This window comes from Streptomyces krungchingensis, from assembly GCF_054729265.1.
Genome location: NZ_JBPUKY010000001.1, coordinates 7,538,414 through 7,596,084, shown reverse-complemented (window position 1 = coordinate 7,596,084; position 57,671 = coordinate 7,538,414). Strand labels below are relative to the sequence as shown.

Annotated in this window: 38 protein-coding genes, 1 tRNA gene, 3 rRNA genes and 1 pseudogene (2 of these 43 running past the window's edge); 12 read left to right on the top strand and 31 right to left on the bottom strand. The window is 69.5% G+C overall.

From position 1 onward, the window contains the following. Both recX and recA read right to left on the bottom strand, forming a co-directional pair. Positions 1-558, bottom strand: partial view of a recombination regulator RecX gene (recX, locus tag ACSYGO_RS33300; RefSeq protein WP_426681042.1) — the 5' portion only. The gene continues 279 nt to the left of window position 1, outside the view; the window shows 558 of its 837 coding nt (coding positions 1-558); it begins with the start codon at positions 556-558; its stop codon lies beyond the left edge, outside the window. A gap of 3 nt (positions 559-561) precedes the next feature. After that, the gene (recA, locus tag ACSYGO_RS33295) at positions 562-1,686 is read right to left on the bottom strand and encodes a recombinase RecA (RefSeq protein WP_432174428.1); all 1,125 of its coding nucleotides are present in this window, start codon (positions 1,684-1,686) and stop codon (positions 562-564) included. Positions 1,687-2,101: 415 nt separating this feature from the next. Here recA and ACSYGO_RS33290 point away from each other — a divergent pair, with 415 nt between their 5' ends. Next, positions 2,102-2,884, top strand: a complete 783-nt coding sequence (locus ACSYGO_RS33290; RefSeq protein WP_460388723.1) for a hypothetical protein — start codon at positions 2,102-2,104, stop codon at positions 2,882-2,884. A 51-nt stretch (positions 2,885-2,935) separates the two neighbouring features. On the opposite strand, the gene ACSYGO_RS33285 is transcribed toward ACSYGO_RS33290, so the two are convergent. Both ACSYGO_RS33285 and ACSYGO_RS33280 read right to left on the bottom strand, forming a co-directional pair. Beyond that, positions 2,936-4,150, bottom strand: a complete 1,215-nt coding sequence (locus ACSYGO_RS33285; RefSeq protein WP_078629182.1) for an AI-2E family transporter — start codon at positions 4,148-4,150, stop codon at positions 2,936-2,938. Positions 4,151-4,210: 60 nt separating this feature from the next. Continuing rightward, on the bottom strand, positions 4,211-4,405 hold the full coding sequence (locus ACSYGO_RS33280; RefSeq protein WP_426681045.1) for a DUF3046 domain-containing protein: 195 nt from the start codon (positions 4,403-4,405) through the stop codon (positions 4,211-4,213). 80 nt (positions 4,406-4,485) lie between these two features. On the opposite strand from ACSYGO_RS33280, the gene ACSYGO_RS33275 reads away from it, so the two are divergent. After that, positions 4,486-5,430 carry a hypothetical protein gene (locus ACSYGO_RS33275; protein WP_460388720.1) on the top strand — a complete coding sequence of 315 codons (945 nt, stop codon included), beginning with the start codon at positions 4,486-4,488 and terminating at the stop codon, positions 5,428-5,430. 40 nt (positions 5,431-5,470) lie between these two features. On the opposite strand, the gene ACSYGO_RS33270 is transcribed toward ACSYGO_RS33275, so the two are convergent. The 3 genes from ACSYGO_RS33270 to ACSYGO_RS33260 are packed head-to-tail and all read right to left on the bottom strand — an operon-like array spanning position 5,471 to position 7,385. Beyond that, positions 5,471-5,779 (bottom strand): AzlD domain-containing protein, encoded by a 309-nt coding sequence (locus ACSYGO_RS33270; protein ID WP_426681047.1) that lies wholly within the window; start codon positions 5,777-5,779, stop codon positions 5,471-5,473. Beyond that, complete coding sequence (locus ACSYGO_RS33265) at positions 5,776-6,495, bottom strand: AzlC family ABC transporter permease (protein ID WP_426681064.1); 720 nt, start codon at positions 6,493-6,495, stop codon at positions 5,776-5,778. Before ACSYGO_RS33265 ends, ACSYGO_RS33270 begins: the two co-directional genes overlap by 4 nt. Next, positions 6,396-7,385 (bottom strand): AraC family transcriptional regulator, encoded by a 990-nt coding sequence (locus ACSYGO_RS33260; RefSeq protein WP_460388718.1) that lies wholly within the window; start codon positions 7,383-7,385, stop codon positions 6,396-6,398. Before ACSYGO_RS33260 ends, ACSYGO_RS33265 begins: the two co-directional genes overlap by 100 nt. Positions 7,386-7,608: 223 nt before the next feature. On the opposite strand from ACSYGO_RS33260, the gene ACSYGO_RS33255 reads away from it, so the two are divergent. From ACSYGO_RS33255 to ACSYGO_RS33245, 3 genes are all read left to right on the top strand, one after another. Next, the gene (locus ACSYGO_RS33255; protein ID WP_460388716.1) at positions 7,609-12,597 is read left to right on the top strand and encodes an ATP-dependent helicase; all 4,989 of its coding nucleotides are present in this window, start codon (positions 7,609-7,611) and stop codon (positions 12,595-12,597) included. 255 nt (positions 12,598-12,852) lie between these two features. After that, positions 12,853-13,695 (top strand): Fpg/Nei family DNA glycosylase, encoded by an 843-nt coding sequence (locus ACSYGO_RS33250; protein ID WP_460388715.1) that lies wholly within the window; start codon positions 12,853-12,855, stop codon positions 13,693-13,695. A 32-nt stretch (positions 13,696-13,727) separates the two neighbouring features. Further along, the gene (locus ACSYGO_RS33245) at positions 13,728-14,489 is read left to right on the top strand and encodes an SDR family NAD(P)-dependent oxidoreductase (protein ID WP_460388713.1); all 762 of its coding nucleotides are present in this window, start codon (positions 13,728-13,730) and stop codon (positions 14,487-14,489) included. Between the two features lie 3 nt (positions 14,490-14,492). On the opposite strand, the gene ACSYGO_RS33240 is transcribed toward ACSYGO_RS33245, so the two are convergent. The 10 genes from ACSYGO_RS33240 to ACSYGO_RS33195 form a co-directional block, all read right to left on the bottom strand. Then, positions 14,493-14,720, bottom strand: coding sequence for a hypothetical protein (locus ACSYGO_RS33240; protein ID WP_426681052.1), 228 nt, complete (start codon positions 14,718-14,720; stop codon positions 14,493-14,495). Positions 14,721-14,818: 98 nt separating this feature from the next. Further along, positions 14,819-15,289 carry a Dps family protein gene (locus ACSYGO_RS33235; protein ID WP_095937037.1) on the bottom strand — a complete coding sequence of 157 codons (471 nt, stop codon included), beginning with the start codon at positions 15,287-15,289 and terminating at the stop codon, positions 14,819-14,821. A gap of 233 nt (positions 15,290-15,522) precedes the next feature. Next, positions 15,523-15,900, bottom strand: a complete 378-nt coding sequence (locus ACSYGO_RS33230) for a helix-turn-helix domain-containing protein (RefSeq protein ID WP_028802355.1) — start codon at positions 15,898-15,900, stop codon at positions 15,523-15,525. A 109-nt stretch (positions 15,901-16,009) separates the two neighbouring features. After that, the gene (locus ACSYGO_RS33225) at positions 16,010-16,555 is read right to left on the bottom strand and encodes a CinA family protein (RefSeq protein WP_460388711.1); all 546 of its coding nucleotides are present in this window, start codon (positions 16,553-16,555) and stop codon (positions 16,010-16,012) included. Beyond that, positions 16,552-17,274, bottom strand: a complete 723-nt coding sequence (pgsA, locus tag ACSYGO_RS33220) for a CDP-diacylglycerol--glycerol-3-phosphate 3-phosphatidyltransferase (protein ID WP_432174434.1) — start codon at positions 17,272-17,274, stop codon at positions 16,552-16,554. The genes ACSYGO_RS33225 and pgsA overlap by 4 nt, the downstream gene beginning before the upstream one ends. Further along, a complete protein-coding gene (gene rimO / locus ACSYGO_RS33215; RefSeq protein WP_432188439.1) occupies positions 17,271-18,749 on the bottom strand; it encodes a 30S ribosomal protein S12 methylthiotransferase RimO in 1,479 nt (492 codons plus the stop codon). The genes pgsA and rimO overlap by 4 nt, the downstream gene beginning before the upstream one ends. A 92-nt stretch (positions 18,750-18,841) precedes the next feature. Next, positions 18,842-19,708, bottom strand: coding sequence for a helix-turn-helix domain-containing protein (locus tag ACSYGO_RS33210; RefSeq protein ID WP_095937033.1), 867 nt, complete (start codon positions 19,706-19,708; stop codon positions 18,842-18,844). Positions 19,709-19,972: 264 nt separating this feature from the next. Continuing rightward, complete coding sequence (locus ACSYGO_RS33205; protein WP_432174436.1) at positions 19,973-22,705, bottom strand: DNA translocase FtsK; 2,733 nt, start codon at positions 22,703-22,705, stop codon at positions 19,973-19,975. 151 nt (positions 22,706-22,856) lie between these two features. Then, positions 22,857-23,540 carry a response regulator gene (locus ACSYGO_RS33200; RefSeq protein ID WP_028802361.1) on the bottom strand — a complete coding sequence of 228 codons (684 nt, stop codon included), beginning with the start codon at positions 23,538-23,540 and terminating at the stop codon, positions 22,857-22,859. Positions 23,541-23,882: 342 nt separating this feature from the next. Then, positions 23,883-29,384: a HAMP domain-containing protein gene (locus tag ACSYGO_RS33195; RefSeq protein ID WP_460388708.1), complete on the bottom strand. Its 5,502-nt coding sequence runs from the start codon at positions 29,382-29,384 to the stop codon at positions 23,883-23,885. Positions 29,385-29,702: 318 nt separating this feature from the next. Here ACSYGO_RS33195 and ACSYGO_RS33190 point away from each other — a divergent pair, with 318 nt between their 5' ends. Continuing rightward, positions 29,703-32,450 carry a SpoIIE family protein phosphatase gene (locus tag ACSYGO_RS33190; RefSeq protein WP_460388706.1) on the top strand — a complete coding sequence of 916 codons (2,748 nt, stop codon included), beginning with the start codon at positions 29,703-29,705 and terminating at the stop codon, positions 32,448-32,450. 120 nt (positions 32,451-32,570) lie between these two features. Here the strand turns inward: ACSYGO_RS33190 and ACSYGO_RS33185 are convergent. The 8 genes from ACSYGO_RS33185 to thyX form a co-directional block, all read right to left on the bottom strand. After that, a tRNA-Thr gene (locus ACSYGO_RS33185) sits at positions 32,571-32,643 on the bottom strand. A gap of 105 nt (positions 32,644-32,748) precedes the next feature. Then, positions 32,749-33,411 (bottom strand): DegT/DnrJ/EryC1/StrS family aminotransferase, encoded by a 663-nt coding sequence (locus ACSYGO_RS33180; protein ID WP_432174445.1) that lies wholly within the window; start codon positions 33,409-33,411, stop codon positions 32,749-32,751. Between the two features lie 114 nt (positions 33,412-33,525). Further along, a 5S ribosomal RNA gene (gene rrf / locus ACSYGO_RS33175) occupies positions 33,526-33,642 on the bottom strand. 86 nt (positions 33,643-33,728) lie between these two features. After that, positions 33,729-36,848: ribosomal RNA gene (locus tag ACSYGO_RS33170) — 23S ribosomal RNA — on the bottom strand. A 313-nt stretch (positions 36,849-37,161) separates the two neighbouring features. After that, positions 37,162-38,687 (bottom strand): 16S ribosomal RNA (locus ACSYGO_RS33165). Together the 16S, 23S and 5S rRNA genes form the textbook arrangement of a ribosomal RNA operon. Before the next feature lie 525 nt (positions 38,688-39,212). Continuing rightward, positions 39,213-40,898 carry a ribonuclease J gene (locus ACSYGO_RS33160; RefSeq protein WP_345658508.1) on the bottom strand — a complete coding sequence of 562 codons (1,686 nt, stop codon included), beginning with the start codon at positions 40,896-40,898 and terminating at the stop codon, positions 39,213-39,215. Between the two features lie 137 nt (positions 40,899-41,035). Beyond that, the gene (dapA, locus tag ACSYGO_RS33155; RefSeq protein WP_426682447.1) at positions 41,036-41,935 is read right to left on the bottom strand and encodes a 4-hydroxy-tetrahydrodipicolinate synthase; all 900 of its coding nucleotides are present in this window, start codon (positions 41,933-41,935) and stop codon (positions 41,036-41,038) included. Between the two features lie 211 nt (positions 41,936-42,146). Continuing rightward, entirely contained in the window at positions 42,147-42,887 is a 741-nt protein-coding gene (gene thyX, locus ACSYGO_RS33150) for an FAD-dependent thymidylate synthase (protein WP_426682448.1), read from the bottom strand. A gap of 224 nt (positions 42,888-43,111) precedes the next feature. Here thyX and ACSYGO_RS33145 point away from each other — a divergent pair, with 224 nt between their 5' ends. Together ACSYGO_RS33145 and ACSYGO_RS33140 are read left to right on the top strand one after the other, a co-directional pair. Beyond that, positions 43,112-43,351: a hypothetical protein gene (locus ACSYGO_RS33145; RefSeq protein ID WP_426682449.1), complete on the top strand. Its 240-nt coding sequence runs from the start codon at positions 43,112-43,114 to the stop codon at positions 43,349-43,351. A 90-nt stretch (positions 43,352-43,441) separates the two neighbouring features. Then, on the top strand, positions 43,442-43,999 hold the full coding sequence (locus tag ACSYGO_RS33140; RefSeq protein WP_426682450.1) for a hypothetical protein: 558 nt from the start codon (positions 43,442-43,444) through the stop codon (positions 43,997-43,999). A 166-nt stretch (positions 44,000-44,165) separates the two neighbouring features. Here ACSYGO_RS33140 and ACSYGO_RS33135 read toward each other — a convergent pair whose 3' ends face one another. The 5 genes from ACSYGO_RS33135 to rpsO form a co-directional block, all read right to left on the bottom strand. Then, positions 44,166-44,618 carry a tetratricopeptide repeat protein gene (locus ACSYGO_RS33135; protein WP_426682451.1) on the bottom strand — a complete coding sequence of 151 codons (453 nt, stop codon included), beginning with the start codon at positions 44,616-44,618 and terminating at the stop codon, positions 44,166-44,168. Between the two features lie 32 nt (positions 44,619-44,650). After that, complete coding sequence (gene dapB / locus ACSYGO_RS33130) at positions 44,651-45,403, bottom strand: 4-hydroxy-tetrahydrodipicolinate reductase (protein ID WP_345658515.1); 753 nt, start codon at positions 45,401-45,403, stop codon at positions 44,651-44,653. 26 nt (positions 45,404-45,429) lie between these two features. Next, on the bottom strand, positions 45,430-46,809 hold the full coding sequence (locus ACSYGO_RS33125; protein WP_426682452.1) for a M16 family metallopeptidase: 1,380 nt from the start codon (positions 46,807-46,809) through the stop codon (positions 45,430-45,432). Continuing rightward, positions 46,806-49,022 (bottom strand): polyribonucleotide nucleotidyltransferase, encoded by a 2,217-nt coding sequence (locus tag ACSYGO_RS33120; protein ID WP_426682453.1) that lies wholly within the window; start codon positions 49,020-49,022, stop codon positions 46,806-46,808. The genes ACSYGO_RS33125 and ACSYGO_RS33120 overlap by 4 nt, the downstream gene beginning before the upstream one ends. Positions 49,023-49,385: 363 nt before the next feature. After that, entirely contained in the window at positions 49,386-49,673 is a 288-nt protein-coding gene (gene rpsO / locus ACSYGO_RS33115; RefSeq protein ID WP_037741887.1) for a 30S ribosomal protein S15, read from the bottom strand. A 265-nt stretch (positions 49,674-49,938) separates the two neighbouring features. Here rpsO and ACSYGO_RS33110 point away from each other — a divergent pair, with 265 nt between their 5' ends. Continuing rightward, a complete protein-coding gene (locus ACSYGO_RS33110) occupies positions 49,939-50,235 on the top strand; it encodes a DUF397 domain-containing protein (protein ID WP_460388703.1) in 297 nt (98 codons plus the stop codon). Positions 50,236-50,373: 138 nt separating this feature from the next. Here the strand turns inward: ACSYGO_RS33110 and ACSYGO_RS33105 are convergent, their stop codons facing one another. Continuing rightward, a complete protein-coding gene (locus tag ACSYGO_RS33105) occupies positions 50,374-51,855 on the bottom strand; it encodes an outer membrane protein assembly factor BamB family protein (RefSeq protein ID WP_460388701.1) in 1,482 nt (493 codons plus the stop codon). Between the two features lie 412 nt (positions 51,856-52,267). Here ACSYGO_RS33105 and ACSYGO_RS33100 point away from each other — a divergent pair. The 3 genes and pseudogenes from ACSYGO_RS33100 to ACSYGO_RS33090 all read left to right on the top strand — a co-directional run. Continuing rightward, positions 52,268-52,348 (top strand): annotated as a pseudogene (locus ACSYGO_RS33100) (SCO5717 family growth-regulating ATPase); the annotation flags it as partial. A gap of 435 nt (positions 52,349-52,783) precedes the next feature. Next, positions 52,784-56,104, top strand: coding sequence for a MinD/ParA family ATP-binding protein (locus ACSYGO_RS33095; RefSeq protein WP_460389791.1), 3,321 nt, complete (start codon positions 52,784-52,786; stop codon positions 56,102-56,104). Between the two features lie 308 nt (positions 56,105-56,412). Then, positions 56,413-57,671: the 5' portion of an ABC transporter substrate-binding protein gene (locus ACSYGO_RS33090; RefSeq protein WP_460388699.1), read on the top strand. 586 nt of this gene lie beyond the right edge of the window; only the first 1,259 of its 1,845 coding nucleotides appear in the window; its start codon is at positions 56,413-56,415; its stop codon lies beyond the right edge, outside the window.

The following is a 57,671-nucleotide window of genomic DNA, read 5'->3' as shown; positions in this document are numbered from 1 at the left end:
CCGTCTGGCCAGCCCCCGGCCGTGGTGCCGGGACTCCACCCAGGCGTCCGCGAAGGCACTGTCATTGATCAGGCCGACCTCTTCGAACCGTGTCAGCACCTCGTCCGCCACGTCGTCCGGGATCTCGCGCTTGCGCAGCGCGTCGGCGAGTTGCTTCCGCGTGCGCGGGGTCCCGGTGAGCAGGCGCAGACAGATTGCCCGCGCCCGCTCAGCCGGGTCCCCTGAAGACTCCCCCTTCTCGGCCCTCGACGAGGCAGGGGCGTCTCCGTCCTGTGGGTCGCCGGACGCCTCGCCGAAACCGCCACGCCTTCGGCGCCCTCGGCCACCGCGTGGCCCCCCGTCGCCGCGCCGGCCCCCGCCGCGGCGCGAGCCACCGCCGGGCGAGGCACCGCCCGGCGCATCGCCGTCCGGGTCGCCATGGAACCCGTCGTGCGCTGCGGTGTCGTACGCGCTGTCGCCGTGTCCGGCCGAGCCGCCGTCCCGCCCGTCGTACCCCTGCCCCGGCCCTTCCGGAGCGGTGGGGTACGCGTACTCGGCCCAGTCGGTTCGTCGCGTCATGGACTAGCTCTTGGCCGCCGCGGCCTTGGACTTGGTCGCCTTGGCAGCCGGTGCGGGCACCGTCTTCGCGGCCTCGTCCGCGCCGGCGGAGACCGCTGCGTCCGTGCCGGGCTCGGTGACGGGCTCCTCGGGACGCACGCCGACGCCCAGCTTCTCCTTGATCTTCTTCTCGATCTCGTTGGCGAGGTCGGGGTTGTCCTTGAGGAAGTTGCGGGCGTTCTCCTTGCCCTGGCCGAGCTGGTCGCCCTCGTACGTGTACCAGGCGCCGGCCTTGCGGACGAAGCCGTGCTCCACGCCCATGTCGATCAGGCCGCCCTCGCGGCTGATGCCCTGGCCGTAGAGGATGTCGAACTCGGCCTGCTTGAAGGGCGGCGCGACCTTGTTCTTCACGACCTTGCAGCGGGTGCGGTTGCCGACCGCCTCCGTGCCGTCCTTCAGGGTCTCGATGCGGCGGATGTCGATACGCACCGAGGCGTAGAACTTCAGGGCCCGGCCACCCGTCGTGGTCTCCGGGGAGCCGAACATCACGCCGATCTTCTCGCGGAGCTGGTTGATGAAGATCGCGGTGGTCTTCGACTGGTTGAGCGCGCTGGTGATCTTCCGCAGGGCCTGGCTCATCAGGCGGGCCTGCAGACCCACGTGCGAGTCGCCCATCTCGCCCTCGATCTCCGCGCGCGGCACCAGGGCGGCCACGGAGTCGATGACGATGAGGTCGAGCGCGCCCGAGCGGACCAGCATGTCCACGATCTCCAGGGCCTGCTCGCCGTTGTCCGGCTGCGACAGGATCAGGTTGTCGATGTCGACGCCGAGCTTCTTCGCGTACTCGGGGTCGAGGGCGTGCTCGGCGTCCACGAAGGCCACCTGGCCGCCGGCCTTCTGCGCGTTCGCCACCGCGTGCAGGGTCAGGGTCGTCTTACCGGAGGACTCCGGGCCGTACACCTCCACCACGCGGCCGCGCGGCAGGCCGCCGACACCGAGGGCGACGTCGAGTGCGGTCGACCCGGTGGGGATGACCTCGATGGGCTCATTCGGCCGCTCGCCGAGGCGCATCACGGCGCCCTTGCCGAACTGCCGTTCAATCTGTGCGAGCGCGGCGTCGAGTGCCTTCTCGCGGTCGGTTCCTGCCATGGGTTCCACCCGGTTTGCTTGAGTCGATCGCTTCACGTCAAAGACGCTAACGCCTGCCACTGACAATGCGCCCCGACGCCCGTCCGGCCTGTGGATAACTCGGGCACATCTCCATCAAAACCCTGTCGAAATGCCCGCCGAGAGCCTCGCTGGAGCCTCCATAAGAATGGATGTTCGATTTTTGTGTCAAGCGCACCACGCGCATCTCCGAGAGTACGGCGGCGCTCCGACAACGCCCCGGCCCTCCACCGGACGACGCCCGGTCCTCCACCGGCCGGACACCGATCGTCCGGGCCCGCCGGACGGTCGCTCCCGCGCCGCGCCCACCCGGCGGCCGGGCTACTCCCCCGGGCGTACGGCCGGTGCCTTCGGGGGTACGACGACGCGGCGGGGCCCGGTCGCCAGGCTGTGAGCCATGGAGACCACCACCACGTCCCGACCGCCGGCACCGGTGAGGACCACGCCCCGACCGGCCGAGCGGCTCTGCTACGCGACGGGCGCGCTGCTCGTCCTGACGGGATGCGCGCACCTGGCGGTCTTCGCCGTCGACGGCGGCCCCTGGGACGGTCCCGTCTCCTGGCGCAAGCCCGTCACCTTCGGACTCTCCTTCGGGCTGACACTGATCGCGATCACCTGGGTCACGTCCTACCTGCGCGTCGGCAGCCGGCTGCGCACGGTGCTGCTGGTCGTGTTCGCCGCGGACTGCGTGGTGGAGGTCGGCGGGATCACGCTTCAGGCATGGCGCCGGGTGCCCTCGCACCTCAACATGGAGACCGGCTTCGACACGGCGGTCTCCATGACGCTCGCCGTGGGCGGCGGGGTGCTCGTCGTCCTGCTCACCGTCTTCGCCGTCGCCTCGTTCCGCGGCCGGCCCACGGGCCCGGCGGGCATGCCGCTCGCGCTCCGTTCCGGGTTCGCGATCCTGCTCGTCGCCCTGCTGTCGGGCGCCGCGATGATCGCGCGAGGGGTCGTCCTCACCCGGACCGGCCACCAGGAGGCGGCGTACCACTCGACGGCCCCGCTCAAGCCGCTGCACGGAGTGAGCCTGCACGCCGTGCTGGTGCTGCCCGCGCTGGCCCGGCTGCTCTCCCGCACCGCCTGGAGCGGCGCGGCCCGGCAGCGGGTCATGTATGCGGCGGTCGGCTGCTACACGGCGGCCGTCCTCGGCGCCGGCGTGTGGGCGGCCCTCACCTGGTGAACCGCCGGGCGCCCGCACGGGCGGGCGCCCCGGTGAGCGGCCCGGCGGACATCAGCGGGTGAACAGGCCCCGCACCCGCCCGAGGAAGGTGCTCGAACTCCGCGTCCGGTGCCCGTGAACCCGGGGATCGTCCGTGACGTCGTACCGCTTCACGTAGGCCCCGAGGAACGCCTGGAGCGTGGCGACGGCCGGGATGGCGATCAGCGCGCCGACGGCGCCGAGGAGCGCGGTGCCCGCGATGACCGACCCGAAGGCGACCGCGGGATGGATGTCCACGGTCTTGGCGGTCAGCTTGGGCTGCAGCACGTAGTTCTCGAACTGCTGGTAGACCACGACGAAGATGAGCACCCACAGCGCGTACCAGGGGTTGATCGTGAAAGCGATCAGCATGGGCAGGGCGCCCGCGAGATAGGTGCCGATGGTGGGGATGAACTGCGACACCAGGCCCACCCACACGCCGAGCACGGGTGCGTAGGGCACGCCCAGGGCCTGCAGCAGGATGTAGTGGGCGATGCCCGAGACGAGCGCCATCAGGCCGCGCGAGTACAGATAACCGCCGGTCTTGTCGACCGCGATCTCCCAGGCACGGAGCACCTCGGCCTGCCGGGCCGGCGGCAGCACCGAGCAGAGCGCCCGGCGCAGGCGCGGCCCGTCGGCGGCGAAGTAGAACGAGAACAACGCGATCGTCAGCAGCTGGAAGAGGCCGCCCAGCACCTGCGCGGACACGTCGAGGACGCCGGTGGCGCTGTTCTGCACGTACTTCCGCAGCCAGTCGGAGTGGAGCAGGCTGTCCTGGATGTCCACCCGTCTCAGGTCGGTGTGGAAGTGCGTGTTGATCCAGTTGATGACCGAGTCGAGGTACTCGGGGAAGCCCTCGACCATCTTGATGATCTGGCCCGCGAGCATCGAGCCGAGCAGCGTGATGAACCCGGCTATCACGATCATCGACCCGATGAAGACGAGGAAGGTGGCCAGCCCCCGGCGCATGCCGTGCGAGGCCATCCAGCTCACCGCGGGCTCGATGGCGAGCGCCAGGAAGAACGCGATGAGGATGTTGATCAACAGGCCGGTGAGCTGGTGGAAGGCCCAACTGCCCAGCTGGAAGACGGCGATGAGGGCGAGGGCGAGCACCATGGCGCGCGGCAGCCAGCGCGGCATGCGTCCGCCGCGCGCGTCGGCGTCTCCGCCCGGGGGCGGGTCGGGCGGCGTCGTGCCGAACGGTGATGCCTGCGGGGCGACCTGCGCGGTCTCGTCTGTCGGGGCCACCCAGCAAGTCTCGCCCACGCCACCGACAATCGGGACCCGGCCCCGGATCTTCGTGGCCGGTCAGCGGTTTTCGTGCGGAATGTTCATGGTCGCGCACACCACACGCCACACATCCTTGGCTTCCCAGCCCGCGTCCAGCGCCTCGTGCACGGTGCGCCCACCGAGATCCGTCATCACATGATCGCGCGCGAAAGTGTCGGCGTACCCCGCACCGAAGTGATCCGCCATCCGCTGCCAGAAGACCGTCAACCGCATGACTCCAGTATCCCGCCCCTGAGAGTGGGCCCGAGCCGGGACCGCTTGCCGAGACCGCTTTCCGTCCTACGGTCTGTCGCATGGCCGATACAGGAGCATCCCCACTCCCCCCGACGCCCCCGGCGCACTCCCCGCTCGCGCGCGCCGAGCACTTCGTCTGGCTCACCGCGCGCGTGCTGGAGCAGCGCCGTTTCGCTTACCACTTCCTCCGCGGCGACGCCGACGCGGTGGAGACCGCGCTGGCCGCCTACCGCAATGAGGACGAGGGGTACGGTCACGCGCTCGAACCCGATCTGCGCGGTCCGGTCAGCCAGCCACTGCACACCGGTCACGCACTGCGCGTGCTCGACTCCATCGGGCGCTGCGGCGGACAGCGCGTGGAACGTGTGTGCCGCTACCTGACCTCCGTGTCCACGGCGGACGGCGCCCTGCCGGCGATCCACCCGGGCCAGCGCGGCTATCCGACGGCCCCCTTCATGCCGATCGTCGACGACCCGCCCAGCGAACTCCTCGCCACCGGACCCGTGGTGGGCTTGCTGCACCGCAACGAGGTGTGGCACGCCTGGCTGTTCCGGGCCACCGACTTCTGCTGGCACGCGGTCGACTCCCTGGACAAGTCGCATCCCTACGAGATCGAGGCGGCCGTCGCCTTCCTGGACTCCGCGCCCGACCGCTCCCGCGCGAAGGCCGCCGCCGACCGGCTGGGCCGGATGGTGCGCGAGCATCGGCTCGCGGCGCTGGATCCCGAACGCCTGGAGGCGTTTCCGGTCGCGTCCGGATACGCGCCGGGCGAGCACCACTTCCCGCACGACTACGCGAAGACCCCCGAGTCGCTCGCGCGCGCGTGGTTCACCGACGAGGAGATGTCGCGCTCCCTGGATCACCTGGCGGACGAGCAGGAGGCGGACGGAGGGTGGCCGATCCGCTGGCGTCAGTGGGCGCCCGGCACGGCCCTGGAGTGCCGCCCCATGGTGACCATCGAGGCGTTGCGCACACTGCGCGCGTACGGCCGGCCCATCGGCTGACGGCCGGGACGTCCACCCGGCGGCTTCCGCGAGAGGGGCGTCAGCCGGTGAGCGCCCGCACACCCGCCGTCACCACGACGGCGGCGCCGACCACGAGCAGGAAGGGCGCCCGCAGGACCAGTGCGACGGCGGCGGCGGCGAGCCCCGCGGCCTTCGCGTCGATGACGAGGACGCGTCCGTCGGCGAAGGTCTGCTGGGCGGTGAGCGCGGCGAGGAGGGCGACGGGCAGCAGGGCGGCGAGGCGCTGCACGAGCGGGCGTTCCAGCACTCCGGCCGGGACCAGCAGCCCGATGAGCTTGACGGCGTAGCAGCCCACGGCGGTGGCGCCGATGGCGATCCAGATGTTCAACGCTCTTCCCTCGGTCCGTCGTCGGCGGTCTTCGTCCCGCGGCGCCCCTGCAGCCAGAGAGCCACCGGCGCGGCGAGCGCCGCCACCAGGACGGGCACTCCGGCGGGCAGCACGGGCAGCAGGCCCAGTCCCAGCAGGACCGCGGCTCCGGCGACCGCGCGCTCCGTGCCGGTCCTCAGCATCGGCGCGAGCAGAGCCAGGAAGACGGCGGGTCCGGCGGCGTCCAGCCCCCAGGCGTCGGTGTCGCCGATGGCCTCGGCGCCGACGGCCCCGAGCAGCGTGGTCAGGTTCCACAGCACGTAGAGGGTGAGTCCGGTGACGGTGAAGCCGATGCGGACGCTGCGCCGGGTGGGCTGGGCGAGCGCGACCGCCGTGGTCTCGTCGATGACCCACTGGGCGGCGAGGGGACGCACCGCGCGCGGGAGGGCCAGCAGCTGCGACAGACGCAGTCCGTAGAAGGCGTTGCGGACCCCGAGGAAGAAGGCGCCCGCGGCGGCCGTGAGCGGGTTGCCTCCGGCCGCGAGCGCGCCCACCAGCGCGAACTGCGAGGCCCCGGTGAACACCAGGAGACTGAGCGCGCAGGTCTGCAGCAGGGTGAGCCCGCTGCCCGCCGAGGTCACCCCGAAGGCGAAACCTGACAGTCCGACGGCGACCCCGACTCCCAGGGCGTCCCGGACGACGGCGGCGTCGGGTTTTCCGCGTCCTTCACTGCGTATGTCTGCGAGAGCTGTCTGTTCTGCCACACCCCGGACGGTAGGGCCAGGCGTCCGTGATGGTCTTGTACGTTCTTGCGCTCGCGCTGGTAGGCACCCGGGGGCACGCCCACGATCCGGCTGAAGTGCCGGTTCAGGTGCGGCTGGTCCGTGAAGCCGACGGCGACCGCCGCTTCCGCAGGCGCGGAACCGGCGTCCAGCAGGTGCCGCGCCCTGCGTACCCGGGCGTCGGTCAGCCAGGTGTGGGGAGGCATGCCGTAGGCGTCCCGGAACGCGCGCAGCAGGGCGAACGGGCTGGTCCCGAGATCGGCGGCGAGCCGCTCCAGGGTCGGGGGCTCGGCCATCCGCTCCTCCAGCACGGCACGCGCGCGTGCGGCGGTACGGGCGCCCGCGGAGCGTACGGCCCGCTGGGGCAGCGGTCCGCCGTTGAGGCGCAGCAGCCGGGTCACCGCGACGCGCAGCATGGTGTCCGCGGCGAGCGCGTTGCCCTCCTCCGCGGCCCGCAGCACCTGGTGGACCAGGCCCACCGTGTACGGGTCGTCGAGCACCGGGGCGACGAATCCGGGGGTGCCGCGGATGGACGTGGTCTCTGCGGCGATCTCGGCGACCAGCTCCGGCGACGGGTACACCGCCCCGTACCGCCAGCCTTCGGGTACGCCGGCGCGGCCGGTGTGCGCGGTGTCCGGGTTGACGAGGGCCAGGGAACCGGGACCCGCGTACTGGTCGGCGCCGCCGTGGTGGAAGACCTCCACGCCGTCGGCGATGGCGGCGATGACGAAGTTCTCGTGGGTGTGCCGCACGAAGATCTTTTCCACGTAGCGCGCGCGGAGCAGGTCGACGCCGGGCAGCTCCGCGTACTGCCAGTGCCGTGCCCGTTCCGCCGATGTCGCCATGCCCACCATTCTCCGTCAGCGGTGGCGGCCGGATCGCGGGCTCCGGCGGCCGCCGGCGGGCCACGCGGCCTCGGCCGGGCGGCCGGTCCGCCCGGCCGCCCGCACCCCCGCATCGCGCCGGCATCACCCCCACCTCCCGGTCCCCCGGCTCGCGGCCTCCCGATCTCGACGATCATTTCCGCAGGTCAGGCACATTGTCAGTGGCCGGGTGCAGGATGGACGCATGGTCAGCTCCGCACACCGAGCCCTCGACGGCTTCTCCCCCGCGACCCGCGGCTGGTTCACGGGGGCCTTTTCCGCGCCCACCGCGGCCCAGGCCGGGGCGTGGGCAGCCATCGGCGAGGGTTCGGACGTCCTCGTCGTGGCCCCCACGGGCTCCGGCAAGACGCTGGCCGCCTTCCTCGCCGCGCTCGACCAGCTGGCCTCCACCCCGCCCCCGGCCGACCCGCGCAAGCGCTGCCGGGTGCTGTACGTGTCCCCGCTGAAGGCCCTCGCGGTCGACGTGGAGCGCAATCTGCGCAGCCCGCTCACCGGCATCCGGCAGGAGTCGGTGCGGCTCGGGCTGCCCGAACCCGAGGTCAAGGTGGGCATCCGCTCCGGGGACACCCCCGCGGCCGAGCGGCGCGCGCTGGCCACACGCCCGCCGGACATTCTGATCACGACTCCCGAGTCGCTGTTCCTGATGCTGACGTCGGCCACGCGCGACGCGCTGACGGGCATCGAGACGGTGATCCTCGACGAGGTCCACGCGGTGGCGGGCACCAAGCGCGGCGCCCATCTCGCGCTCACCCTGGAGCGCCTCGACGAGCTGCTCCCGAAGCCCGCCCGGCGGATCGGCCTCTCGGCCACGGTCCGCCCGGTGGACGAGGTGGCGCGCTTCCTCTCGCCCCGCCGCAAGGTGGAGATCGTCCAGCCGCGGTCCGGCAAGGAGTTCGATCTCTCCGTGGTCGTCCCGGTGGAGGACTTGGGCGAGCTGGGCGCCTCCCCCGCCGCCGACGGCAATGAGGGCGCCGAGAAGCCCTCCATCTGGCCGCACGTCGAGGAACGGATCGCCGACCTCGTCCAGTCCCACCGCTCGACGATCGTGTTCGCCAACTCCCGCCGCCTGGCGGAGCGCCTGTGCAACCGGCTCAACGAGATCGCGTACGAGAGGGCCACCGGGGAACCGCTCGATGAAGCACACGCACCGGCCCAGTTGATGGGCGGTTCGGGAGCCGCGCAAGGTGCCCCGCCCGTCATCGCCCGCGCCCACCACGGCTCCGTCTCCAAGGAGCAGCGGGCCCTCGTCGAGGAGGACCTGAAGGCCGGTCGTCTGCCGGCCGTGGTCGCCACCTCCAGCCTGGAGCTGGGCATCGACATGGGTGCGGTCGACCTCGTCGTGCAGGTGGAGTCGCCGCCGTCCGTGGCCTCCGGCCTGCAGCGCGTGGGGCGCGCCGGTCATCAGGTGGGCGCGGTCTCCACCGGTGTGGTGTTCCCCAAGTACCGGGGCGACCTGGTCCAGGCGGCCGTCGTCACCGAGCGGATGCGCACCGGTTCCATCGAGTCCCTCCGGGTGCCCGCCAATCCCCTGGACGTGCTGGCCCAGCAGCTCGTCGCCATGACCGCGCTCGACACATGGCAGGTCGACGACCTGCTCGCCATGGTCCGCCGGGCGGCCCCTTTCGCCTCGCTCCCGGAATCGGCCTTCACCGCGGTGCTCGACATGCTCGCGGGCCGCTATCCCTCCGACGCGTTCGCCGAGCTCAGGCCCCGCGTGGTGTGGGACCGCGTCGCCGGCACGGTCACCGGACGGCCCGGCGCCCAGCGCCTCGCCGTCACCTCCGGAGGCACGATCCCCGACCGGGGACTCTTCGGCGTCTTCCTCGCCGGGTCCGACCCCAAGAAGGGCGGCGGCCGGGTCGGCGAGCTCGACGAGGAGATGGTCTACGAGTCCCGCGTCGGCGACGTCTTCACGCTCGGCACCAGCTCGTGGCGCATCGAGGACATCACGCGCGACCGCGTACTGGTGTCGCCGGCCCCTGGCGTCCCGGGCAGGCTCCCCTTCTGGAAGGGCGACCAGCTCGGCCGTCCCCTCGAACTGGGCCGCGCGGTCGGCGCGTTCCTGCGCGAGGTGGGCTCGCTCTCCAAGGAGGACGCGCGGCTGCGGCTGCTCGCCGCCGGTCTGGACGCCTGGGCCGCGGACAACGTGCTGTCGTACCTGGCCGAACAGCGCGAGGCGTGCGGTCACGTCCCCGACGACCGGACCATCGTCGTCGAGCGGTTCCGCGACGAGCTGGGCGACTGGCGCGTCGTCGTGCACTCGCCGTTCGGGGCCCAGGTCCACGCCCCCTGGGCGCTCGCGCTGGGCGCCAAGCTCTCCGAGCGGTACGGCATGGACGCCCAGGTGATGCACGCCGACGACGGCATCGTGCTGCGGCTGCCCGACGCCGACCTCATGGGCCTGGACCTGCTCGACCAGACCCCGACGAAGGCGGGCACGGAGTACGACGCGGAGCAGGCGCCCGTGGGAGCGGCGGACGTCGCCTTCGACAAGGGCGAGGTCGACCAGATCGTCACCGACCAGGTGGGCGGCTCCGCGCTGTTCGCGTCCCGCTTCCGCGAGTGCGCCGCCCGCGCGCTGCTGCTGCCGCGCCGCAATCCCGGCAAGCGCACCCCGCTGTGGCAGCAGCGCCAGCGCGCAGCCCAACTCCTCGAAGTGGCAAGCGAGTACGGATCGTTCCCGATCGTCCTCGAAGCGGTCCGCGAGTGCCTCCAGGACGTCTTCGACGTGCCGGGCCTCACGGAACTGATGGGCGACATCGAGTCCCGCAAGGTGCGGCTCGTCGAGGTCACCACACCCGAGCCCTCCCCCTTCGCCCGCTCCCTGCTCTTCGGGTACGTCGCGCAGTTCCTCTACGAGGGGGACTCCCCGCTGGCCGAGCGGCGCGCCGCCGCCCTGTCGCTGGACTCGCGGCTGCTGGCCGAGCTCCTTGGTCAGGCAGAGCTGCGCGAGCTCCTCGACGCCGACGTCCTGGCCGAGTTGGAGCGTGAGCTCCAGTGGCTGACGGAGGACCGCCGCGTCAAGGACGTGGAGGGAGTCGCCGACCTGCTGCGTCTGCTCGGTCCGCTCACGGACGGCGAGCTGGCGGAGCGCGGCGCCGAGCCGCAGTGGGCCCACGAGTTGACCGCCGCCCGCCGGGCGATCCGGGTGCGGATCGGCGGGGCGGACCACTGGGCCGCCATCGAGGACGCGGGCCGGCTGCGCGACGCACTCGGCACGGCGCTGCCCGTCGGTGTCCCGGAAGCCTTCACCGAACCGGTCAAGGATCCGCTCGGCGACCTGCTCGCCCGGTACGCGCGCACCCACGGCCCGTTCACCTCCACGACGGCCGCGGCCCGCTTCGGTCTCGGCACGGCCGTCACGGACGGGGCGCTGCAGCGGCTCGCGGCGAGCGGGCGTGTGGTGCAGGGGGAGTTCCATCCGGCGGGCATCGGCCAGGAGTGGTGCGACGCGGCGGTGCTGCGCAGACTGCGGCGGCGCTCCCTCGCGGCCCTTCGTCACGAGCTGGAGCCGGTGCCGCCGGCCGCGCTCGCCCAGTTCCTGCCGCAGTGGCAGCACATGGGCCAGGGGCACGGGCTGCGTGGCGTCGACGGACTGGTGCGCGCCGTCGAGCAGTTGCAGGGCGCGTCCGTGCCCGCGTCCGCGCTGGAGAAGCTCGTCCTGCCCTCCCGGGTCGCGGGTTACGCCCCCGCGATGCTCGACGAACTCACCGCCGCCGGAGAGGTGGTGTGGGCCGGGGCCGGGTCGCTGCCGGGCAAGGACGGGTGGGTCTCGCTGTATCTGGCCGACGCCGCCCCGCTGCTCCTGCCGGCCCCGCACCCGCTGGAGCTGACGGCGCTCCACCAGTCGGTGTTGGACTCCCTGTCCGGAGGGTATGGCCTCTTCTTCCGCCAGATCGCCGACCAGGTGCGCGCCACCACGCACCCCGACGCCACCGACCCCCAGCTCGCCGACACCCTCTGGGACCTGGCCTGGTCCGGTCGCCTGACGAACGACACGCTCGCGCCGATGCGCTCCGTCCTGGGCTCCGGCCGCACCGCGGGGTCCACGGCGCACCGCGCCAAACGGTCCGTCCCGCGCGGGCGTTACGGCTCACTGACCGGCGGGGCGCGTCCTCAGTCCCGGACCGGTCCGCCGACGGTGGCGGGCCGCTGGTCGCTGCTCCCCGAGCGCGAACCGGATGCCACGGTGCGCGCTCATGCCCTGGCCCGCACCCTGCTCGACCGGCACGGCGTGGTGACACGGGGTGCCGTCGCCGCGGAGGGGGTCGAGGGCGGCTTCTCGGCGGTGTACCGCATCCTGTCCGCCTTCGAGGACAGCGGCCAGGCCCGGCGCGGCTATGTGGTCGAGGGACTCGGCGCGGCCCAATTCGCGATGGACGGCGCGGTGGACCGCCTGCGCGCGGCGGCGAACGCCCGGGACCGGGGCGAGGCCCTGTCCGCCCAGGGCATGTCGGACGGATTCCCGGGCTTCCCGGACGGTCTCCCGGCCGTCCCCGACTTCCCCGGCGATCTCGGCTCCGCGAACACCCCCGCGTTCCCGGGCGACCCCGGATTCGGGGACGCCCTCGGTTTCCCGGACGTCGCGGGCTTCCCAGACGAGCACGGCCCCGACGGCGATCACACCTACTCCGCCGACTCCGCGTTCTCGGCAGGTCCCGCCTTCCCGGCCCGCTCGGGCGGCGCCTACGGTTCCGCCCGCCCCCCATCGGGCTACGGCGACGGCACCGGCCGTCCGGGCGGCCCTGGCTTCCAGGGTGGCCGCTCCCGTACCCGAGCGGCCTCCCCGGCGGTGGTGCTGGCGGCCGCCGACCCGGCCAATGCGTACGGCGCGGCGCTGTCCTGGCCCGAGCCCCCGACCGGTGCGGGACACAAGCCGGGCCGCAAGGCAGGCTCGCTCGTGGTCCTCGTCGACGGCGAGCTGGCCCTCTACATGGAGCGGGGCGGCAAGACCCTGCTCGCCTGGCCCTCGGACCCGGACGCGTCGGTCATGGAGGACGCCCGGCTGCTCAGTGCCGCCGAGGCGCTCGCCGGTGCCGCCCGCGCGGGTTCTCTCGGCACGGTGACGGTCGAGCGGGTCAACGGCGCCTCCGCGCTCACCTCCCCGTTCGGCACCCTCCTGGAAGGAGCGGGCTTCATCGCGACCCCCCGTGGACTGCGCCTGCGCGCCTGAGCCGCCCGCAGGCACCTCGCGCGCGCCACCCGCCCGAGCCGCCCGCCGGCACCACGGCACGGGCCACGCGCACCGGCCCGAGCCACCTACCCACGCCCCACCGCGCGCGACGCGCCACCGGCCCGGGCCATACGCACACCCCACACACCCCACACACCCGCACACTCACACCCCGCGCGCGCCGCACCCCCGCACCCCCGCACCCCACGACTGCACCCCCGTCCACCACCCCCCGACGCATGCCACCCTGGAGCCATGCCCGAAGGAGACACCGTCTGGCAGGCGGCGAAAAGGCTGCACACCGCCCTCGCGGGCAAGGTGCTGGTCCGTTCCGACCTGCGGGTGCCCCGGTACGCCACCGCCGACCTCACCGGCCGTGCCGTCCTGGAGGTCGCCCCGCGCGGAAAGCACCTCCTCACCCGGATCGAGGGCGGGCTGACCCTCCACTCGCATCTGCGGATGGACGGCTCCTGGAAGGTGTACGCGCCCGGCCAGCGCTGGAGCGGTGGCCCCGCGCACCAGATCCGGGCCGTCCTCGGTACCGCCGACCGCACGGCCGTCGGCTACCGCCTCCCTGTACTGGACCTCATCCGCACCGGCGAGGAGCAGCGGGCGGTGGGCCATCTCGGCCCCGACCTCCTCGGCCCGGACTGGGACCCGGACAAGGCCCTCGCGAACCTCCTCCGCGACCCGGCCCGCCCTCTCGGTGAGGCCCTGCTGGACCAGCGCAATCTCGCCGGCATCGGCAACGTCTACAAGAGCGAGCTGTGCTTCCTGCTGGGCCTCACCCCCTGGCTCCCCGTCGGCGACCTTCCCGCCGACCGCGCCGCTCAACTGCCGGTCCTCGCCAAGAGGCTGCTGGAGGCCAACCGCGACCGCCCCACCCGCGTCACCACGGGACGGCGCGACCAGAACCTGTTCGTGTACGGCCGCACGCCCCGCCCCTGCCTTCGATGCGGCACCCCGATCCGGTCGGCCGACCAGGGAGACGGTTCCCGCGAGCGCCCCACGTACTGGTGCCCGAGGTGCCAGCCCGGCCCCACCCCGCCGCCGGGCGCCGGCCGACTGCGTACAAGTCCCCGGCACACGACTAATTGACGACCCGTCAGAAACCCTCGTACCGTCACTTCATGCCCCTCACGGCGTACGACCTCACCGGACGCACCGCATTCGTCACCGGCGCCGCCAGCGGCATCGGCCGGGCCTCCGCCCTCCTGCTCGCCCGGGCCGGAGCCACCGTCCATTGCGCGGACCGCGACGCACAGGGCCTGGACCGGACGGCCGTGCAGATCAAGGACGAGGGCGGCACGGCCCACACGCACCCGCTCGACGTCTCCGACCGCGCCCAGGTCCAGCAGGCCGTCGCGTCCTGCGAGCGCCTGGACGTCATGGCCGCGGTCGCCGGGATCATGCACAGCAGCCCGGTTCTGGAGACCCGGGACGAGGACCTCGACCGCGTTCTGAACGTCAACTTCAAGGGCGTGTGGTACGCCTGCCAGGAAGCCGCCCGCCTGATGATCGCGAAAGGCATCAGGGGCAGTGTCATCACGATGGCGTCCGGCGCCATCGACACCGGCGGCCCCGGGCTGTTCTGCTACGGAGCGGCGAAGGCAGCCGTGGTGCAGCTGACGAAGACGCTGGCCACCGAGGTCGGCCCGCACGGCATCCGGGTCAACGCGGTCGCGCCCGGCTGGACCCGTACGGCGATGACCGATCGTCACGGGGAGGCGCAGGCACACACGGAGGCGTTCATGGCGCGCCTGTCACCACTGGGCCGGGTCGGCGAACCGGAGGACATCGCCCACGCGGTGCTGCATCTGGCCTCCGACGCCTCGGCGTTCACGACGGGTCAGATCCTGCGCCCCAACGGCGGCGTGTCGATGCCCTGGTAGCGGTCACGAGTCCGGCCGCGCGGCCACGGCGACCCGCGCCGGCCTCGCGGCACGCGCCGTCCGGGACTTCGGCACGCAGTGCACCGGCAGCACGCTCAGCCCCCAGCCGCCGGCCGCGACCGCGCCCTCCAGCATCCCGGCGCCCGGCACCAGCGCGAGCCTGAGCACGCTCCACCACCACAGCACCCCCAGCCCCAGTGCGGTCCCCCAGCGCGCTATTCGCCCTGCCATGCCGCCACCTCCAGCCCGACGCTAGATCGCTTTCCCGGCACACGAGCAGGGCACACCGGCGCCACCGGGGCACGCCCCGGGCGCGGCCCCGCGGAGGGTCACCCGTTCTCCGCCTGGAACATCCAGTGATGCTTCTCCAGGTCGGCCGTGATCCCGATGAAGATGTCCTGGCTCACCGGGTCCGGCTCCGCCGTGGCCTCGACCCGCTCACGCATCCGCGCGATCACCGCGTCCAGCGCGTCCACGAGCGTCTTCACGGCGTCGGTGTCCCGCACCCAGCCCTCCGGCGTCACATCGATGCCGGAGCTGGTGGCCACGGTCGAGGCCCGCCCGTCCGGCGGGACTCCGAGGGTCGCGGCGCGCTCGGCCACGGTGTCGGAGTGCAGCCGGGCGGTGTCCACGACCTCGTCGAGCTGGAGGTGGATGGAGCGGAAGCGCGGCCCCACCACGTTCCAGTGGACCTGCTTGGCCACGAGCGAGAGGTCCACCAGGTCGACCAGTGCGCCCTGCAGCGCATCGGCCACGGTCTTCAGGTCCGCGTCGGACAGCGGGCTCTTCACGACGTACATCCACATCCTCCGATTACGACGATCGATCGCGATCAAGACATCCGGCGGCGGCCGCCGGCCGCTACCGAGCTGCCCCTCCACCATGGCCGCCGCGCCGGATACCGGCAAATGGACGCATAGAGGACACCCGTACAACGTGAAAACCCCGGCCGCACTCCTCCAGGTCCCCCCGGAGAAGCCCCGGCCGGGGCTCTCACACACTTCCTCGGCCCACGAGCGTGAGCCCGCGGGTGTCAGGCGGCGACGACGTCGACCGCTTCTGTAGGCGCCTTGATCGTGACCCGTTCCGGTGGCACGCCGGTGACCGACACGGAATTGAGCATCGGGCGACGTACCGGTGCGGGCACCGGTTCGGTGGCCGCAGCCGACTGTGCCAGCTCGGCGAGGGCGAGCTCGTCGCTCACTTCCCGCATGAGCTCGGACATCCGTACGTCCAGCGCGTCGCAGATCGCGGAGAGCAGCTCGGAGGATGCCTCCTTCTGCCCCCGCTCCACCTCGGAGAGATAGCCGAGTGAGACTCGGGCGGACGAGGAGACTTCGCGCAGAGTACGGCCCTGGCGCTGGCGCTGCCGACGCAGCACGTCACCCAGCAGGCGACGGAGCAGAATCATCGGTGGCTCCCTCCTCGGACCGCGTAGCCGCATCCTTCACGCCCCACCGTACCGCCTCGCGCCGCGGCCGTGCGGGGAGCGATGTCGTGTTCACTCAGGGCTGCAAACATCAAAACCCCCCGTTCTGTTCCGTATCCTGTGCCCGCTCATTCCCGGTCTGTTCGCCCGCCAGCTCCTTCAGGAGCAGTGCGAGTACGCTCCGTACACTCTCCATACGGATTTCCGCCCGGTCGCCGTTCAACCGCAGCGGTATCACTTTCCCGCCACGGGCGGGTTCAAAAGTCGTCGGGGAAGGCACTTCGACGGCCACGAAGACGGTGCCGACCGGCTGGCCGTCCTGGGGGTCCGGACCGGCCACACCGGTGGTCGCGATCCCCCAGTCCGCGCCGAGCGCCTTGCGCACACCGACCGCCATCTGGGCCGCGACCTGCGGATCCACCGCACCACGCTCGGCCAGCAGAGTGGCGTCGACGCCGAGCAGCTCGTGCTTGAGTTCGGTGGCGTAGGCGGTCACCGAGCCTCGGAAGACCTTGGAGGCTCCCGGAACCGCGGTGATCTCCGCGGCCACCAGGCCACCGGTGAGCGACTCCGCGACGGCCAGGGTCTCACCCCTCACCGTGAGTAGTCGCACCACGTCAGTGGCCGGGGACGTCACCGCTCCGCCTCCTCCGCGGCCGCCCGGCGCTCCGCGATTCCGCGCCTGCGCAGCACAATGGCCTGTCTCACGTAGTCGAGTCCTGTGACCACGGTGAGGACGACTGCCACGGCCATCACCCAGAACCTCAGGGTGGCCAGCGGCCCCGTCAGTGCCAGCACGTACATGCCGACGGCCGTGCCCTGGGCCAGCGTCTTCATCTTGCCGCCGCGGCTGGCCGGGATGACCCCGTACCGGATGACCAGGAAGCGCATCAGCGTGATCCCGAGCTCGCGGCCGAGGATCACCCCGGTCACCCACCAGGGCAGATCGCCGAGGTACGAGAGGCAGATGAGCGCCGCGCCCATGATCGCCTTGTCGGCGATGGGGTCGGCGATCTTCCCGAAGTCGGTGACGAGGTTGTACGTCCGGGCCAGGTGACCGTCGAAGATGTCGGTGATCATGGCGACGGCGAAGGCCGCCCAGGCCCAGGCACGCCACGCCGGGTCGTACCCGCCGTCGGCCAGCATCAGCGCGATGAAGCCGGGGACGAGGACGAGCCGGACCATGGTCAGGATGTTGGCGATGTTCCAGAGGCTGGCCTCGTTGACGGCGGCAGCGCCCAGTTTCCCGCCCCGCACCGGCTTGGCACCTCCCGGAGCACCGGATGCGCCGGGGGCGCCCGCCGCGCCCTGCGCGCTGGAGGAGCCGCCCGCCGCGGACGCCGGGACTCCGGTCATCTGGCCGCCTCCTCAGCACACGACAGCGAGCCCACCAGGAGGGGCTCGGCCACCAGGTCGACACCTTCCGTGCCGACCACCTTCGCCTCGACGATACGGCCCACGGTGAGCCCCTCGCCGCTCGTGAACAGCACCTGTCCGTCCGTCTCCGGCGCCTGGTGGGCGGCGCGGCCGTAGGCGCCGTCCTCGTCGTCCAGGGACTCCACGAGCACGTGCAGGGTCTCTCCGACCCGCTCCTCGGCGCGCTGCGCGACGAGCTCCTCGGCGAGGCGGGAGACACGCGCGAGGCGCTCGGCGACGACGTCCTCGTCGAGCTTGTTCTCGTACGTCGCCGCCTCGGTTCCCTCCTCGTCGGAGTATCCGAAGACGCCGATCGCGTCGAGGCGCGCGCCCGTGAGGAAGCGCTCCAGCTCCGCGAGGTCGGCCTCGGTCTCGCCGGGGAAGCCCACGATGAAGTTGGACCGCACGCCGGCCTGCGGGGCCTTGGCGCGGATGGTGTCGAGCAGCTCCAGGAAGCGGTCGGTGTCGCCGAAGCGGCGCATCGCACGCAGCACGCCGGGCGCGGAGTGCTGGAAGGACAGGTCGAAGTAGGGCACCACGTTCGGTGTCGAGGTGAGCACGTCGATGAGGCCGGGGCGCATCTCGGCGGGCTGGAGGTAGCTGACGCGGACACGCTCGATGCCGTCGATCTCGGCGAGCTCGGGCAGCAGCGTCTCCAGGAGGCGGATGTCGCCGAGGTCCTTGCCGTACGAGGTGTTGTTCTCGGAGACCAGCATGATCTCCTTGACGCCCTGCTCGGCGAGCCAGCGGCTCTCGTTCAGCACGTCGCTGGGGCGGCGCGAGATGAAGGAGCCGCGGAAGGACGGGATGGCGCAGAACGAGCAGCGTCGGTCGCAGCCGGAGGCGAGCTTCACCGAGGCGACGGGCGAGCCGTCGAGGCGGCGGCGCAGGGGGGCGCGGGGGCCGGACACCGGGGCCACGCCCTCGGGAAGGTCCTCGGGTGCGCCGTGGCCGGGAAGGGCCACCTCCTCGCCTGCGGTCTGCCGCTCGGCGGGGCTGATCGGCAGCAGCTTGCGCCGGTCGCGCGGGGTGTGCGAGGCGTGGACGCCGCCGCTCAGGATGGTCTGGAGGCGGTCGGAGATGTCGGCGTAGTCGTCGAAGCCGAGCACGCCGTCGGCCTCGGGCAGGGCCTCCGCGAGTTCCTTGCCGTACCGCTCGGCCATGCAGCCCACCGCCACGACGGCCTGGGTTCTGCCGTGCCCCTTGAGATCATTGGCCTCGAGGAGGGCATCGACGGAGTCCTTCTTGGCGGCCTCGACGAAGCCACAGGTGTTGACGACCGCGACGTCCGCTTCCTCGGCGTCCTCCACGAGTTGCCAGCCGTCCGCCTCCAAGCGGCCTGCGAGCTCCTCCGAGTCCACCTCGTTACGGGCGCAGCCAAGGGTGACGAGTGCGACGGTACGGCGTTCAGGCATGGGCTCAAGACTACTTTGTCTCTCCGACAGCCCACGTCGACGGGGTTGGCCGATCTTGGCCAACCCCGTACCGGCTGTCCCCTTCGGACGGTTTATCCGACCTGGGGGTCGCCCTTCGTGTAGGTGAGACGCTCGACCGCGCCGGGCTGGAAGTCGTCCTCGATCTTCTTGCCGTTCACGTACAGCTGGATGGCTCCGGCGTCCCCGAGGATCAGGTTGATCTTCGAGTTGTCCTGGAAGGTCTTGGACTCGCCCTGCTTCAGCAGGCCGTCGAAGAGCATCCGGCCGTTGTGGTCCTTGGCGGAGATCCAGCTGCGTCCGTCGGCGGCGCTGACCTGGACGGTGACCTTGTCCTGCGGCGCGGCCGCGATGGCGCTGTCGGAGGGGTCGGGCTTGGGGTCGGCGGGCTTCGTGGTCTCGGGGCCGGCCGAGGAGGCGGTCTTGCTGGCGGTCGGCTTGGAGCCCTCGGCGACCTGTGTCTTCGAACCGTCCTCGTCGCCGCCGCTGCCCTTGACGACGGTGAACCCGACGAAGCCGATCACCGCGACGATCGCGGCGACCATGGCGGCGGTCCAGTTCGGCCCGCGCCGCTCCGGGCGGATACGTTCCGCCTCGAAGAGCGGGGCGGCCGGCGTGGGTGCGGGGCGCCCGCCGTGCTCGGCGTCGTACCGGGCGAGCAGGGGGGCCGGATCGAGGTGGACGGCGCGGGCCAGGGTCCTGATGTGACCGCGGGCGTAGACGTCACCGCCACAGGGGGCGAAGTCGTCCTGTTCGATCGCGTGGACGATGGCGATGCGGACCCTGGTGGCGTTGGTGACGTCGTCGACGCTCAGTCCCGCCTCGATGCGCGCCTGCTTGAGGGCACGGCCGATCGAGAGGAACTGCTCGGCATCGCGGTCATCTTCGAACGGACGCTCGTCTTCGGGGAAGTTGCCGTCAGGGGAGTTGCCGATGGACACGGGGGCGCCTTTCGAGCGTGTAGCCACCTGTGCTGGACGTTCAGTCTAGGGGGGGTACGAAAGGGTGGGGCAACCGGGCGGTAGGACTTTGTACGCCATCAGAATGGCCGGTCATCCTGATGTCGGGACACCTTCGCGCCCCTTCGCTCAACTTGACGTGCGACGACGGGAAACGGTTGCTCGCGGTTTCCTCACAGGTGAGTCACGTTCGAATACCCGCGTGTCGCGGACTCATCCGTCCGATGACCGACCTGTCCTGTTTCCTTACGCTTCAGCTTCCCCACGAATCACGGCGAGCACTCCATCGAGTTCGTCCGCCTTCACCAGGACGTCGCGCGCCTTGGACCCTTCGCTGGGGCCGACGATGTTGCGCGACTCCATGAGGTCCATCAGACGACCGGCCTTCGCGAAACCGACGCGCAGCTTGCGCTGGAGCATCGAGGTCGACCCGAACTGCGAGGTGACGACCAGTTCGGCGGCGGCGCACAGCAGGTCGAGGTCGTCGCCGATGTCCTCGTCGATCTCCTTCTTCTGCTTGGTGCCCACGGTGACGTCGTCCCGGAAGACGGGCGCCATCTGGTCCTTGCAGTGCTGGACGACCGCGGCGACCTCGTCCTCGGTGACGAAGGCGCCCTGCATACGGGTCGGCTTGTTCGCGCCCATCGGCAGGAACAGTCCGTCGCCCTTGCCGATCAGCTTCTCGGCGCCCGGCTGGTCGAGGATGACCCGGCTGTCGGCGAGCGAGGAGGTGGCGAAGGCGAGCCTGGAGGGCACGTTGGCCTTGATGAGACCGGTGACGACGTCGACGGACGGCCGCTGCGTGGCGAGCACGAGGTGGATGCCTGCCGCGCGGGCGAGCTGGGTGATGCGGACGATCGCGTCCTCGACGTCGCGCGGGGCGACCATCATCAGGTCGGCGAGCTCGTCGACGATCACCAGCAGGTAGGGGTACGGCTGGAGTTCGCGCTCGCTGCCCTCCGGCAGCTTCACCTTGCCGTTCCTGATGGCCTCGTTGAAGTCGTCGATGTGCCGGTAGCCGAACGCCGCGAGGTCGTCGTAGCGCAGGTCCATCTCGCGGACGACCCACTGCAGGGCCTCGGCGGCCCGCTTCGGGTTGGTGATGATCGGTGTGATCAGGTGCGGGATGCCTTCGTAGGCCGTGAGTTCCACGCGCTTGGGGTCGACGAGGACCATCCGCACGTCCTCGGGCGTCGCGCGGACCATGACCGAGGTGATCAGGCAGTTGATGCACGAGGACTTGCCGGAGCCGGTGGCGCCGGCGACGAGGACGTGCGGCATCTTCGCGAGGTTGGCCATCACGTAGCCGCCCTCGACGTCCTTGCCGAGCGCGACCAGCATGGGGTGGTCGTCCTCCGCCGCGTCCGCGAGGCGCAGGACGTCACCGAGGTTGACCATCTCGCGGTCCGTGTTCGGGATCTCGATGCCGACCGCCGACTTCCCGGGGATCGGGCTGATGATCCGGACGTCGGGGCTGGCGACGGCGTACGCGATGTTCTTGGTGAGAGCGGTGATGCGCTCGACCTTGACGGCGGGGCCGAGTTCGACCTCGTACCGCGTGACCGTCGGGCCGCGGGTGAAGCCGGTGACGGCGGCGTCGACCTTGAACTCCATGAAGACGTTCTGGAGGGAGGCGACGACCGCGTCGTTGGCGGCGCTGCGTGTCTTGCCGGGGCCGCCTCGCTCCAGCAGGTCGAGCGACGGCAGCGAGTAGGTGATGTCGCCGGACAGCTGGAGCTGCTCGGCGCGCGGGGGCAGTTCGCGGGCCTCGTCGGGCGCGGCCTTGGTCAGGTCGGGCACGACGGAGTCGACCGGCAGGGCCTCCTGCTTGGGCGCCTTGGCCGCCTTGGGGCTCTTGGCGCGCGCGGCCGGTACGGGTGTCGTCTCCTCGTATCCGTCCCGCTCCACGCTGACGCCCTGCGTGAGGTCGGCGACCAGCGGCGAGGGCGGCATGCCGTGCAGCACGGCTCCGTCGAGGGCGGCCGCCGCGGCGGCGGCGACGTCCACCGCGTCCATCGGGCGGTTCATGTCGGGCTGCTGCACGGCGGACCGCCTGGGGCGGCTCCGGCGCTTGCTGAGGGCGTCCTGCTCGGCGCTGTCCGGGTCGTAGGCCTCGGGGGCGCTCGCCCGCCTGCGGGGGCGCGCGGGAGTCGCCTCGCGCCACTGCTCGTCGTAGCCCTCGTCGCCGAGGTCGTCCTCGTCGGCGTCGGCCTGGACGACGCCGAGCCTCTGGCCGAGCATCCGCAGCCGCTGCGGAATGGCGTTCACCGGGGTCGCGGTGACGACCAGCAGTCCGAAGACGGTGAGCAGCACCAGGAGCGGTACGGCGAGGACGTCACCCATCGTGTACGTCAGCGGGGTGGACGCGCCCCAGCCGATGAGCCCGCCGGCATCCCTTATGGCCTGCATGCCGTCGCTGCGCGCGGGCGCCCCGCACGCGATGTGGACCTGGCCGAGCACACCGATCACGAGCGCGGACAGGCCGATCACGATGCGGCCGTTGGCCTCGGGCTTCTCGGGGTGCCTGATGAGCCGCGCGGCGATGACGCCGAGCAGTATCGGGACGAGCAGGTCGAGGCGGCCGAAGGCGCCCGTCACCAGCATCTCGACGAGGTCGCCGACGGGGCCGCGCAGGTTGGACCAGGTGCCCGCCGCCGTGATCAGCGCCAGGCCGAGCAGCAGGAGCGCGACCCCGTCCTTGCGGTGAGCCGGGTCGAGACCCTTCGCACCCCGCCCTATGCCGCGGAACATCGCTCCCACGGCGTGCGCGATGCCCAGCCAGAGGGCGCGTACGAGTCTGTACACGCCCCCGGTCGGGTTGGGCGCCGGCGCGGGAGCGGGCTTCTTCGCCGCGGTCTTCTTGGCGGGCGCCTTCTTGGCGGCCGCCTTTTTCGCGGGGGCCTTCTTCGCCGGAGCCTTCGTCGGAGCGGCCGCCTTCTTCGCTGGCGGCTTCTTGGCTGCGGACTGACGTGAGGCCATGTGTGTGAGGTTACCGGTGGAGACGGCAGCGGACACGTGTGCCTACCGCTTCACCCGTTCGTGTCGCCTTTGCGAGGGACGGAAACTGACGCCACCTCACCCGGGAGGCCTGACGTCCGGATTCGTCCTGGAGGGACGGGAGGGACGGCGCTCAGTTCTGCGACGGCACCGAGGGCGCCCCGCTCCCCGTGCCCGGCTCCAGTGCGTCCAGCGCCCTGCGCAGGCCGGTGAGTTTGCGTTCGAGATGGGCCGCGGTGGCGACCGCCGCCGCGTCGGCGGAGTCGTCGTCGAGCTGCTTGGACAGCGCCTCGGCCTGCTCCTCGACGGCCGCGAGCCGCGCGGAGAGCTCGGCGAGGAGTCCGGCGGGCTCCTTGGCCTCACCCAGCGCCGCCTTGCCGCCGCCCTCCAACTGGAGGCGCAGCAGAGCCGCCTGCTCACGGAGTTGGCAGTTCTTCATGTAGAGCTCGACGAAGACGGAGACCTTCGCGCGGAGCACCCATGGGTCGAACGGCTTGGAGATGTAGTCGACCGCGCCGGCCGCGTAACCCCGGAAGGTGTGGTGCGGGCCGTGGTTGATCGCGGTAAGGAAGATGATCGGGATGTCCCGGGTCCGTTCCCGGCGCTTGATGTGCGCGGCGGTTTCGAAACCGTCCATGCCCGGCATCTGGACGTCCAGCAGAATGACCGCGAAGTCGTCCGTGAGCAGCGCTTTGAGCGCTTCCTCCCCGGACGATGCCCGAACCAGTGTCTGATCGAGCGCGGAGAGAATCGCCTCCAGCGCCAGCAGATTCTCCGGCCGGTCATCGACCAGGAGGATCTTGGCCTTCTGCACCATGGCCCGCCCTCCTCGCCCCGGCATGGGGCCTCCCCTGTCCGAAGGACTTGAGGTGGCACCGGGCGCCGCCCCAGGGGACGACTCCCTTGCGTCGTCCGTCCTTGTGCCGGTCATGGTAGCCGCACCCCGCCTGTCGCCACACCCTGTCACCGCGATGTCACTGTGCACGTAGCAGAAACGTAGCGGGAGACCAGAAGGTTCCCCGTATCCCGTACTTCTACACGGCTTCAGGCACAGTCAGTTATGCGACACAGGGCCTGCGGCACCGCCGGCACGGCACGCGGAACCCAACGTTCCGGTCGCTGACGGTGCGTGACGACCGGAACGTCCGATCAGACTCCGTCACTCGCCATGCATCCACTGTTCCATCACGGTGAGCAGGTGATCGGGGTCGACCGGTTTCGTCACATAGTCGGAAGCACCCGATTCGATGGCCTTCTCCCGGTCGCCCTTCATCGCCTTCGCGGTGAGCGCGATGATCGGCAGCCCGGCGAACTGCGGCATCCGCCGGATCGCCGTGGTCGTCGCGTACCCGTCCATCTCCGGCATCATGATGTCCATCAGGACGACCGTCACGTCGTCGTGCTGCTCCAGGACCTCGATGCCCTCACGGCCGTTCTCCGCGTACAGCACCGAGAGTCCGTGCTGCTCCAGGACGCTGGTGAGCGCGAACACGTTGCGGATGTCGTCGTCGACGATCAGCACCTTCTCGCCCTCGAAGCGGATGCCCCGCTGCGGCTGTGCCGGGGCCTCCGGCCGGCTCCCGGCCTGCCACTGCTCCTGTGCCGCCGCCGTGGCGCCCGGAGGCTGCTCGGGCAGCACGGGCCGCTGTTCGGGCGCGGAGACCGCCCTGCGACGCCGCCTGAAGAGCGCGGCCGCGCCGTTCTGGGTCTCCCGGTACGACTTCACCTCGGCCGGCGTCTCGATGTCGGACCCGGCCAGCTCCGCCTCGGACGCGAGCAGCTCCCCCGCCTCCAGCGCGGGCGCGAGCTGCCCATAACCCTGGGGCGGCAGTTCGCTCGGGTGCAGCGGCAAATACAGCGTGAAGGTGGAACCGCGCCCCGGCTCGCTCTGCGCGTGGATCTCGCCGCCCAGCAGCCGCGCGATCTCGCGGGAGATGGAGAGCCCGAGGCCCGTACCGCCGTACTTCCTGCTCGTCGTGCCGTCCGCCTGCTTGAAGGCCTCGAAGATGACACGCATCTTGCTGGCCGCGATACCGATGCCGGTGTCCGTCACGGAGAACGCGATCAGGTCGGCGTCCGCGTCGCGCAGCGAACCGGACTCCAGGAGCTGCTCCCGGATGGCCACCGGAACGTCCGCACCGGCGGGCCGGATCACCAACTCGACCGCTCCGGAGTCGGTGAACTTCACCGCGTTGGAGAGCAGGTTGCGCAGCACCTGGAGGAGCCGCTGCTCGTCGGTGTGCAGGGTGGCGGGCAGTTCCGGCGAGACCCGTACGGAGAAGTCGAGGCCCTTCTCCGCGGTCAGCGGCCGGAACGTGGCCTCCACGTAGTCGACGAGCTGGACGAGCGCGATACGCGTCGGCGACACGTCCATCTTGCCCGCCTCGACCTTCGACAGGTCGAGGATGTCGTTGATCAGCTGGAGCAGGTCGGACCCCGCGCCGTGGATCGTCTCGGCGAACTCGACCTGCTTCGGAGTGAGGTTCGTGTCCGCGTTGTCGGCGAGCAACTTGGCCAGAATGAGCAGGGAGTTGAGCGGCGTACGCAGCTCGTGCGACATGTTCGCCAGGAACTCGCTCTTGTAGCGCATGGACACCGCAAGCTGCTCGGCGCGCTCCTCGAGGACCTGACGGGCCTCCTCGATCTCGGTGTTCTTGACCTCGATGTCGCGGTTCTGCTGCGCCAGCAGCTCGGCCTTCTCCTCCAGTTCGGCGTTCGAGTCCTGGAGCGCCTTCTGCCGGTTCTCCAACTCCGCGGAACGTTCCCTCAGTTGCTCGGTGAGCTCCTGCGACTGCCGGAGCAGCACCTCCGTCTTGGTGTTGACGGAGATGGTGTTGACGCTCGTCGCGATCATCTCGGCGATCTGGTTCAGGAAGTCCTTCTGGATCTGCGTGAACGGCGTGAACGAGGCCAGCTCGATGACGCCGAGCACGGTCCCCTCGAAGAGCACCGGCAGCACGATCACCTGTGCCGGGGGCGCCTCACCGAGCCCGGAGGAGATCTTCAGGTAGCCACTCGGCGCGTTCTCCACGAGGATCGTGCGCTTCTCCTGGGCGGCCGTGCCGATCAGCGCCTCGCCGGGCCGGAACGACGTCGGCATGGAGCCCATCGAGTAGCCGTACGACCCGAGCATGCGCAGCTCGTAGGCGTCCTCGTCCTCGGTGCCCGGCTCCTTGCCGTCGACGAGGGGCATGGAGAGGAAGAACGCCCCGTGCTGCGCGGAGACCACGGGCGTCAGCTCGCTCATGATCAGCGAGGCCACGTCGTCGAGGTCGCGGCGGCCCTGCATGAGCGCGGAGATACGGGCCAGGTTGCCCTTCAGCCAGTCCTGCTCCTTGTTGGCGATCGTGGTGTCGCGCAGGTTGGCGATCATCTTGTTGATGTAGTCCTGAAGCTCCTGGATCTCGCCGGAGGCGTCCACGTCGATCTTCAGGTTCAGGTCGCCGCGGGTCACCGCGGTCGCCACGCGCGCGATCGCACGCACCTGCCGGGTGAGGTTCCCGGCCATCTCGTTCACCGACTCGGTGAGGTCGCGCCAGGTGCCGTCGACGTCACGCACGCGTGCCTGGCCGCCCAGCTGCCCCTCGGTGCCCACCTCGCGGGCGACCCGGGTGACCTCCTCGGCGAAGGACGACAGCTGGTCGACCATGGTGTTGATGGTGGTCTTGAGTTCCAGGATCTCGCCGCGCGCGTCGATGTCGATCTTCTTGGTCAGGTCGCCCTTGGCGATGGCCGTGGTGACCATCGCGATGTTGCGCACCTGGCCGGTCAGGTTCGACGCCATCCCGTTCACGGACTCGGTGAGGTCCTTCCACGTACCCGACACGCCCGGTACGCGTGCCTGACCGCCGAGGATGCCGTCCGTGCCCACCTCGCGGGCCACCCGGGTGACCTGGTCGGCGAACGAACTCAGCGTCTTCACCATGGTGTTGACGGTGTCGGCGAGCTGTGCGACCTCACCGCTGGCCTCGACCGTGACCTTCTTGGTCAGGTCGCCGTTGGCCACCGCGGTCGCGACCTGCGAGATGTTCCGCACCTGGTTGGTCAGGTTGTTGGCCATCACGTTGACGTTGTCGCTGAGGTCCTTCCAGATGCCCGTGACACCCGGAACCCGCGCCTGACCGCCCAGGTTGCCCTCGGTACCCACCTCACGGGCCACCCGGGTCACCTGCTCGGCGAAGTTGGACAGCTGGTCGACCATCGTGTTGACGGTGGTGACCAGTTCGAGGATCTCGCCCTTGGCATCGACGGTGATCTTCTTCGACAGGTCGCCCTTGGCGACCGCGGTGGTGACCTCGGCGATGTTGCGCACCTGGATGGTCAGGTTGTTCGCCATGAAGTTCACGGACTGGGTGAGGTCCTTCCAGGTGCCCGAGACACCCTGCACCTCCGCCTGCCCGCCGAGCATGCCCTCCGTGCCCACCTCACGGGCCACGCGCGTGACCTGCTCGGCGAAGTTCGAGAGCTGGTCCACCATCGTGTTGAGGGTGTTCTTCAGCTCCAGGATCTCGCCGCGCGCGTCCACGTCGATCTTCTGCGACAGATCACCGCGCGCCACCGCCGTCGCGACCTGGGCGATGTTGCGCACCTGGGCGGTGAGGTTGCCGGCCATGCCGTTCACCGAGTCGGTCAGGTCGCGCCACACACCGGCGACGCCGGGCACCTGCGCCTGACCGCCGAGACGGCCCTCCGTACCCACCTCACGGGCGACCCGGGTCACCTGGTCGGCGAAGGCCGAGAGCTGGTCGACCATCGTGTTGATGGTGTTCTTCAGCTCCAGGATCTCGCCGCGCGCGTCCACGTCGATCTTCTGCGACAGGTCACCGCGCGCCACCGCCGTGGTGACCTGCGCGATCTGACGCACCTGCGAAGTCAGGTTCCCCGCCATGAAGTTGACGGAGTCGGTCAGTTCCTTCCAGGTGCCGGACACGCCGTCCACCCGGGCCTGGCCACCGAGACGGCCCTCCGTGCCCACGTCACGTGCCATCCGCGTCACCTGGTCGGCGAAGCTCGACAGCTGGTCCACCATCGTGTTCACGGTGTTCTTCAGCTGGAGCATCTCGCCGGAGACGTCCACGGTGACCTTCTGCGACAGGTCGCCGTTGGCCACCGCCGTCGTCACCTGCGCGATGTTGCGGACCTGACCGGTCAGGTTCCGGAAGGCCGTGTTGACGGAGTCCGTGAGGTCCTTCCACGTCCCCGCCGCGCCCGGCACCTGCGCCTGACCGCCCAGCTCACCCTCGACACCGACCTCGCGGGCGACCCGCGTCACCTCGGCACCGAACGACGACAGCTGGTCCACCATCGTGTTGACGGTGTTCTTCAGCTCCAGCATCTCGCCGGCCACGTCGACGGTGACCTTCTGCGACAGGTCACCGTTGGCCACCGCCGTCGTCACCGCGGCGATGTCACGCACCTGGGTCGTCAGGTTGCGGAACACCGTGTTGACGGAGTCCGTGAGGTCCTTCCACGTCCCCGCCGCGCCCGGCACGTTCGCCTGCCCGCCGAGCCGGCCCTCACCGCCGACCTCGTTGGCCACGCGCGTGACCTCGTCGGCGAACGTACGCAGCGTCTCGGTCATCTGGTTGATCGTCTCGGCCAGCTGCGCGACCTCACCGCGCGCACTGACCGTCACCTTCTGCGACAGGTCACCGTTGGCCACCGCCGTCGTCACCTGCGCGATGCCGCGCACCTGCGCCGTCAGGTTGCCGGCCATCAGGTTCACCGAATCGGTGAGGTCCTTCCACACGCCGGCCACACCCGGCACCTGCGCCTGGCCGCCCAGCTCGCCCTCCGTACCCACCTCGCGGGCGACTCGCGTCACCTCGGAGGAGAAGGACGACAGCTGGTCCACCATCGTGTTGACGGTGTTCTTCAGCTCCAGCATCTCGCCGGCCACGTGAACCGTGACCTTGCGGGACAAGTCACCCTTGGCGACCGCCGTCGTCACCAGGGCGATGTCACGCACCTGGGCCGTCAGCCGGTACGCCATGGTGTTGACCGAGTCCGTGAGGTCCTTCCACGAACCGGACATCCCACGGACCCGGGCCTGCCCGCCGAGCTTGCCCTCGGTGCCGACCTCGCTGGCCACCCGCGTCACCTCGTCGGTGAACGTGGACAGCTGGTCGACCAGATTGTTGACGGTCCGCCCGACCTTGAGGAACTCGCCGCGCAGCGGATGCCCGTTGCCGTCCGCCGCCTGCGCGCGCAGTTCCATACGGGGCGACAGATCGCCCTCGGCGACCGCGGACAGTACCCGGCCGACTTCGGAGACGGGCCGTACGAGATCGTCGACCAGCGCGTTGGACGCGTCGATCGCCGCGCCCCAGGAGCCTTCGCAGGCGCCTGTTTCCAGCCGTTCCGTGAGCTTCCCCTCACGTCCGACCATGCGACGCACCCGGGACAGCTCACCCGTCAGATGGAGATTCCGGTCGGCCACCTCGTTGAAGACCGCGGCGATCTCGGACATCACTCCGTCGCCGGAGACGGTGAGCCGTTTGCGGAAGTTGCCGTCCCGCATCGACACGAGGGCCGCCAGCAGGCGGTTCAGGGCAGCGGTGTCGACCTCCGTCGTACCGTTGCGCGGTGTGCGCCCGTTCTCCAGGGACTGTCCGCCTTTCGCGCGCGTCTTACTGCCCCGCGTCGCTGCGCCAGACTCCACTGTGTCCCTCCCGCAAGGGTCGACCATTACTGCTCGGCGTACTCGGGTACTTCTGTTCGGCGTGCTGGACGGCATTCAGCCTGCCCGGACCTTCTCCATGAAGCCTGCCCAGTGTTTCACCCCGGCTGAACCAGGCCATAACAGTTCGGCAGCTTCGCACATCGTCCGCACACCCTCGGGCGGAAACACTGGTGACCGGCATCCGCATGGACGGCGAAGGTAAGTAACCTTGCATGCGGCTGTCCAGCCGTGCCGGTCCCGTCCGGCCTGGACGGTGGCACGAGCACGAGCGGGCAGGCATCGGAGGGGCACCGCACCATGACCACCGGACTGCGTCCTGAGGGACACCCCCAGGATCCCCGGCCGACGGGGAACCACGCCCTGCTCCGGCAGGAGCAGGTCGGCCACGGAGCCCTGCACGCAGACAACCGCACGAGGAGTTCTGTGATCACCGCGCGCGCGGCCGCCAGTTTCGAGCCCGTGGGGCGCTCCGTCGCGACCGCCCGCTCCTTCGTCCGTGACACCCTCCAGGGCTGGGGCTTCGGCGACATCGTCGACGATGCGGTGGTCCTGACCAGCGAACTCGTCACCAACGCCGTTGTGCACGCGGGCACCTCCGCGGACGTACTGTGTCTGCGCAGCGACGAGGGCGTACGCATCGAGGTGGCGGACCGCTACCCGGAACGCGAGATTCCACTCCAGGCGGCGGCCATCAATATGGGCAGCCCCGACCGTGAGGGCGGCCGCGGGCTCCAGCTGTGCGCCGCGCTGGCGGGCCGCTGGGGCGTCGAGTACACGCCGACGCACAAGCAGGTCTGGTTCCAGCTCGACCTCCCCGAGCGCCCGGTCGGCACCCGCGCGGCGGGCCCCTCCCTGCCCGCCGACCTCCTTCCGCTCGCCGACGGACGCGTCCGTGTCGCGGTCGTCCAGATCGACCGCTCCGGCTGCATCAGCGCCTGGAGCGAGGACGCGGGGGAACTCTTCGGGTACGCCGCCGAGCAGGTCGTCGGCAAGCCCCTCACCGACCTCGCCGCCTGGCCGCACACGCCCGGCACCAGCACGGGCATCGCCGAGGCCCTCCAACTCTCCCGCTGGGAGGGCAGTTACGGCATCCGCGGCGCCGACGGCCGGGTGACACCTGTCTACGCCTCCCATCTCCGCGTCCGCGACACGGCCGGCGAGCCCTCCACGGTCTGCCTCCTGGTCCGCGACCACGAACGCGCCGTCCTCCAGACCCCGTTGCGCCTGCCCGCCTCGGACACGGCCGCGGGCCCCGACGGCCCCACCGCGGACGCCTTCGAGGTCTTCATCGGCTCACCCGCCCCGGACGACCTCGACGGTCTCCTCCAGCGCACGGTGGAGCGCGCCCGGGACATGCTCGACGGCGACTCGGCCTTCCTCCTGCTGGCCACCGACGACGAGACGGAGCTGGAGGTACGCGCCTCGACGGGCCTGCCCTCCGCTCGCCAGCGCTTCGCCCGCGTCCCCGTCGAGGCGGGCCCCGGCCGCTACGGCTCGGCCCGCATGCCCGCCGTGCACGAGGACCTCACGGTCGTCCCCGGTGCCGTACCCCTGCTCGGCGGCACCGGCATGCGTTCGGTCGTCACGGTCCCGCTGAAGGTCGAGGGCCGTCTCACCGGCTCCCTCGGCGTCGCCGCCGAAGCGCCCGGCCGGTACTCCAACGAGGAGGCCCTGCGCCTCCAGTTCGCCGCCGACCGCATCGCGCTGGCCGTGGAATCCGCCCGCCTCGGCGAACTGGAACGGCTGCGCCGCGGTTCGCTGAGCTTCCTCGTGGAGGCCTCCGACCTCCTCGCCGGCACCCTGGACCGCGACCAGACGCTGGCCCTCATGGCCCAGATGACGGTCCCGACCCTGGCGACCTGGTGCGCCGTCTACACGATCGCCGACCAGGCCTCCGAGCCCTACCTCTCGTACGTCCTGCACGAGGACGAGGAGCGCATCGACGGCCTCAAGGCGCTCCTCGCGAAGATCGCCCCACCCGACCCGGTCCCCACCCCGGGCGCCCGGGTCTGGTCCGCGCCGGCCGAGGCCGCCCACCAGGCGGCCCTGCGTACCTCCATGCGCAGTCTGGGCCTGGGCGAGCAGCCCTCGGTGTCCTCCGGCATCGGCACGACGCTGGCGACGGCCTCCGCGGTCGGCGGCGAGACCGTCGTCCTCCCCCTGGTGGCCCGCAACCGCGTGATCGGCATGCTGACGCTCGGCAAGCCCTCGGACGAGCACTTCCGCCAGGAGATCCTGGAGTTGGCGGAGGACCTGTCCCGCAGGGCGGCCCTGGCACTGGACAACGCCCGCCTGTACTCGGAGCGCATGGCCATCAGCCAGTCCCTCCAGCGCAGCCTCCTGCCCCCGGAGCTCCCCCTCATCGACGGCGTCGAGGTCGAGGTCATCTACCGCGCCGCCGGCGAGGGCAACGAAGTCGGGGGCGACTTCTACGACCTCTTCCCGATCCGCGACGGCGCGTACGGCTTCGCCATCGGCGACGTCTGCGGCACGGGCCCGGAGGCCGCGGCGGTGACCGGCCTGGCCCGGCACGCGCTCAGGCTGCTGGCCCGCGAGGGCTACGGCGGCCCCGCGGTCCTGGAGCGCCTGAACTCGGCGATCCTCGACGAGGGCGCCCGCAGCCGCTTCCTGACGCTCCTGTACGGCGAGTTGTGGCCCCAGGAGGACGGTTCGGCGGTCCTGAAGGTCGTCTGCGCCGGCCATCCGCTCCCGCTGCGCCTGCGCCAGGACGGCACGGTCGAACCGGCCGCGGAACCGCAGCCGCTGCTCGGCGTGATGGAGGACCTGGAACTGTACGAGCAGACCGTCACGCTCGACCCGGGCGACGTCCTGCTGTGCGTCACGGACGGCGTGACGGAGCGCCGCGAGGGCACTCGCATGCTCGGCGACGACGGTCTCACGGACGTCCTCACCACCTGTACGGGTCTGACGGCCGGCGCGGTCGCGGCGCGGATCATGCGGGCGGTCGAACGCTTCGCCTCCGACGCCCCGTCGGACGACATGGCGATTCTGGCGATGCGCGTGCCGGGACTTCAGAAGGACTGACGCGGCGGACTGACGGCGGGGCCCACGAGCACGCGACGGCCGGGCCCCGCGGGCTGAACAGCCCTACCGCGGAAGACACATGCAAAAGGCCCCGCCCAGATGGGCGAGGCCTTTTCTCTGAGCCCCCAAACGGAATCGAACCGTTGACCTTCTCCTTACCATGGAGACGCTCTACCGACTGAGCTATAGGGGCCTGTTGCTTTCCGAGGTTTCCCCCGCGGCAACGGAATAGATCATACCCCGGACAGAGGTGTGCTCCTAATCGGTCCCGTATCAGTCCCGTTGGAGTCCCGGCAGGTCAGAACGCGGGCTGCAGCAGACCGCCCAGCGCGTTGCACGCGGAGACGATCCGGTGCATCTCCCGCTTCGTCAGCGACGCGTCCACGGGCAGCGCGAGGGTCTCGTCGGCGGCCCGCTCCGTCTCCGGGAGCTGGATGTCGCGACGGAAGGCGGGCATGCGGTGCACGGGGGTCTTCACCGGCACCCGGCACTCGACTCCCCTGGCCCGCACGGCCCGTGCGAACGCGTCACGGTCGGGGCGTCCGTTGCCCGGCACGCGCACGACGTACTGCTGGTACGTGTGCCCGTCACCCCCGTACGGCGTCCGCACGCCGTTCAGCCGTCCGTCGAGGTATGCGGCCCGCTGCCGGCGCTGCGCCGTCTCGTCGTACGGCGCCTCGGACTCGCCCTGTTCGAGCACCAGGAGCCCGTGCCGCTGTCCGACGTCCCTCAGCCGCGCCATGTCGGCCGTGCGCCCGAAGCGGTGCACGACGACGAGGGCGGCCGACCGGGGAGTGAGGACGGCTTCCGCCATGCTCGGGTCGAGGCAGTAGGTCGCCGGGTCTATGTCGGCGAAGACCGGGGTCGCGCCGGCCTGGGTCACGGCCTCGGCAACCTCCACGTTGCCGAAGGCCGGCACTATGACCTCGTCGCCCGTCCCGACGCCCGCGGCCCTGAGCATTGCAGCAGTACCCATGTCACGGATGTTGGTCGCGCAACGTGAACGCGAAGTGACGCGAAACAAAAAAGAGCTGGTCCCCGAACCGAAGTTCGGGGACCAGCTCTTTCAATATTAGTTCGGCGGCGTCCTACTCTCCCACAGGGTCCCCCCTGCAGTACCATCGGCGCTGTAAGGCTTAGCTTCCGGGTTCGGAATGTAACCGGGCGTTTCCCTCACGCTATGACCACCGAAACACTATGAAACTGTCAACCGCACCGTACGTGACCTGTACGGGGTTGTTCGTGGTTTCAGAACCAACACAGTGGACGCGAGCAACTGAGGACAAGCCCTCGGCCTATTAGTACCAGTCACCTCCACGCCTTACGGCGCTTCCAGATCTGGCCTATCAACCCAGTCGTCTACTGGGAGCCTTACCCCATCAAGTGGGTGGGAGTCCTCATCTCGAAGCAGGCTTCCCGCTTAGATGCTTTCAGCGGTTATCCCTCCCGAACGTAGCCAACCAGCCATGCCCTTGGCAGGACAACTGGCACACCAGAGGTTCGTCCGTCCCGGTCCTCTCGTACTAGGGACAGCCCTTCTCAAGACTCCTACGCGCACAGCGGATAGGGACCGAACTGTCTCACGACGTTCTAAACCCAGCTCGCGTACCGCTTTAATGGGCGAACAGCCCAACCCTTGGGACCGACTCCAGCCCCAGGATGCGACGAGCCGACATCGAGGTGCCAAACCATCCCGTCGATATGGACTCTTGGGGAAGATCAGCCTGTTATCCCCGGGGTACCTTTTATCCGTTGAGCGACGGCGCTTCCACAAGCCACCGCCGGATCACTAGTCCCGACTTTCGTCCCTGCTCGACCCGTCGGTCTCACAGTCAAGCTCCCTTGTGCACTTACACTCAACACCTGATTGCCAACCAGGCTGAGGGAACCTTTGGGCGCCTCCGTTACCCTTTGGGAGGCAACCGCCCCAGTTAAACTACCCATCAGACACTGTCCCTGATCCGGATCACGGACCCAGGTTAGACATCCAGCACGACCAGAGTGGTATTTCAACGACGACTCCACAACAGCTGGCGCTGCCGCTTCAAAGTCTCCCACCTATCCTACACAAGCCGAACCGAACACCAATATCAAACTGTAGTAAAGGTCCCGGGGTCTTTCCGTCCTGCTGCGCGAAACGAGCATCTTTACTCGTAGTGCAATTTCACCGGGCCTATGGTTGAGACAGTCGAGAAGTCGTTACGCCATTCGTGCAGGTCGGAACTTACCCGACAAGGAATTTCGCTACCTTAGGATGGTTATAGTTACCACCGCCGTTTACTGGCGCTTAAGTTCTCAGCTTCGCCACCCCGAAGAGTGACTAACCGGTCCCCTTAACGTTCCAGCACCGGGCAGGCGTCAGTCCGTATACATCGCCTTACGGCTTCGCACGGACCTGTGTTTTTAGTAAACAGTCGCTTCTCGCTGGTCTCTGCGGCCACACCCAGCTCAGAGTGCAAGACTCATCACCAGACATGGCCCCCCTTCTCCCGAAGTTACGGGGGCATTTTGCCGAGTTCCTTAACCATAGTTCACCCGAACGCCTCGGTATTCTCTACCTGACCACCTGAGTCGGTTTAGGGTACGGGCCGCCATGAAACTCGCTAGAGGCTTTTCTCGACAGCATAGGATCATCCACTTCACCACAATCGGCTCGGCATCAGGTCTCAGCCACAAGTGCGACGGATTTACCTATCGCACGGCCTACACCCTTACCCCGGGACAACCACCGCCCGGGATGGACTACCTTCCTGCGTCACCCCATCACTCACCTACTACAGGTCTGGTCCGTCGGCTCCACCACTCCCCTTTGCCCGAAGGCTCCGGGGCGGCTTCACGGACTTAGCATCGCCTGGTTCGATGTTTGACGCTTCACAGCGGGTACCGGAATATCAACCGGTTATCCATCGACTACGCCTGTCGGCCTCGCCTTAGGTCCCGACTTACCCTGGGCAGATCAGCTTGACCCAGGAACCCTTAGTCAATCGGCGCACACGTTTCTCACGTGTGTATCGCTACTCATGCCTGCATTCTCACTCGTGAACCGTCCACCACTGCCTTCCGGCGCGGCTTCACCCGGCACACGACGCTCCCCTACCCATCACAGCGGGCGTTGGCCCTCTTGCTGCAATGACACGACTTCGGCGGTACGCTTGAGCCCCGCTACATTGTCGGCGCGGAATCACTAGACCAGTGAGCTATTACGCACTCTTTCAAGGGTGGCTGCTTCTAAGCCAACCTCCTGGTTGTCTGTGCGACTCCACATCCTTTCCCACTTAGCGTACGCTTAGGGGCCTTAGTCGATGCTCTGGGCTGTTTCCCTCTCGACCATGGAGCTTATCCCCCACAGTCTCACTGCCGCGCTCTCACTTACCGGCATTCGGAGTTTGGCTAAGGTCAGTAACCCGGTAGGGCCCATCGCCTATCCAGTGCTCTACCTCCGGCAAGAAACACACGACGCTGCACCTAAATGCATTTCGGGGAGAACCAGCTATCACGGAGTTTGATTGGCCTTTCACCCCTAACCACAGGTCATCCCCCAGGTTTTCAACCCTGGTGGGTTCGGTCCTCCACGACCTCTTACAGCCGCTTCAACCTGCCCATGGCTAGATCACTCCGCTTCGGGTCTTGAGCGCGCTACTAAATCGCCCTATTCGGACTCGCTTTCGCTACGGCTTCCCCACACGGGTTAACCTCGCAACACACCGCAAACTCGCAGGCTCATTCTTCAAAAGGCACGCAGTCACGAGGCAAGCACAAGTGCTTGCCCGACGCTCCCACGGCTTGTAGGCACACGGTTTCAGGTACTATTTCACTCCGCTCCCGCGGTACTTTTCACCATTCCCTCACGGTACTATCCGCTATCGGTCACCAGGGAATATTTAGGCTTAGCGGGTGGTCCCGCCAGATTCACACGGGATTTCTCGGGCCCCGTGCTACTTGGGTGTCTCTCAAACGAGCCGCTGACGTTTCGACTACGGGGGTCTTACCCTCTACGCCGGACCTTTCGCATGTCCTTCGCCTACATCAACGGTTTCTGACTCGTCCTGTCGCCGGCAGACGACAGAAGAGAGATCCCACAACCCCCCAAGCGCAACCCCTGCCGGGTCTCACACGCTTGAGGTTTGGCCTCATCCGGTTTCGCTCGCCACTACTCCCGGAATCACGGTTGTTTTCTCTTCCTGCGGGTACTGAGATGTTTCACTTCCCCGCGTTCCCTCCACACTGCCTATGTGTTCAGCAGCGGGTGACAGCCCATGACGACTGCCGGGTTTCCCCATTCGGAAACCCCCGGATCAAAGCCTGGTTGACGACTCCCCGGGGACTATCGTGGCCTCCCACGTCCTTCATCGGTTCCTGGTGCCAAGGCATCCACCGTGCGCCCTTAAAAACTTGGCCACAGATGCTCGCGTCCACTGTGCAGTTCTCAAACAACGACCAACCACCCATCACCCTGCCCTACAAGGCAAGTTCACTGGGGCCGGCGCTGAAGGCAGCCATACGGCCGTACCCTCAGACACCCAACAACGTGCCCGACACCCTCGCTGCTTCCCTCATTCGTTCCACGCCCCGAAGAGCAGTACTAGAAGGAGAAGACAGTCAAGAGTGCCGAATAATCAACGTTCCACCCATGAGCAACCAGCATCGGACGTTCGCCGATGTACTGGCCTCTGACCTCGTCCCGAAGGACTCGGTAAGAAGTGCTCCTTAGAAAGGAGGTGATCCAGCCGCACCTTCCGGTACGGCTACCTTGTTACGACTTCGTCCCAATCGCCAGTCCCACCTTCGACAGCTCCCTCCCACAAGGGGTTGGGCCACCGGCTTCGGGTGTTACCGACTTTCGTGACGTGACGGGCGGTGTGTACAAGGCCCGGGAACGTATTCACCGCAGCAATGCTGATCTGCGATTACTAGCAACTCCGACTTCATGGGGTCGAGTTGCAGACCCCAATCCGAACTGAGACAGGCTTTTTGAGATTCGCTCCGCCTCGCGGCTTCGCAGCTCTTTGTACCTGCCATTGTAGCACGTGTGCAGCCCAAGACATAAGGGGCATGATGACTTGACGTCGTCCCCACCTTCCTCCGAGTTGACCCCGGCAGTCTCCTGTGAGTCCCCATCACCCCGAAGGGCATGCTGGCAACACAGAACAAGGGTTGCGCTCGTTGCGGGACTTAACCCAACATCTCACGACACGAGCTGACGACAGCCATGCACCACCTGTACACCGACCACAAGGGGGACCCTGTCTCCAGGGTTTTCCGGCGTATGTCAAGCCTTGGTAAGGTTCTTCGCGTTGCGTCGAATTAAGCCACATGCTCCGCTGCTTGTGCGGGCCCCCGTCAATTCCTTTGAGTTTTAGCCTTGCGGCCGTACTCCCCAGGCGGGGCACTTAATGCGTTAGCTGCGGCACCGACGACGTGGAATGTCGCCAACACCTAGTGCCCACCGTTTACGGCGTGGACTACCAGGGTATCTAATCCTGTTCGCTCCCCACGCTTTCGCTCCTCAGCGTCAGTAATGGCCCAGAGATCCGCCTTCGCCACCGGTGTTCCTCCTGATATCTGCGCATTTCACCGCTACACCAGGAATTCCGATCTCCCCTACCACACTCTAGCCTGCCCGTATCGACTGCAGACCCGGGGTTAAGCCCCGGGCTTTCACAACCGACGCGACAAGCCGCCTACGAGCTCTTTACGCCCAATAATTCCGGACAACGCTTGCGCCCTACGTATTACCGCGGCTGCTGGCACGTAGTTAGCCGGCGCTTCTTCTGCAGGTACCGTCACTTTCGCTTCTTCCCTGCTGAAAGAGGTTTACAACCCGAAGGCCGTCATCCCTCACGCGGCGTCGCTGCATCAGGCTTTCGCCCATTGTGCAATATTCCCCACTGCTGCCTCCCGTAGGAGTCTGGGCCGTGTCTCAGTCCCAGTGTGGCCGGTCGCCCTCTCAGGCCGGCTACCCGTCGTCGCCTTGGTGAGCCACTACCTCACCAACAAGCTGATAGGCCGCGGGCTCATCCTTCACCGCCGGAGCTTTCCACCCGCCGAGATGCCTCGGCAGGTCGTATCCGGTATTAGACCCCGTTTCCAGGGCTTGTCCCAGAGTGAAGGGCAGATTGCCCACGTGTTACTCACCCGTTCGCCACTAATCCACCCCGAAGGGCTTCATCGTTCGACTTGCATGTGTTAAGCACGCCGCCAGCGTTCGTCCTGAGCCAGGATCAAACTCTCCGTGAATGTTTACCGGTAATCCGGTCGAACACCACGAGAGCGGAACCAAGAGGAGGAATGATCCCCTCGGTTCACAGCGTCCTCGCTGTGCGCCTGCCAGGCAGTGCCCGGCAGGACTTTTTCAAAGGAACCTCGCCCCAGCCGAATGACTGGAGACGGGGTATCAACATATCTGGCGTTGATTTTTGGCACGCTGTTGAGTTCTCAAGGAACGGACGCTTCCTTTGTACTCACCCGAGAGACTCTCTCAGGCTTTCCTCCGGGCAGTTTCCCTTCGGTCTTGCGTTTCCGACTCTATCAGATCTTTCCGATCCGATTTCCTCGGTGCTTTCCAGGTTCCCGCTTTCGCGTTTCCCTTTCCGGCGACTCCGACTTTATCAGAGATTCTGAGTCGGAATTCCCGCCCCGCTCGGGTGGTTCCAGGCACACAGTTGTGCCGGGTTCCCGGTCAGGCGGAGCCGTAAACGTACTGGAGCGGGGCGCCCCGATGCAAATCGAGGCGCCCCGCTCCTGGTTGGCGCGTGTGCGAGGTCAGACCTCGACGACGACCGGGAGGATCATCGGGCGTCGGCGGTAGGTGTCGGAGACCCACTTGCCCAGCGTGCGGCGGATGAGTTGCTGCAGCTGATGGGGCTCGACGACGCCGTCCTGGGCGGAGCGTTCCAGGACCTCGGTGATCTTCGGGACGACGTCTCCGAAGGCGGAGTCGTCGATACCGGAGCCCCGTGCCTGGACGTGCGGGCCGCCGGTGATCTTTCCGGTGCTGGAGTCCATCACCACGAAGACCGAGATGATGCCCTCGTCGCCGAGGATCTTGCGGTCCTTGAGCGCGGGCTCGCCGACGTCGCCCACCGAGAGGCCGTCGACGTACACGTATCCGGCCTGGACCTTGCCGGAGATCTTGGCCTTGCCCTCGACGAGGTCGACCACGACGCCGTCCTCGGCGATCACGATGCGGTCGTGCGGGACGCCGGTGAGAGCGCCGAGTTCGGCGTTGGCGCGCAGATGACGCCATTCGCCGTGGACGGGCATCAGGTTCCGCGGCTTGCAGATGTTGTAGAAGTACAGCAGCTCGCCGGCGGAGGCGTGGCCGGAGACGTGCACCTTGGCGTTGCCCTTGTGGACGACGTTCGCGCCCCAGCGGGACAGGCCGTTGATGACGCGGTAGACCGCGTTCTCATTGCCCGGGATCAGGGACGAGGCCAGGATGACCGTGTCTCCCTGGACGATGCGGATCTGGTGGTCCCGGTTCGCCATCCTCGACAGGGCCGCCATCGGCTCGCCCTGGGAACCCGTGCAGACGAGCACGACCTCGTTGTCCGGGAGGTCGTCCAGCGTCTTGACGTCGACCACCAGGCCCGGCGGGACCTTCAGGTACCCGAGGTCGCGCGCGATACCCATGTTGCGGACCATCGAGCGGCCGACGAAGGCGACCCGGCGGCCGTACTCGTGGGCCGCGTCGAGGATCTGCTGGATGCGGTGGACGTGGCTGGCGAAGCTCGCGACGATGATCCGCTTGTGGGCGCCTGCGAACACCTGGCGCAGCACGTTGGAGATGTCGCGCTCGGGCGGTACGAATCCCGGGACCTCGGCGTTCGTGGAGTCCGAGAGCAGGAGGTCGATGCCCTCCTCGCTCAGCCGCGCGAACGCGTGCAGGTCCGTGAGACGGCGGTCCAGCGGAAGCTGGTCCATCTTGAAGTCGCCGGTGTGGACGGCCATGCCCGCAGGGGTGCGGATGGCGACCGCGAGGGCGTCCGGGATGGAGTGGTTGACGGCGATGAACTCGCAGTCGAAGGGGCCGATGCGCTCGCGCTGGCCCTCGGCCACTTCGAGCGTGTACGGGCGGATGCGGTGCTCCTGGAGCTTCGCCTCGATGAGGGCGAGGGTCAGCTTGGAGCCGATGAGCGGGATGTCCGGCTTCTCGCGCAGGAGGAAGGGGACACCGCCGATGTGGTCCTCGTGGCCGTGCGTGAGGACGATGCCCTCGATGTCGTCGAGGCGGTCCCTGATGGACGTGAAGTCCGGCAGGATCAGGTCGATTCCGGGCTGCTCCTCCTCGGGGAAGAGCACTCCGCAGTCGACGATCAGCAGGCGGCCGCCGTATTCGAAGACCGTCATGTTCCGGCCGATTTCGCCGAGGCCGCCGAGTGGCGTGACCCTGAGGCCGCCCTCGGGGAGCTTGGGCGGCGGACCGAGTTCAGGATGCGGATGACTCAAAAGACTCTCCTCACCACGCGCGCCACGTACCTGGTAGGGCACGTGGCGCGCGTGACGTTCGTGCAATAGCAGTTGTCTGTGTGGGGTACAGGCCGATGGCCTGCGGGATCATGCGTATTCAGTTGTGAAGTCTGTGATTAGAGCTGTACCCCGCCGGCGGCAAGATCGATCTTGAGCTGGGTGGTCTCCTCGGGCGACAGCTCGACCATGGGGGCGCGCAGCGGCCCGGCGGGCAGACCCTGGAGGGTGAGCGCGGCCTTGGTGGTCATGACGCCCTGGGTGCGGAACATACCGGTGAAGACCGGGAGCAGCTTCTGGTGGATCTCCGTGGCCTTCTGGACGTCGCCCGAGAGGTAGGCGTCGAGCATGGCGCGCAGGTCCGGGGTGACGACGTGGCCGACGACGGAGACGAAGCCGACCGCGCCCACGGAGAGCAGGGGCAGGTTCAGCATGTCGTCGCCGGAGTACCAGGCGAGGCCGGAGCGGGCGATGGCCCAGCTGGCTCGGCCGAGGTCTCCCTTGGCGTCCTTGTTGGCGACGATGCGCGGGTGTGCGGCGAGGCGCACGATCGTCTCCGTGTTGATCGGCACGCCGCTGCGGCCCGGGATGTCGTAGAGCATCACCGGCAGCTCGGTCGCGTCGGCGATGGCCGAGAAGTGCCGGTAGAGGCCCTCCTGAGGGGGCTTGTTGTAGTACGGCGTGACGGTCAGCAGGCCGTGTGCGCCGGCCTTCTCGGCGGCGCGTGCCAGCTCGATGCTGTGGTGGGTGTCGTTCGTGCCGACGCCGGCGACGATGTGGGCGCGGTCGCCGACCGCCTCCAGTACGGCTCGTACGAGGTCCGCTTTCTCCGCGTCGCTGGTGGTCGGGGACTCGCCGGTGGTGCCGTTGATGATCAGGCCGTCGTTGCCTGCGTCCACCAGATGGGCGGCGAGCCGCTGTGCGCCGTCGAGGTCGAGTGCGCCGTCCGCCGTGAAGGGCGTGACCATGGCGGTGAGGACCCTCCCGAAGGGGGTCTGCGGAGTGGAGGTCGGAGCCATGGGTAACACGCTACTCGCTGCTCAACGCGTGGTCTGCCCTCGGGGGACACGACAAAGCCCGACAAATGCGGAGCCCGGCACTGCCTGCTCGGGGGTTCAAGCAGTGCCGGGTCCGTTTGATCAGGCTAGATGAACTTCTCGAAATGCCGCAATACGGACACTTCGCTCGGCTGATCCGTACATCTGTACCGCGCGGCGCGCGGGGCGCGCGTTACGGCGCCACGCGACCGTTCGCATTGAAGGCCGCGTAGGTGAGCGGCATGAGCCGGGCCCACTCCGCCTCCATCCGCTCGCCCACCATCTCGATCTCCCGCTGCGGGAAGGACGGCACCTTCGCCAGCTCGTGCTGGGTGCGCAGGCCGAGGAAGTGCATCAGCGAGCGCGCGTTGCACGTGGCGTACATCGAGGAGAAGAGGCCGACCGGGAGGACCGCGCGGGCCACCTCACGGGCCACACCGGCGGCGAGCATCTCCTGGTAGGCCTCGTACGCCTGGCGGTACGAGTCCTCCATCACACGGCCCGTGAGCTCCTGCTGCGCCTGCGTGCCCTCGACGAAGACGTACTTGCCGGGGCGGCCCTCCTGGACCAGCTTGCGGGACTCGTCCGGGACGTAGAAGACCGGCTGGAGCTCCCGGTACCGGCCCGATTCCTCGTTGTACGACCAGCCCACGCGGTGCCGCATGAACTCGCGGAAGACGAAGATCGGGGCGCTGATGAAGAAGGTCATCGAGTTGTGCTCGAAGGGGCTGCCGTGACGGTCCCGCATCAGGTAGTTGATCAGGCCCTTGGAGCGCTCCGGGTCCTTCTGCAGCTCGTCCAGGGACTGCTCCCCCGCGGTGGAGACACGGGCGGCGAACAGCACGTCGGCGTCGGACGCGGTGTGCTTGATCAGCTCGACGGTGACATCGCTGCGGAAGCTGGGCTTGAGGTCGTCGGCGGGGGTGTCGGTCACGGTGCGGAGGGTCCTTCCCATCACAGGCTCGGGCGGCGCCCACTCTACGGGCCGCCACTGACAACGGGGCGTTCGGTACCGTGCCGCGACATTCGGCAGCGAACTTCTGCGAATTCGGTGATTCTGGGCACCTCTTGAGACAATCGCTCGTCTGTATGGGTGACGGTGACTGCGTTCGAGTCACCGCCGCCCGAACACCCACGAGTCTCAGAGGAAGCCGCCCCATGTTCCGTCGGCGCGAGCCCGTCCCGTTCGCCTTCATCGCCGAAGCCGACACGTTCCGCAGCAACGTCACTCCCCCGCCCCGCGAGCGGGCGTCCGCCGGACAGATAGCCGGCCGGTGGCTCATAGGGCTCACCGTGGTCGCCGGACTCGCCGGTTCCCTGATCCTCGGGATGCCCGCTCTCTCGCAGGACCAGTCACCTGCCACGACGCAGCACTCCGAGGCGTCGGACGGCCGCTGACTCTTCCGGACCCCCAAGGGTGGTGAGCGGCCATGGGGCTCGATAGCCTCACCGGGCACAGCCCATGCGTGGATCGAGTGAGGATCAGTCGTGCCCCTGCCCTTCCTGACGGCGGACCGTGCCTTTGACGAGGCGGCGGACGACCTCGCGCTGCCCTTCGACGACCTCGACCGCTGGCGGCGCCCCTACCGGCCCGGACCATGGCGGGTGGGCGCGGCCGCGCTCGTCCTGCTGCTCGCGTCGTACGTGCTCGTCGCCGCGGTGATCATCGCCGTGGCCGGGACCCTCGCCGCGGCGGCGGCCTGTCTGGCCGGTGCCCTGGTCGCGATACTGGCCGCGCTCCGGCTGCTGCGCATGGGCGTCTGGGTCAGTGCGCGGGGGCTGCGCCGAGTGGGCTTCTTCGTCACGAACACGGCGCGGTGGCAGCAGGTCGTCGCCGTGCGGACCGTGCAGCAGCCGGTGCGCTGGCTCGGTCTGCCGCGCACCGTCCAGGGCCAGGCGCTGGTCCTCGTACGCCGGGATCGCTCCCCCGAGGACCTGCCGCCGCTGCTGACCACGCACAACGCCGACTTCCTGGCGCGCTCGGAGGCCTTCGACCGGGCCGCGGACACCATCGAGGTGTGGGCGGACGAGTACCGGCACGGCTGACACGCACGCCGGCGCGGCACGGCGACGGCTACGCCGCACGCGCCTCACGACATGACGAAAGGGCCGGTCCGCGGTGGCGGACCGGCCCTTTCGCGTCGCTCGTTCCCGGGACGCGCGGGTCCCGGAGCGCCCGCTCCTCCCGCGCGACGGCGGTCGGGCCCGGGGGCTACGCCTCCAGGGTTCTGCCCTCGCGCAGCGCGATGGCACGTTGCATCGCCTTGCGGGCGCGCGGGGTGTCGCGGGCGTCGTGGTAGGCGACCGCCAGACGGAACCAGCTGCGCCAGTCGTCCGGGGCGTCCTCGGTCTCGGCCTTGCGCTTGGCGAACACCTCGTCGGCCGAGTCGCGGTCGATGCGGCCGCCCGCGGTGCGCTTCAGCTCGTCGACGGGCAGTCCGCCCTCGGCGTCGAGCTCGGCGGCCAGCCGGTTGGCCTTGCGGACGAACTGGGTGTTCTTCCACAGGAACCAGAGCCCGATGACCGGCAGGATGAGCACCGCGACACCGAAGGTGACGGTGATCAGGGTGCCGTTCTGGATGAGCAGCACGCCTCGGCTGCCGACCAGGACGAAGTAGACGACCAGGGCGGCTGCCGTGACGGCATAGGTGATCTTCGCGCGCATGTCTGCCGGCTATCTGTTGTCCGTCCCCCGGCTCAGCCGAGGTCCAGGAAGTTTTCCAGGCCGAAGGTGAGGCCGGGCGTGGTCACCACGCGGCGGACACCGAGCAGGATGCCCGGCATGAAGCTGCTGTGGTGCAGCGAGTCGTGGCGGATGGTGAGCGTCTCGCCCTCCCCGCCGAGCAGGACCTCCTGGTGGGCCAGCAGGCCGCGCAGGCGGACCGCGTGCACCGGGACGCCGTCGACGTCCGCGCCGCGGGCGCCGTCCAGGGCGGTGACCGTGGCGTCGGGCTGCGGGGCGCTGCCCGCGCGCTCGCGGGCGGCGGCGATGAGCTGAGCGGTGCGCGTGGCGGTGCCGCTGGGAGCGTCCACCTTGTTCGGGTGGTGCAGCTCGACGACCTCGACGGACTCGAAGTACGGCGCGGCGACCTCGGCGAACTTCATGGTCAGGACGGCGCCGATGGAGAAGTTGGGCGCGATGAGCACGCCCGTCTCCGGGGACGCGGCCAGCGAGGTGTTGAGCTGCGCGAGGCGTTCGTCGGTCCAGCCGGTCGTGCCGACCACGGCGTGGATGCCGTGCCGGACGCAGAAGTCGAGGTTGCCCATCACCGAGCCCGGCGTGGTCAGCTCGACCACGACCTCCGCGCCGGCCTCGACCAGCGACTCCAGCTTGTCGCCGCGGCCCAGCGCACCCACCAGCTCCATGTCCTCGGCGGCCTCGACGGCTCGTACCGCCTCGGATCCGATCCGGCCCTTGGCACCGAGGACCGCCACGCGCAGCTTGCTCATTGCTTCGTTCCTTACAGAGACGGGATTTACGCGACCGCTTCGTGCAGACGGGACGCCTGCTTGTCCTTGAGCGGGCCGATGACCGACAGCGAGGGACGCTGTCCCAGGATGTCGCGGGCGACCGACCGGACCTCGTCCGGGGTGACCGCCGCTATCCGGGCCAGCATGTCGTCGACGGACATCTGCTCGCCCCAGCAGAGCTCACTCTTGCCGATACGGTTCATCAGCGCACCGGTGTCCTCCAGACCGAGGACGGTGGAGCCCTGGAGCTGGCCGATGGCGCGGCCGATCTCGTCGTCCGAGAGGCCGTGCTCGGCGACCTGGTCGAGCTCGTCGCGGCAGAGCTTGAGCACGTCGTGGACCTGGCTCGGGCGGCAGCCCGCGTACACGCCGAAGAGGCCGCAGTCGGCGAAGCCCGAGGTGTACGAGTACACGCTGTAGGCCAGGCCGCGCTTCTCGCGGACCTCCTGGAAGAGGCGCGAGGACATGCCGCCGCCGAGGGCGGTGTTCAGCACGCCGAGCGCCCAGCGGCGGTCGTCCGTGCGGGCCAGGCCGGGCATGCCGAGGACGACGTGGGCCTGCTCGGTCTTGCGGCCGAGGAGTTCGACGCGGCCCGTGGTGCGGATGGACCGGCGGCCGTCCCGCGGGGCGATGGGGGCCGCCGCGGGGCTGCGGAACGCGCCGGCCTTCTCGAAGGCGGCACGGACCTGGCGGACGACCTTGTTGTGGTCGACGTTGCCCGCGCAGGCCACGACCAGGTGCGTCGGGTCGTAGTGCTTCTTGTAGAAGCGGCGGATGCGGTCCGCGGTGAGGGCGTTGACGGTGTCGACCGTGCCGAGGACCGGGCGGCCGAGAGGGTTGTCGCCGAACATCGTGTGCGCGAACAGGTCGTGCACGCAGTCGCCCGGGTCGTCCTCGGTCATCGCGATCTCTTCGAGGATGGCGCCGCGCTCCACGTTCACGTCGTCCTCGAGGATGAGGGAGCCGGTGAGCATGTCGCAGACCACGTCGATGGCGAGCGGGAGGTCGGTGTCGAGCACGCGCGCGTAGTAGCACGTGTACTCCTTCGCCGTGAACGCGTTCATCTCGCCGCCGACCGCGTCGATGGCGGCGGAGATGTCCAGGGCGGACCGGCGGGCGGTTCCCTTGAAGAGCAGGTGCTCCAGGTAGTGCGTGGCGCCGTTCAGCGACGGCGTCTCGTCGCGCGAGCCCACGTGCGCCCAGATGCCGAAGGTGGCGGAGCGGACCGAGGGCAGGGTCTCGGTGACGATGCGCAGGCCACCGGGGAGGGTGGTCTTGCGGACCGTGCCGATGCCGTTCTCGCCCTTGATGAGGGTTTGGGTACGGGCGACGGCCCGCGCCTCCGAGGAGGTGCGGGCCGTCGTCGTGGAGCTACTCGACGTCACTTGTCGGTGTCGTCCTTCTTCTCATCGTCGCCTTCGCCCTCGATCACGGGGATCAGGGAGAGCTTGCCGCGGGAGTCGATCTCGGCGATCTCGACCTGGACCTTCTGGCCCACACCGAGGACGTCCTCGACGTTCTCCACGCGCTTGCCGCCGGCGAGCTTGCGGATCTGCGAGATGTGCAGCAGACCGTCCTTGCCCGGGAGCAGCGACACGAACGCACCGAAGGTCGTCGTCTTCACGACGGTGCCCAGGTAGCGCTCGCCGACCTCCGGCATGGTCGGGTTGGCGATGCCGTTGATCGTGGCGCGGGCGGCCTCGGCGGCCGGGCCGTCGGCGGCACCGATGTAGATGGTGCCGTCGTCCTCGATCGTGATCTCGGCGCCGGTGTCCTCCTGGATCTGGTTGATCATCTTGCCCTTGGGGCCGATGACCTCACCGATCTTGTCCACGGGGATCTTGACCGTGATGATCCGCGGGGCGTTCGGGGACATCTCGTCCGGCGTGTCGATCGCTTCCATCATCACGTCGAGGATGTGGAGGCGGGCGTCGCGGGCCTGCTTGAGCGCGGCGGCCAGGACCGACGCCGGGATGCCGTCGAGCTTCGTGTCCAGCTGGAGGGCCGTGACGAAGTCCTTCGTGCCGGCGACCTTGAAGTCCATGTCACCGAACGCGTCCTCGGCACCGAGGATGTCGGTCAGGGCGACGTAGTGCGTCTGGCCGTCGATCTCCTGGGAGATCAGACCCATGGCGATACCGGCGACGGGGGCCTTGAGGGGCACACCGGCGTTCAGCAGCGACATGGTGGAGGCGCAGACCGAGCCCATGGACGTCGAGCCGTTGGAGCCGAGGGCCTCGGACACCTGGCGGATCGCGTAGGGGAACTCCTCGCGGGTCGGCAGGACCGGCACGAGCGCACGCTCGGCGAGCGCGCCGTGGCCGATCTCGCGACGCTTCGGGGAGCCGACGCGGCCCGTCTCACCGACGGAGTAGGGCGGGAAGTTGTAGTTGTGCATGTAGCGCTTGCGGGTCACCGGGGAGAGGGTGTCCAGCTGCTGCTCCATGCGGAGCATGTTGAGGGTGGTGACGCCCAGGATCTGGGTCTCGCCACGCTCGAACAGCGCCGAACCGTGCACCCGCGGGATGGCCTCGACCTCGGCGGCGAGCGTACGGATGTCCGTGACGCCGCGGCCGTCGATGCGGACCTTGTCCTTGATGACGCGCTCGCGGACCAGCTTCTTGGTCAGCGCGCGGTAGGCGGCGGAGATCTCCTTCTCGCGGCCCTCGAACTGCGGGAGCAGCTTCTCGGCGGCGATCTCCTTGACGCGGTCCAGCTCGGCCTCGCGGTCCTGCTTGCCGGCGATGGTGAGCGCCTGGGCGAGCTCGCTCTTGACCGCGGCGGTCAGGGCCTCCAGGACGTCGTCCTGGTAGTCGAGGAAGATCGGGAACTCGGCGGTCGGCTTGGCGGCCTTCGCGGCGAGGTCCGACTGCGCCTTGCACAGGACCTTGATGAAGGGCTTCGCGGCGTCGAGACCGGCGGCCACGACCTCCTCGGTCGGCGCCTCGGCGCCACCCTTGACCAGCTGGATCGTCTTGTCGGTGGCCTCGGCCTCGACCATCATGATCGCGACGTCGCCGTCCTCCAGGACGCGACCGGCGACGACCATGTCGAAGACGGCGTCCTCGAGCTCGGTGTGCGTCGGGAACGCGACCCACTGGCCGTTGATCAGCGCGACGCGGACGCCGCCGACCGGGCCGGAGAAGGGCAGACCGGCCAGCTGGGTGGACGCGGAGGCGGCGTTGATCGCCACGACGTCGTACAGGTGGTCGGGGTTGAGCGCCATGATCGTGGCGACGACCTGGATCTCGTTGCGAAGGCCCTTCTTGAAGGACGGACGCAGCGGACGGTCGATGAGACGGCAGGTGAGGACCGCGTCCTCGGAGGGACGGCCCTCACGGCGGAAGAAGCTGCCGGGGATCTTGCCGGCGGCGTACATCCGCTCCTCGACGTCCACCGTGAGGGGGAAGAAGTCGAGCTGGTCCTTGGGCTTCTTGGAAGCGCTGGTGGCCGACAGCACCATGGTGTCGTCGTCCAGGTACGCGACGGCGGAGCCGGCGGCCTGCTTGGCCAGGCGGCCCGTCTCGAAGCGGATGGTGCGGGTGCCGAAGGAGCCGTTGTCGATGACGGCCTCGGCGTAGTGGGTCTCGTTCTCCACTAGCGTTTTCTCCTCGTCTTCGTCCTGTCCTGCCCGTGTGGCAGGGGGACGGTGGCGGAGAGACGCGCCTTCTGGTGCGGGCCGGTCTTCGATCGAAGCACCCGGGGCTCGCTTCCCCCCGGGGGCCACTACCGAGGACCGGCGGCGGCGAGGTGCGCTTCTCCTCGTTCGTGTCGTGACGGGCCCTACCCGGCGGGCACGGCCCCATCACGCTGTGTCGTACGTGCTGTGTCCTGCGTATTGCGTTGTGCTACCACACTACAAAGCGTCAGTGACACTCCGCACGTACAGAGACGTACAGCAGCACGTACAGCAAAAGGAGCGGTCCCCAAAAGATGTGGGAACCGCTCCCTTCACGGCGTCTTACTTGGCGCCCGCCGCACCGCGGCGGATGCCCAGGCGGTCGACCAGCGCACGGAAGCGCTGGATGTCCTTCTTGGCCAGGTACTGCAGCAGGCGGCGACGCTGACCGACCAGGATCAGCAGACCACGGCGGGAGTGGTGGTCGTGCTTGTGGGTCTTGAGGTGCTCGGTCAGGTCCGAGATGCGGCGCGAGAGCATGGCGACCTGGACCTCGGGGGAGCCGGTGTCGCCCTCCTTCTGACCGAACTCGCTGATGATCTGCTTCTTCGTAGCGGCGTCGAGCGACACGCGTACTCCTCGTAGTCTCTGAGTGGCCACCGAGTGCCCCTGGTCCACTTCTCAGGGGAGCTTCCGTTACTCGGGAGGCGGGGATCCGCTGGGCGCGGCCTCCAGAGCGCGAGGCTCCGGGGGTGCGTACACAAACGGCCGTCACACAGGGTACCAGCCCGGCAGGACCAGTCCGTCCGCCTCCCGGAACCCGGCCGACCGCGCGGACCTGGCCACTACTGTGACGGCACAGGGCATTCGCACGTGGGGAAGGGGCCGCCGGAACATGGCCGAGGAAGCGGACAAGGACGTGAAGGCGCGCAAGGAGCGGGAGAAGAACGAGCTCTACGCCCTCGACATCTCGGGCGTCGAATGGCACAGCGCGCCGGGTACGGAGGAGCACGAGGAGCGGGTCGAGATCGCGTATCTGCCCGAGGGCGCGGTGGCCATGCGCTCCTCCCTCGACCCGGACGCGGTCCTTCGGTACACGGAGGCGGAGTGGCGGGCCTTCGTGCTCGGCGCCCGGGACGGGGAGTTCGACCTGGAACCTGCCCCGCACAACGGCGGTCCGGCGACGCTCTAGCGGTCCGCAGACACCGCGGCCCGAGGGGCCGCCGGAAACGAGCGAGGGCCGGTACGGGACGGAGTCTCCGCGCCGGCCCTCGTCGCTGTGACGGGCCGGCCTCCTACGTCGTGACGGGTCGGCCTTCGGCGTGACGGGTCAGCGCACGTTCCCGATGCCGATCGCGGCCGGCACCGGGTCGTCGGGGTGCGCGGCGGACGCGGAGAGCTGGCGGGGCGAGAAGAACGCCCTGCCGTGGTCGAAGAGGATGTCGGACCACTCGGGGGTCTCCATGCGCGTGGTGCCGTCCGGCAGATTGAAGAAGAGGAACGGCGTCTGCTTCCCGGTGGCGGGGTCGATGCTCACGACGGCGGCGGGTCCGACGGTGTCGGCACTCGGCCGGTAGGCCAGGAGCTGGTCCCCGTTCATCTTCACGGGCCACAGCGGCTGGAGCGGCCGTCCGTCGAACTTCCGCAGGCTCTTGCCCGTGTGCACGTCGTAGGCCACGATCCAGTTCGCCGGCTGGTCGATCTCGCCGTCGTCCTTGCTCGCGACGAAGAGCGCGTCCTTGCCCACGACCAGCGCGTAGCAGTTCTCCATGGCTCCGAAGTACTGCGTCCCGTCGAAGGAGCTGCCGCACATCGGGTCGAAACGGCCGCCCTTCATGGAGATGGTGGCGCTGTGGCGGCCCTGGTCGTCCAGGGTGATCAGGTCGGTCACCGTGTAGTCCCCCGCGCCGATCGCGATGACCGGTGGATCGGAGGACGGGAGGTAGACCTCCGAGATGTTCTTCGTCATCTTGTAGGTCCACTGCGGCTTCCCGGTGCGCGGGTCGATCTTCTGCACCCGGTACGCGTGCTCGGACTCGTCTCCGCAGCGCAGCAGGACCAGCAGGCTGCGGCCGCCCGCGAACCCCTTGTCCTCGCACGTGGTGACGCCGGTGCTCCTCCACAGCTGCTTGCCGTCGGCCATGCCGTAGGCGACGGAGCCGTTGCCCCACGCCACCGCGACCGTGCCGCGCGCCATGGTGAGGTTCGTGTTGGTGACGTACGCGCTCTTCGCGTCGGGCATCGTCGCCGTCCACAGCTTCTTGCCGGTGTCGAGGTCGACGAAGACGACCTCGTCGCAGACACTCGCGTCCTTGGTGCCCTTGCGCTTGGCCGGCTGGACGACGACGGCGGTACGCCCGTCCGCGGTGACGTGCTTCGTCGTCGCGCAGATGTGCCCGTCCAGCTCGATGGTCCAGGCCTTCTTGTCCCACTCGCCGAACTTGAAGCCCATGAGCTGGTTCTTGATGCCCTTGGCGAAGATCTTGTCGGTCGCCCAGGTGCCGGGGGCGTACCGCGTCTCGTCGTCCTTGAACTTCTCCTCGCCGTACTCGACGACGAGTTCGCCCTCCGGCGTGCGCGGGACCCGCTCGACCGTCTCCCTGATCTCGTCGGGAGCCTGCGGGGCGGCCACCGCCTTCTTCGCCGGGCCGTCGTCACCGTTCGCGTGCATGAGGAGCCAGCCGCCCGCGCACAGCGCCACGACGAGTACGGCGGCCACGATGCCGAACAGCCTTGTGCGGCGCCGTCTTCGCTCGTTGTCCGCCGTCAGCGCGGACTGGGTGTACGGGGAGGGAGGCGGGCCGAAGCTCACGCGGAGAAGTCCTTTCGGAGGGAACCGTCGGGTGGCGGGGGAAGCCCCTACTATGCATGCCGCTTGATCGTGTACATACAGCGGGCAGCGGGTCTGTCGCGATGGCTTCGTTTGTCCGCATTGAAGGTCAATAGTGAGCGTGCGCAAGCCACTTCTGGGCAGGGTGTGACGTAGCGGGCGGCCGCGGTGGGGTGGACGGGCCTGCCCTTGTGACAGTCATGGTGATTAGGCTGGGACAGGGCGCGACGCCAGAACCCGTGGAGGGGCCGCGCGCGTCTCAGGGGGAGCCGGGTCAATTCGGACGACCTCGTACGACTTCGGACGACCAAAAGCGTCAACGGACGCCGGCGGACGACAAGAAATCGGTCGCCCCGGCACGGCTTGAGGGTGCTCGACCACACCAGGAGGAATTGTGAACAGCGATCGGGACGGGATCCGCGGGGGCTGGGCCACACCCGGCGATGACCAGTCCGACGCGGAGTCCGCCGTCGAGACGACGGGCGAGTTCACCATCGACTACGCGCCGCCCGCCTGGTACACGCAGAACGCGTCGGGGACTCCGGCCAACTCCGGTGGTACGGCGGAGGAAGAGGAGTCGGCCCCGGCTCCCTCGACCGCTGCGGCCCCCTCGGCTCCGTCAACTTCCCCGGTGCCTGGGGCTCCTTCGGTCCCCGCGGCTCCTGAGGCCCTTTCAGCGGCCCCTGAGGCGCTTTCAGCGGTGCCGGAGACGGCGGAGGCACCCGCCTCGCAGGCTCCCGGTGCGGCGCCCGTCGCGGACGCCGGCAGTCCGACGGCGCTGCCGAACATTCCCGTGGGCGGATACCAGAGCCAGTGGGCGCCGCCTCCGGCCGCTCCGGTGGCCCCGGCTCCACCGGTGGCTCCGGTTCCACCGGTGGCTCCGGTTCCACCGGTGGCACCCGTCGCTCCCATGGGCGCCTCCGACGAGGTCGAGCCCGGCAACGGGGACTTGGAGAGCGGCGCCACCATGCGGATCTCCCCTGTCGCGCTGAAGCGGGAGTTCGCGGAGCGTGCCGCCGCCGCGGGCCAGGAGCAGCCCGAGACCGAGGACGCGGGCGAGTCCGGGGCCGGGTCCGAGCCGGACCCGGACGCTCCGGCCGCGGCCGACGTCACGTCCGCGCCCGGCTCCGCCGCGTCGGACGCCGACTCCGTCGTGGACGCTTCCGAGGATTCCGAAGCAGCAGCGGAGGCCCACGTCGGTGACGACGCGCGGCACGTGGCCGGCGCGCGGGAGGACGCACCGGAGACGGTGAGTGAGGCGGATGCCGCTGCCGACACCGAGGACGTCGTGGGCGGCGGTTCCGACGTGGGTGCCGAGGAGGCCGCGGCGGACGAGCCGGCGGCTGCTGCCGGGGCCGTGGACGACGCGGCCGGCACGGCCGACTCCGTCGACGTCTCCGACGGCGCGGACGGGCCCGGTGTCGCCGATGCCTCCGACACCGCCGACGCTTCGGACGGTTCCGACGCTTCCGCGGAGCCGGATGTCGTCGCGGACGTCGCGCCGGTGTCCGCCGACGCCGGCGACGGGACCGACGAGGTCGCCGACGCCGTACCGCACGACGCGGTCCCCGCTGACGCGGCCGACGGCACCGTGAGCGACGCCGTCCATGACGACGTACGCGACGAGGCGGGCGACGAGGCCCGTGACGACGTGAGCGACGCGGTGCCGCAGGATGCCGACGCGGACGACGCAACCGACGCGGAGCCCGAGGACGCCCGGCCGCTGGACGAGCCGCAGGACGCCGTGCCCGTCGACCGGCCCGGCGCGCCCGAGGGCGTGCAGGACGCGCCTCCCGCCTGGGCTCCCCCGCCGCTGCCGCAGGGCGGGCTGCCGCCCCTGCCGCCCGCGTACCAGCCCGCCGCTCCCGCTCCGGCGGCCCAGTGGCCGGCGTCCGACGAGCCCGCGAAGCCCGAGCCCTCGGCGGCCGAGCCCGCGCAGGCACAGACGCCGCCGCAGATCCAGCCGTCGGCGCCCGCCCCGGGCCGGCCGTTCCAGCCGCCGGCGCCCGGGCAGCCCTTCCAGCCTCCTGCGCCCGCCCCGGCTCCCGGTCAGGCTTTCCAGCCGCCCGCTCCTGCTCCTGCTCCCGGTCAGGCCTTCCAGCCTCCGGCTCCGACTCCGGCTCCCGGCCAGCCGTTCCAGCCGCCGGCCCCGCAGCCCGCGCCTCCCGCGTGGCCCTCCGCCGGTGGGCCCGCGCCGACGCCGCCGGCGCAGGGACCCGTGTCGGTGACGCCGCCCGCCCACGACAACCCCGTGCCGGTTCCGCCGCAGAGTCACGCACCGGCGCCGGGCGCCCCCGCCCCCGCCCCCGAAGCACCCGCGGCGGCCTCCGCTCCGGTACCGCCGCAGGGCAGCTACGGCTTCCCGCAGCCGAGCACTCCGGCCCCGAGCCCCACTCCGCAGGGCAGCTACGGCTTCCCGCAGCCGGGCGCTCCGGCCCCCGCGCCGACGCCGGCCGCCACCCCTGAACCGCCGGCCCCCGCTGCCGCCAACCCGCCCGCTCCGGGCTCCGGTTACGGCTTCCCGCAGCAGAGCGCCCCGGCCCAGGACGTGCCGGCGCCCAACCCGCCCGCCCCGGCGCCCGGTTACGGTTTCCCGCAGCCGACCACGCCCCCGGCGGCACCGCAGGCTCAGGGTCCGCGGCAGGGCTACGGATTCCCGCAGGCCGCCGCCGCCCCCGTCCCGCAGCCCGGCTACGACCTCCCCCGACCGGCCGCGGAGCCCGCGCAGCCGGAGGCGCCCGGCGTGGCGCAGCCGCCGCTCCCGTCGGCCCAGGCGGCTCCTCCCTACCCGGCGCAGCAGCAGCCGCAGCCCGCCGCCCCGCACGTGCCGCAGCAGCCCACGGGCGCCGCTCCCGTCGATCCCCGTACGGGGACGGCCTGGCCGCAGCCCGTGCAGCACGACCAGCGCCAGCCCACCAACCCGGGCGCGGCCCCGCTCGGCTACACCGCCGCGGTGGAGCTCTCCTCGGACCGACTGCTCAACAACAAGAAGCAGAAGCCCAAGAGCGGTCGTCCCGCGGCCGCGTCGTCGCGGTTCAAGCTGGGCGGCAAGAAGGAGGAGGCCGAGCGACAGCGGAAGCTGGAGCTGATCCGTACGCCGGTGCTGTCGTGCTACCGCATCGCCGTGATCAGCCTCAAGGGCGGTGTCGGCAAGACCACCACGACCACCGCGCTCGGTGCGACGCTCGCCAGCGAGCGTCAGGACAAGATCCTCGCGATCGACGCCAACCCGGACGCCGGTACGCTCGGCCGCCGCGTGCGCCGCGAGACCGGCGCCACGATCCGTGACCTCGTCCAGGCGATCCCGTACATCAACTCGTACATGGACATCCGGCGGTTCACCTCCCAGGCCCCCTCCGGGCTGGAGATCATCGCCAATGACGTCGACCCGGCCGTGTCCACGACCTTCAACGACGAGGACTACCGGCGCGCGATCGACGTACTGGGCAAGCAGTACCCGATCATCCTGACCGACTCTGGTACCGGTCTGCTGTACAGCGCCATGCGCGGCGTGCTCGACCTCGCCGACCAGCTCATCATCATCTCGACGCCGTCCGTCGACGGTGCGAGCAGCGCCAGTACGACGCTGGACTGGCTGTCCGCGCACGGGTACGCGGACCTCGTGTCCCGGTCCATCACGGTGATCTCCGGAGTGCGCGAGACCGGCAAGATGATCAAGGTCGACGACATCGTCAGCCACTTCGAGACGCGCTGCCGCGGCGTCGTGGTCGTGCCGTTCGACGAGCACCTGTCGGCGGGTGCCGAGGTCGACCTCGACATGATGCGGCCCAAGGTGCGGGAGGCCTACTTCAACCTCTCGGCGATGGTGGCCGAGGACTTCGCGCGGCATCAGCAGTCGCACGGGCTGTGGACGAACGACGGCAACCCGCCGCCGGTGGCCGCCCCGCCGATGCCGGGCCAGTACGTGCCCGGGCAGCCGGTTCCCGGACAGCCCGTACCGGGCCGGCAGGCTCCAGGGCAGCACAACCCCGGACAGGTTCCGCAGCCGGGCGGGCCGCAGCCCGGGCAGCCCTACCCGCAGCCGGGACAGCCGTACCCGCCGCAGCCCGGTCAGGCGTACCCGCAGGCCCCCCAGGGCCAGGCTCCGCAGCCGCAGCCGGGACAGCCCTACGCGCAGCCCGGGCAGCCGTACCAGCCCGCGCAGCCGGCACCGGGGCAGCCGTACCAGCAGAACCAGGGCCGGACGCCGCCCCCGCCGCCTCAGCAGTAACCCGATCGGCCCCTTCCGGGGGACCGATTCACGCTCGGGCCCGCACCGTCCACGGACGGTGCGGGCCCTTCGTGTGTCCAGGGACGTCTTGAGCCGTCAGGCCGTCACCTGGGCGGCTTCACCGGTCTGAACCAATGAGCGAAAAATCCGCGCCAACTCGTTATTTCCGCAGGCCACATGGGGTTCATGTGCCGTTGACTCGCGTCGACCGCCGCTGATAGACACACACATCAACCCCGCCGGCGCCATCCGATCAAGTCGTTCAACCAGCCATCTCTGCGCAAGCGATGACGTGAGGTCACCGACCCATGAACACACAGGATCAGCACCACAGAGGGCTCCTGCGTCCGCGGCTCGTCGCCGCCGCAGGTGCCGCAGCGCTCACCCTCACCGCCGGTCTGGCGACCCCGCTCAACCCGGCACCGCACCAGGCCCAGGCCAAGGAGAACAAGAAGGTCCTCACCGTCGCGGTCGCGCAGAGCGTCGACTCGCTGAGTCCGTTCCTGGCGTCACGGCTGGTCAGTACGAGCATCCACCGGCTCATGTACGAGTACCTGACCAACTACGACCCGGCGGACAACCATGCGATCCCCGGCCTCGCCACCAAGTGGGAGCCGTCCGCCGACAAGCTCACCTGGACCTACACGATCCGGTCGAACTCCAAGTGGTCGGACGGTCAGCAGGCCACCGCCGAGGACGCGGCCTGGACGTTCAACAAGATGATGACCGACGAGGGCGCGGCCACCGCGAACGGCAGCTTCGTCGGGAACTTCAAGAAGGTCACCGCCCCCAGCGCCACCAAGCTCGTCATCGAGCTGAAGAAGCCGCAGGCCACGATGGCCGCGCTCGACGTGCCGATCGTGCCCAAGCACGTCTGGGAGAAGGTCGGGGACTTCACGAAGTTCAACAACGACAAGCAGTTCCCGATCGTCGGCAACGGTCCGTTCATCCTGACGGACTACAAGCCGGACAGCTACGTGCGCCTGAAGCCCAACAAGAGCTTCTGGCGGGGTGCCCCCAAGTTCGACGAGCTGGTCTTCAAGTACTACAAGGACGGCGACGCGGCCGTCGCGGCTCTCCAGAAGGGCGAGGTGTCCTTCGTCTCCGGCCTCACGCCGGCCCAGTCGACGGCGCTCAAGAGCCAGCAGAACATCAAGGTGAACGACGCCCCCGGACGCCGCTTCTACGCCCTCGCCACCAACCCCGGCGCGCAGGCGAAGAACGGCAAGAAGTTCGGTGACGGCGCCGAGTCGCTGCTCGACCAGAAGGTGCGGCAGGCACTCTTCCTCGCGATCGACCGGAAGACCCTCATCGACAAGGTCTTCCAGGGCCACGCCGTGGAGGGCGAGGGTTACATCCCGCCGCGCTTCTCCACGTACTTCTGGAAGCCGGAGGCGAGCCAGCAGCTGGCGTACGACCCGGCCAGGGCCGCCAAGCTCCTCGACGAGGCGGGCTACAAGAAGAACGGTGACGGCAAGCGCGTCGAGAAGAACGGCAAGCCGATCAACTACCGGGTCCTCTGCCACGCCACCGACCCGAACGACAAGGCGGTCGGACAGTACCTGAA

Coding starts and splice junctions, on each gene's coding strand:
- recA (WP_432174428.1), bottom strand. CDS start 1,686: ATGGCAGGAACCGACCGCGAGAAGGCACTCGACGCCGCGCTCGCACAG.
- ACSYGO_RS33290 (WP_460388723.1), top strand. CDS start 2,102: ATGGAGACCACCACCACGTCCCGACCGCCGGCACCGGTGAGGACCACG.
- ACSYGO_RS33280 (WP_426681045.1), bottom strand. CDS start 4,405: ATGCGGTTGACGGTCTTCTGGCAGCGGATGGCGGATCACTTCGGTGCG.
- ACSYGO_RS33275 (WP_460388720.1), top strand. CDS start 4,486: ATGGCCGATACAGGAGCATCCCCACTCCCCCCGACGCCCCCGGCGCAC.
- ACSYGO_RS33260 (WP_460388718.1), bottom strand. CDS start 7,385: ATGGCGACATCGGCGGAACGGGCACGGCACTGGCAGTACGCGGAGCTG.
- ACSYGO_RS33255 (WP_460388716.1), top strand. CDS start 7,609: ATGGTCAGCTCCGCACACCGAGCCCTCGACGGCTTCTCCCCCGCGACC.
- ACSYGO_RS33250 (WP_460388715.1), top strand. CDS start 12,853: ATGCCCGAAGGAGACACCGTCTGGCAGGCGGCGAAAAGGCTGCACACC.
- ACSYGO_RS33245 (WP_460388713.1), top strand. CDS start 13,728: ATGCCCCTCACGGCGTACGACCTCACCGGACGCACCGCATTCGTCACC.
- ACSYGO_RS33240 (WP_426681052.1), bottom strand. CDS start 14,720: ATGGCAGGGCGAATAGCGCGCTGGGGGACCGCACTGGGGCTGGGGGTG.
- ACSYGO_RS33235 (WP_095937037.1), bottom strand. CDS start 15,289: ATGTACGTCGTGAAGAGCCCGCTGTCCGACGCGGACCTGAAGACCGTG.
- ACSYGO_RS33230 (WP_028802355.1), bottom strand. CDS start 15,900: ATGATTCTGCTCCGTCGCCTGCTGGGTGACGTGCTGCGTCGGCAGCGC.
- pgsA (WP_432174434.1), bottom strand. CDS start 17,274: ATGACCGGAGTCCCGGCGTCCGCGGCGGGCGGCTCCTCCAGCGCGCAG.
- rimO (WP_432188439.1), bottom strand. CDS start 18,749: ATGCCTGAACGCCGTACCGTCGCACTCGTCACCCTTGGCTGCGCCCGT.
- ACSYGO_RS33205 (WP_432174436.1), bottom strand. CDS start 22,705: ATGGCCTCACGTCAGTCCGCAGCCAAGAAGCCGCCAGCGAAGAAGGCG.
- ACSYGO_RS33200 (WP_028802361.1), bottom strand. CDS start 23,540: ATGGTGCAGAAGGCCAAGATCCTCCTGGTCGATGACCGGCCGGAGAAT.
- ACSYGO_RS33190 (WP_460388706.1), top strand. CDS start 29,703: ATGACCACCGGACTGCGTCCTGAGGGACACCCCCAGGATCCCCGGCCG.
- ACSYGO_RS33180 (WP_432174445.1), bottom strand. CDS start 33,411: ATGCTCAGGGCCGCGGGCGTCGGGACGGGCGACGAGGTCATAGTGCCG.
- dapA (WP_426682447.1), bottom strand. CDS start 41,935: ATGGCTCCGACCTCCACTCCGCAGACCCCCTTCGGGAGGGTCCTCACC.
- ACSYGO_RS33145 (WP_426682449.1), top strand. CDS start 43,112: ATGTTCCGTCGGCGCGAGCCCGTCCCGTTCGCCTTCATCGCCGAAGCC.
- ACSYGO_RS33135 (WP_426682451.1), bottom strand. CDS start 44,618: ATGCGCGCGAAGATCACCTATGCCGTCACGGCAGCCGCCCTGGTCGTC.
- dapB (WP_345658515.1), bottom strand. CDS start 45,403: ATGAGCAAGCTGCGCGTGGCGGTCCTCGGTGCCAAGGGCCGGATCGGA.
- ACSYGO_RS33110 (WP_460388703.1), top strand. CDS start 49,939: ATGGCCGAGGAAGCGGACAAGGACGTGAAGGCGCGCAAGGAGCGGGAG.
- ACSYGO_RS33095 (WP_460389791.1), top strand. CDS start 52,784: ATGGGCGCCTCCGACGAGGTCGAGCCCGGCAACGGGGACTTGGAGAGC.